Here is a 56,911-nt window from a genome sequence, read left to right as displayed (position 1 = left end):
ATAAGTGAAGAAGCCCCGCACGAGAGTGCGGGGCTTCTTCACGTCTGCAGATCGTGAAAAACACGCTGAATTTACCGGCTTCAGCACTTTCCCATCCAATCCGCAATGAAATCTGCAACGCTATTTGGGCAATTTATATCCAGAACCGGCACGTGCAGGGCCAGTTTCTGGTCGCTGGCGACAGCGATCACATGCTCATCAAGCAGTTCATCAATTCCGCCCTTGATCCCTTCGCGCCATAATATAATTTTAGGTACGGATTCCTCTTTAAAGCCCTCAACCAGCACGATCTCCAGCGCAGAGTGATCCATACGGCTGAGCAGATAAGGCAGATCAATCGACGGCTTTTCCGGTGTTTCACACATCAATGCCCATCGCTCCGAACTGGCCACCATCACCTGATGGGCACCCGCTTTTCTGAGCAGATAGCTGTCTTTACCTGGCGTATCCACATCCATCTGATGATGTGTGTGCTTAATCAGCCCGGCACGAATCCCTTTACTGCTGAGAATGGGTATCACCTGCTGTAACAGCGTCGTTTTACCGGTTCCACTCCAGCCCGCAATCGCAAGTAAGGGTAAGGACATATCAACCTCTCTCATTGAGATCATCGGGCGTATTAATATTGCGAAAGGCAGACTCATCGTCAGCCAGAAGTACTGCATGACCACCGTGATCGCGCAGGAAGTGCATAAGACGTCGTTCACCAGCCTGCAGATAGTCATAGAGCGGTGCAGCCATATCACGATGAATCAGAGCCAGTGTCGGGTGATCGCGCGACTGTGAGCGAACCCAGACGGCTGGCGCGTCTCCGCGTTGCTCAACCAGTTTTTCCACGACGTTAAGCGGCACTGCAGGTGTATCACAGGAGCAAAAAGCGGCCCATTCACCGTCAATGGCGATCAACGCACTGTAGATACCGGCCAGTGGACCCGGATAATCATCAAAAACATCCTGAACAACCCGACACCCGCTTAACTGATAGCGATCAATATTGCGATTGGCATTAATCATGACAATGTCCACTTGTGGCCTGAGCCGTTCAAGGACATGCTGATAAAGTGGCCTGCCATTCAGGTGCACTAATCCTTTGTCCTGACCACCCATGCGGCGGCCCTGACCACCGGCCAGAATGACGCCGGTTAATATTGTCATGAGAGTGTCCTCGCTAATGACGCACTGTGAATACGGGATAATCCTGAATGAAATGCCATCGTTTAAACGAGCTGATCGCGTTGCTGCAACCCGCCTGGCAAAAAGAACCTGACCTTAATCTGGTCACATTTTTGCAGAAACTGGCTCAGGAATCTGGATTCCGTGGCCCGTTAAGTGAATTAACCGACGATGTATTAATTTACCATCTTAAAATGCGTGACTCTGCCAGCGATGATGAAATTCCCGGCCTTAAAAAAGACTATGAAGTTGATTTCAAAACAGCACTGCTCCGCGCACGGGGTGTCATTAAACAGGACGAGTAGTGTTATCCTTGGCAGTTAAATGTAAGGGTGACTACAGGTAAAATGATGAGCGACGCTGCTTTTAACTTCCAGACATTGAATCCCGATGTGCTGCTTGATGCGCTTTGGGAGACAGGAATTCGCGTCGAGTCGGGTCTGACAGCCCTGAACAGCTATGAGAACCGGGTTTATCAGTTCAGCGATGATGAAAAACGACGCTATGTAGCGAAGTTTTATCGTCCACAGCGCTGGCGTGCCGAACAGATTGCTGAAGAGCATCAGTATGCACTCGATCTGCTGGCTGACGAGGTACCCATCGCAGCACCACTGCGGTTAAAGGGTGAAACACTGCACAGCCACGCTGGCTTCTTCTTTGCCGTCTTTCCCAGCCTGGGCGGACGACAATATGAGACAGACAATGAAGACCAGATGGAATGGGTAGGCCGCTTCCTGGGGCGCATTCATCAGACCGGGCGCAAAACGTTATTCAGCAATCGACCGACCATAGGCCTGGATGAATATCTGCATGAACCCCGTCAGGTTCTGGAACAATCACTCTTAGTGCCTGCATCACTTAAGGCTGCACTGCTGCAGGCGCTTGATAAGCTGGGCAACACGCTGCAGCAACAGTGGCACACTACGTGGCAGCCGCTACGATTACATGGCGACTGCCATCCGGGTAATATTCTGTGGCGTGACGGACCGCTGTTTGTCGATCTGGATGATGCCCGTAATGGCCCGGCAGTACAGGATCTGTGGATGCTGATTAGCGGCGATCGACAGGAACAGCGTATTCAGTGGGATATTCTGCTGGAGGCTTACAGTGAATTCAGTGATTTTGATATTAATGAATTGTCACTGATTGAGCCTTTACGCGCTATGCGCATGGTTTATTATCTGGCCTGGGTTGTCCGACGCTGGCAGGATCCCGCTTTTCCTCGCGCTTTCCCCTGGATGACAGATGAAGATTTCTGGCGCAGGCAAATTTCACTCTTTACCGAGCAGGAGAAGCTGTTGCAGGAACCTCCTCTGCAGCTGACACCGCAATATTAATGACGTAGTCAGGAGAATTTTTCACGATGAAAAAAATTTGGTTTGCTCTGATGGGTTTAGTGCTGGCATTCAGCGCGTCCGCTGCCCAGTTCACTGAAGGTAAACAATATGTAAGTCTGCCGAAACCCGTGGCCGGCGAACCTCAGGTGATGGAGTTCTTCTCCTTCTTCTGCCCGCACTGCTATCAGTTTGAACGTATTTATCACGTCAATGACGCGGTGAAAAAGAATCTGCCTGCTGACACCAAACTGGTGAAATACCACGTCGATTTCCTTGGTGGCGATCTGGGACCGGTTGTGACCCAGGCCTGGGCAGTGGCGATGGCGCTGGGCGTTGAAGATAAGGTGACAGTACCGATCTTTGATGGCATCCAGAAAACGCAGACAATCACCGATCCTGCCAGTCTGAAAGAGACGTTTGTCAAAGCGGCCGGTATCTCCGCTGCTGACTATGATGCTGCATGGAACAGCTTCGCCGTAAAAGCGCTGGTTGCACAACAGCAGAAAGCGGCTGCGGATGTTGATCTGCGCGGTGTGCCAGCGATGTTCGTCAATGGTAAATATATGGTGAACAACGGCGGCCTTGATACCAGCTCTATGGACAATTTCGTTGCTGACTACGCGAACGTGGTTAAATTCCTCGTAAGCCAGAAGTAACACGCTTTGTCATATCATTCAACGCCAGCTCAGCTGGCGTTTTTTTATGCTATTGAACAGAGACATAAATTTTGTCCATCTCCAGGGCATAAATTTAATATCCACACAAGGGATCGCGTAATTAAAATTGCCGATCGGGTCACGGAAATTAAATAAGTCAATGAAATATATGGTTTTTATTTGAGGTGTAATCATTTAAGATCCTGAAAAAAAGCGCGTTATAATTTTTACGCACAAAGTTATCCACAGAATGATCGTTGCGATCTTATCTCCAGAACCGTCAAAAACGCGACATATCCTACGCCTTAGTTCACCCTTTCTGCCAGGTTGTGGCATCCTTATAGACCAACCCATAGCAACGAAGACAACACAGACTTATGGCGCAAATAGCAGAAAATCCCCTCATTCTGGTTGATGGCTCATCCTATCTTTATCGCGCGTATCACGCGTTTCCGCCGCTGACCAATAGTGCAGGTGAACCCACTGGTGCCATGTACGGTGTGCTCAACATGCTGAAAAGCCTGCTGGCGCAATACAATCCGAGTCATGTTGCTGTGGTGTTTGATGCCAAAGGCAAAACTTTCCGGGACGAGCTGTTTGAACACTACAAGTCTCATCGTCCACCGATGCCTGATGACTTACGTGCGCAAATCGAGCCGCTGCATGAGATGGTACGGGCGATGGGGCTGCCGTTACTGGCGGTGAGCGGCGTTGAAGCTGATGATGTCATCGGTACGCTGGCGCTGGAAGCAGAGAAAAAAGGCCTCTCAGTGCTGATTAGCACCGGCGACAAAGATATGGCGCAACTGGTCACCCCAGCTATCACGCTGATAAATACCATGAGCAACACCATTCTGGGCCCGGAAGAGGTTGAGCAAAAATATGGTGTGCCGCCCGCCTTGATCATCGATTTTCTGGCCATGATGGGCGACAGCTCAGATAACATCCCAGGCGTGCCGGGTGTGGGTGAAAAAACCGCGCAGGCTCTGCTGCAGGGACTGGGCAGCATGCAGACGATCTATGACAATCTGGACAAGGTGGCCGATCTCGGCTTTCGGGGTGCCAAAACCATGGCGACCAAACTTGAGCAGAATCGTGATGTAGCGTTTCTTTCCTATCAGCTGGCGACCATCAAGACGGACGTTGAGCTGGCGCTGCCCTGTGAAGAGCTCAACGTTACTGAACCTGATGTCGAGGCACTGCAGACCCTGTTCAGTCGCTATGAGTTCAAACGCTGGCTGAGTGACTTGCAGGACGGTAAATGGCTGCAGGGCAAGAAGAACAATACTCAGGCGCAAAAAGCGTTGTCTGATGAGCCAGTTGTAGTCGTTGAAACCAGCAGCGTATTGCCGAGCGAGGGTTATGTCACGATCCTGGATCAGGAACACTTTGATAGCTGGCTGGAGAAGCTGAAAAACAGCGAAGTGTTTGCCTTTGATCTGGAGACCGACGCGCTGGATACCCTGAGCGCTAACATCGTGGGTATCAGCTTCGCAGTAGCGCCCGGTGAAGCCGCCTATCTGCCGGTTGCTCATGACTATCTTGATGCGCCTGATCAACTGGATCGTGCAGCCGTTCTGGCACAGCTCAAGCCTCTGCTTGAAGATGAAAACGCCTGGAAAGTGGGCCAGAACCTGAAATACGACCGTGGCGTGCTGAAGAACTACGATATTGAACTGGCCGGTATCAAATTCGACACCATGCTTGAGTCCTATATTCTCAACAGCGTGGTGGGTAAACATGACATGGATAGCCTGGCCGCTCGCTGGCTTAACCATAAAACGGTCACCTTCCAGGAGATCGCCGGTAAAGGCAAAAATCAGCTGACGTTCAATCAAATCGCGTTAGAGCAGGCTGCTCATTATGCTGCCGAAGATGCCGATGTGACTCTGCAGTTGCATCTGAAGATGTGGCCAGAGCTGGAGAAAGAAGCGGGCCCGAAAAAAGTGTTCGAACAGATTGAGATGCCGTTACTGACCGTCATCTCCCGGATAGAACGCAATGGCGTGCTAATCGATCAATCGATCCTGGCGCAACACTCCAAAGAGCTGACTGCCCGACTGGCTGAGCTTGAGTTGAAAGCGCATGAGCTGGCGGGAGAGCCTTTTAACCTCTCATCCACTAAGCAGCTTCAGGTGATCCTGTTTGAAAAACAGGGCATTAAACCTACTAAGAAAACACCAGGCGGTGCGCCGTCAACCAGCGAAGAGGTGTTAGCTGAGCTGGCACTCGACTATCCACTTCCAAAAGTGATTCTGGAGCATCGCGGTTTATCCAAACTCAAGTCGACCTATACGGATAAATTACCGCTGATGATTAATCCGATAAGCGGGCGCGTGCATACCTCTTATCATCAGGCTGTTACCGCTACCGGACGCTTATCTTCTGCCGATCCGAATCTGCAAAACATCCCGGTGCGTAATGACGAAGGACGCCGGATCCGCCAGGCATTTGTAGCGGCCAAAGGCCATCGCATTGTGGCGGCAGACTATTCACAAATTGAACTGCGTATCATGGCGCATCTCTCTCAGGACAAAGGATTGCTGGACGCGTTTGCCCAGGGCGAAGATATTCACCGTGCCACGGCATCCGAAGTGTTTGGTGTGGCGCTGGATAAGGTCAGCGGCGAACAGCGTCGCAGTGCCAAAGCGATCAACTTTGGTCTGATTTATGGTATGAGCGCCTTTGGCCTGTCGCGTCAGCTGAATATCGGTGCGGGCGAAGCGAAAAAGTATATGGATCTCTATTTTGAACGTTACCCGGGCGTACTGCGTTATATGGAGAACACCCGTCAGCTGGCGGCGAGTAACGGCTATGTTGAAACGCTGGAAGGTCGTCGGCTGTGGCTGCCAGATATTAAATCCAGCAACGCCATTCGCCGGAAAGCCGCAGAACGCGCCGCGATCAATGCGCCAATGCAGGGAACCGCAGCGGATATTATCAAGCGGGCAATGATTGCGGTGGATGAATGGCTTGAACAGCAAAACGACAATGCCGTCAGAATGATCATGCAGGTTCACGATGAACTGGTATTCGAAGTGAAAGCGGAGGCCGTTGAAGAGGCCAGCCAGAAAATCCGTGCGCTAATGGAAGGTAGCGTGCAGCTCGACGTGCCTTTACTGGTTGAAGTCGGAGTGGGTAATAACTGGGATGAAGCCCACTGATTCAGCGTCTGAGGCCGGTTCCGTAAAATGGAATTGGCCTGTCATCAGGCATAAGTAAATCGTTTAGTTAACGGGCTCAGCGCGGTCAACGCTGGTACTGAGATAATGTGTTTTTCTAACTGCTTATCGGCTAAACACTTTTTCCGTCATTTAACTACATTGCAACGTTGTTTTTGTGACGCACGTGGTAAAAAAAGCCTTGTTTGATGTAAGTAAGCAACAAAAAAGCCTTTGTCACGCACAGAAAATCAGGTAAAGTTCGTCGCGTAGGGTACAGAGGTAAGATGTTCTATCTTTCAGACCTTTTACTTCACGTAATCGGATTTGGCTGAATTTAGCCGCCCCAGTCATTCTGTGACTGGGGCGTTTTTTATTGGGCTTTTTGCACCACCGGTTTCAGCGGCACAGGGCTGCTACTCACTCTTCCGCGTCCTGATCCACCACTGCCGGTTCAAACGTTGTGAACCAGCTGTCCAGTTTCTGACGAACCTTATCTACGCCGATTTTCTTAAGCGATGAGAAGAGTTCTACCTGCACATCACCTACAAATTCGAGTGCAGCTTCACGCACAACATTAAGCTGTGCTTTACGCGCACCTGAGGCGAGCTTGTCTGCCTTAGTGAGGAGCAACAGCACCGGAATGCCGCTTTCAACGGACCAGTTAATCATCTGTCGATCGAGATCTTTCAGCGGGTGACGGATATCCATCAGGATCACCAGGCCTTTCAGCGCCTGACGTTTTTGCAGGTATTCACCTAACGCACGCTGCCACTTCAGCTTCATCTCTTCCGGGACTTCGGCATAACCGTAACCGGGCAGGTCGACCAGACGCTTACCTTCTTTCACTTCAAACAGGTTAATCAGCTGCGTACGTCCCGGCGTTTTACTGGTACGCGCCAGACCCTTCTGATTGGTTAACGTATTCAGCGCACTCGATTTTCCCGCGTTCGAGCGGCCAGCAAAAGCCACTTCAATTCCGGTATCGGCAGGCAGATGGCGGATATCCGGCGCGCTCATGACAAAGTGGGTAACGTGATAATTCAATTCAGACAAGGTGACACTCCAGAAAACGCATTAAGGCAATGCGGCCGATTATACGCGTTATGGCGCGAAAGTGCTCAACCGCGTCTGATTAGTCAGATTTGTAAGAGATTTGCCATTACCACTGCGAGTTATTTCGCTTTTTACTTTAATTACTAAAAATAAAAAATCTTATTATTTAATATCTTATCTAGAATGGTTCTTTTTTTGAACTAACTATTTGTGGCGCTGACTTGAGGCTTTTACCAGATGGTCTACATTATTGTGCAGTGCACGGCAGCACCCATCAGGATGATGCGCTCAGGGATACCAGGAGGGTAGAGAGCGATGGAATGGAAATGAGTCAGGGATACGCTCAGACAGGGATAAGGAAAAGCTCAGGAGTTGAGCAGGCGCGGGATTGACCGGGATGTTACGAGCCGAAAAGGATTTAAAACATGATTCCTTCTTATGAAGGTATGAAATAAGGCGACAGCTTGAGCTGTCGCCTTTTTTCTTTGTCTGGTTTCTGCTAGATTTCGCCGCAATTGTATACTGAATAAAAAAAGCCGGGACCGAATACTATGAAGCAACCTGCACGAGCTGTTCACGGCAAACCTGCCGCCAAAGCCAAACGCAAATCGCGTGATGATATCAACAACGAAGCACGCGATCGCAAACGTGATAAAAAGCATCGTGGACATGCTTCTGGCAGCCGTGCTAATCCAGCGGCGTCCGATAGCAATGGCGGGAGTCAGGCTAATAACGTGAAAGATCCGCGCATCGGCAGTAAAAAGCCGGTGGCCCTGATCGCTGACGGAAAAACCGCAGCCGTTAAGCCAAAGAAAAGCGTGGAAAAACCTGCAGCTGAGAAAAAAGCACGCCTGACGCCAGAAGAAGAGCTGGCGAAGCTGGAAAATGATGAGCGTCTTGATGCGCTGCTGGATCGACTGGAAAATGGCGAAACCCTGTCGGCTGAAGATCAGGGCTGGCTGGATGCCTCGCTGGACCGTATTGACGAACTGATGGAGCAGTTAGGCATTGTGATGGATGATGCTGAAGATGAGCAGGCTGAAGAAGATATGTACCGTCTGCTGAAGGGCAACTAAGCAAATTTGATCGGCATGCGGTCTCCGCATGCCGCGCTTATCAGGTAAACGACAATGTTTTGGCCTGGATCAATTTTCGCGCTGCTGGCGACATGTTATCTGCTGTGGTTATTGTTTAAACTACGACGCCTGTCGCGGCTGAAGCAACGTTTACGTCGGGTCTCAACCCGCTCACCTTTCATCTCCTCTTCTTCGCGACCTTCTCTCAGACGCCGTCACCGGAAGGAGTGAGCATGCCATCGCAGCAGATTGAGTGGGATCAGGCGTTAATTGAAAAGTACAATTACGCTGGCCCGCGTTATACCTCTTATCCCACCGCGCTGGAGTTCAGCGAGCAGTACGCGGAAACTGATTTCCAGCGTGCCGTCGCGCGTTATCCGGATCGTCCGCTGTCGCTCTATGTTCATATTCCCTTCTGCCATCGTCTCTGCTACTTCTGCGGCTGTAATAAGATCGTGACGCGTCAGCGCCACAAAGCGGACCGCTATCTGGACGTGCTTGAGCAGGAAATCATTCAGCGCGCGCCGCTGTTTCGCGAGCGTAAAGTCACGCAGCTTCACTGGGGCGGCGGCACGCCAACCTTTCTCGACAATACGCAGATTTCACGGCTGGTGGGTTTACTGAAGCAGCACTTCAGCGTGGCTGAGGACGCCGAAATGTCGATCGAGGTTGATCCGCGGGAAATTGAGCTGGATGTGATTGATCACCTGCGATCGCTGGGATTCAATCGTCTGAGCATGGGCGTACAGGATTTTAATAAATCGGTGCAGGAACGGGTTAATCGGGTGCAGGATGAAGAGGTGATTTTCGGCCTGATGGCGCGCGCCCGTGAGCAGGGCTTCAGCTCTGTCAGCATCGATCTGATCTATGGCTTACCCCTGCAAACGCCCGCCAGCTTTGCCTGGACGCTGGAGCGGGTACTGGCGCTGAGCCCGGACCGGCTTAGTGTATTTAACTATGCGCATCTGCCGTCAATGTTCGCGGCACAGCGTAAAATTAAAGAGGATGAACTGCCCTCCGCGCAGCAAAAGCTGGATATCCTGCAACAGACCATTGCGACGCTGACTCAGCAAGGCTACCAGTTTATCGGGATGGATCACTTTGCAAAGCCGCAGGATGAGCTGGCCATCGCGCAGCGTGAAGGGCAGTTGCATCGCAATTTCCAGGGATACACGACGCAGGGCGACAGTGACTTACTGGGGCTTGGCGTCTCAGCCATCAGCATGACTGGCGACAGTTATGCGCAGAATCAGAAAGACCTCAACACCTGGTATGCATGTGTGGAACAGCAGGGAAATGGCCTGTGGCGCGGCATCGCCCTAACCGACGATGATTGCCTGCGGCGTGACGTGATTAAAATGCTGATTTGTAACTTCTCGCTGGATTTTGCCGCGACTGAAGCGCGATGGGGCATCCGCTTTAGCGACTATTTTGCTGAGGACATGGCGGTGCTGAAGCCGTTAATTGCTGACGGGCTGGTGGTACAAACTGCTAAAGGGCTTGAGGTGACCGGCATTGGCCGATTACTGATCCGCAATATCTGCATGTGCTTTGATCGCTATCTGCGTCAGAAAGTGCGTCAGCAGCAATTCTCCCGCGTTATCTGACGAAACGGGCTGGCATGTCATGCCAGCCCGTACCGAACCGCTTATTCCATGCCAAGCTCTTTCAGCTTGCGCGTCAGCGTGTTTCGTCCCCAGCCCAGCAAACGAGCAGCTTCCTGTTTGTGGCCTTGCGTATGACGCAGCGCAGTGGTGAGCAGCGTTCGCTCCATCTCCGGTTGTGCTTCCGACAGCAGATTCTGATGACCGGAACGCAGTGCGCGGTCGGCCCACTGTGCCAGCAGCGTAGCCCAGCTGTCAGGCAGCGACTGCACCGGATTTTCCGGGGTGCTGGACTCAAACAGTTCGCTGGGCAGATCCTGAATCAGCACTTCCTGACCCGCAGCCATGACCGTCAGCCAGCGACAGGTGTTTTCCAGCTGACGTACGTTACCGGACCAGTGCAGCCGGGTTAAGGCTGTTTCGGTTTCCGGGTGCAGAATCTTCGCTTCCACACCCAGTTCACGAGCCGCCACCTGCAGGAAATAACGCGCCAGACGTGGGATATCCTCACGACGCTCACGCAACGGCGGCAGATGCACACGAATCACATTCAGGCGGTGGAACAGGTCCTCACGGAACTTGCCTTCCTGCACACGCAATTCCAGATTCTGGTGGGTTGCCGCAATAATACGCACATCCACTTTGACGGGTGCATAACCACCGACGCGATAGAACTGACCATCGGCCAGCACGCGCAGCAGTCGGGTCTGCACATCCAGCGGCATATCACCGATCTCATCCAGAAACAGCGTGCCGCCATCCGCCTGCTCAAAACGGCCCTGACGGATCTGGTTCGCGCCGGTAAAGGCCCCTTTCTCGTGACCAAACAGCTCTGACTCAATCAAATCTTTGGGTATTGCAGCCATGTTCAGTGCGATAAAGGGCGCTTTGGTGCGTGGGCTGTGGCGATGTAGCGCATGGGCCACCAGCTCTTTACCGGTACCGGACTCACCGTTAATCAGCACGCTTATCGAAGAGCGCGATAAGCGCCCGATGATACGAAACACATCCTGCATCGCAGGCGCTTCACCAATAATATCGGTAGTTGGTCCGCTGACCGGCTGATTACGTGGCTGCTGCTGTTCCTGGTAGTGGCTGATCGCTCGCTCTACCAGTGCAACGGCTTCGTCGATATCAAACGGCTTAGGCAGGTAATCAAATGCGCCCTGCTGATAGGCGCTGACGGCAGCATCCAGATCCGAATGCGCCGTCATTATGATGACCGGAAGCATGGGATGACGCTGTTTAATCTGCTTCAGTAGCGCCAGGCCATCCATACCGGGCATGCGAATGTCTGACAGTAAAACGTCCGGGGTCTTGGTTGAGAGGGCATCCAGCACCTCGCTTGCGCTGTCAAAAGTCGCGCAGCTCAAACCGGCTCCAGTGAGCGCGCGTTCAAGCACCCAGCGGATGGAGCTATCGTCATCGACGATCCAGACTATCCCTCGTTGCATAGAAACCTCACTGGCGAATAGGCAGGTAAACCGAAAATTCGGTGTGTCCCGGCCAACTGTTAAATTCTATTTTTCCTGAATGTTGATCAATCAGGCTACGGGCGATGGAGAGGCCTAAACCGGTTCCGCCTTCACGTCCGCTGACCATCGGATAAAACAGCGTATCCTGCAGCTGGGCCGGAATGCCGGGGCCATCATCTTCAATATCAATACGTGCTACCAGGCGATAACGCGTGCCGTGCAGCGTGAGCTGGAAAGCGGTGCGGGTGCGGATAATGATGGTGCCGCCATCGTCTCCCAGCGCCTGAAGCGCATTGCGCACCACGTTAAGCAGTACCTGTTCAATCTGATCGGGGTCGTGCGGCAGTTCCGGCAGGCTGGGGTCATAATCCCGTACCAGCGAGACATTCTCCGGCAGCTCCATCGAGACCAGATTAACTACGCGCTCAGCCACCTGATGAATGCTCTGCGTGATGTGCATACCCGGCTGCTGCGGCCCTAACAGACGATCCACCAGATTCCGTAACCGGTCGGCCTGCTCAATAATGACTTTGGTGTATTCGTTCAGCGAGGGATCGGGCAGGGCGCGGGATAAAAGCTGTGCCGCGCCGCGCAACCCTCCCAGCGGATTTTTAATCTCATGAGCCAGACCACGAACCAGATCGCGAGCGGCCACCTGCTGAGCATGCTGTAGCTGCTCCTGACTGAGCCGACGCTGATTATCCATCGGCGCCATCTCCATCAGAATTAAGCCATCGGGCAATCGCTGGGCGGTCAGCGACATAATGTGTGCGCGACCATCAACGACCAGCGTAACCTCACTGTCAGTGAATCCCTGGCCAGCCTCAAGACTCTCGCGCATCACCTCAATATTCAGCGAAAAGTAGCCGGTTAATTCCGGTAACGGCGTGCCGAACAGCTTGCGTGAGCTTTGCGCCAGTAATTGCTGCGCCGCCGGGTTGGCGTAATGGATAACCAGATCGTTATCCACCAACAAAATACTGTTGATTAAAGCATTGAGAATCTGCCCTGCATCGGGCAGAGAGCCAGTTGCCATAAAACGTACCTCTGCACCAATCAGGTGCATTTTAGTCTTAAAGCCGTAAGGAGGGCGAATGAACGGTAAATTCGCGGAGAAAAAAGCCCATCCGAAGATGGGCTAAAAGTTTCCACGGCAACAAAATCGTTTGACCAGTTAAACGCTGTAGTAAAGCTCGAACTCAACCGGGTGTGGCGTCATGCGAACACGATCCATCTCTGCTTTACGCAGTTCGATGTAAGCATCGATCGATTCGTCAGTGAATACACCGCCGCGGGTCAGGAACTCGCGATCTTCGTTCAGTGAATTCAGCGCTTCTTCCAGAGAGCCCGCAACTTTTGGAATCTCAGCTTCTTCTTCCGGTGGCAGGTCATACAGGTTCTTGTCCATCGCATCACCAGGATGGATTTTGTTGATGATGCCATCCAGGCCAGCCATCAGCAGTGCGGTGAACGCCAGGTATGGGTTAGCCGCTGGGTCCGGGAAGCGCGCTTCGATACGACGGGCTTTCGGGCTGGCAACAACCGGAATACGGATTGAAGCTGAACGGTTACGGGCAGAGTAAGCCAGCATAACCGGTGCTTCATAACCCGGAACCAGACGCTTGTAAGAGTTCGTGGTCGGGTTCGCCAGTGCGTTAATTGCTTTAGCGTGCTTGATGATGCCACCGATGTAGAACAGCGCCATTTCAGACAGGCCGCCGTACTTATCGCCGGCAAACAGGTTCTGGCCACCTTTAGAGAGTGACATATGGCAGTGCATGCCTGAACCGTTGTCGCCAAACATTGGCTTCGGCATAAAGGTCGCGGTTTTGCCGTAAGCATGAGCAACGTTGTGGACGACATATTTGTAGATCTGAATTTCGTCAGCTTTTTTGGTCATGGTATTGAAGCGGGTAGCCACTTCGTTCTGACCCGCAGTCGCCACTTCGTGGTGATGTGCTTCAACAACCAGGCCCATCTGCTCCATGGTCAGACACATGGCAGAACGGATGTCCTGTGATGAGTCGACTGGTGGAACCGGGAAGTAGCCGCCTTTCAGACCTGGACGGTGACCTTTGTTACCGCCTTCGTACTCTTTACCGGTGTTCCATGCCGCTTCGATATCGTCGATAGCCACATGTGAACCGGAAGTCGATGAACCGAAACGGATGTCATCGAACAGGAAGAATTCTGGTTCTGGTCCAAACAGCACGGTATCCGCGATGCCGGAAGAGCGCAGGTAATCTTCAGCGCGTTTTGCGATAGAACGTGGATCGCGGTCGTAGCCCTGCATAGTGCCTGGCTCAAGGATGTCACAACGGATGATGAGCGTAGAATCTTCGAAGAAAGGATCCATGACTGCCGTGGTAGCGTCAGGCATCAGCACCATGTCTGATTCGTTAATGCCTTTCCAGCCGCCAATAGACGAACCATCGAACATTTTGCCTTCTTCGAAGAAGTCAGCGTTAACCTGGTGAGCAGGGATCGTAACGTGCTGTTCTTTACCTTTGGTATCGGTAAAACGCAGGTCAACAAACTTAACTTCATGCTCGTTCATCATCGAGAGAACGTGTTCAGCGGACATACTCAACTCTCCTGGAAATGGTCTTTCATTATCTACATGGCGAGGAAACGTCGTTTCCGGAATGCGCAGCGGGAAAACAACTCCCTGACTAACCGCTTCCGGCACGCTCTTCAACCGACATCTGACTGGCGATTACGCTTGATTTAGATAAAGCGAATTCTGTGCCAACTTTTCTGATGCTGCTTAAATCGCCTTGTGATGCACCTTTTTGTCATAAAGCACCTGCACCATGATGGTCTTTATGCACTAAAGTGGTGCTTTGTGGCGATTTATTAGCACTATTTTGGTGCATGAGACCAACTTAGTGCATTTTCTGCACCGGGAACAGGGCAAATTTGCACCTATCTAATAAACTTTCAGTGAAAAGTGTGATGGTGTTCAGTCTTCCGCTTAATCAGTGTACAATAACGCGCTATTTCTAATGCCTGAGGCAAAGCTGTGATCGAAAATTTGCGTAACATCGCCATCATCGCGCACGTTGACCATGGAAAGACCACCCTGGTTGACAAACTGCTGCAACAATCCGGTACTTTTGATGCCCGTACCGAAGCAACAGAGCGCGTGATGGACTCCAATGATTTGGAGAAAGAGCGTGGGATTACCATCCTCGCAAAAAACACCGCCATTAAGTGGAATGACTACCGTATCAACATCGTTGATACCCCAGGACACGCCGACTTCGGTGGTGAAGTTGAGCGCGTCATGTCCATGGTGGACTCGGTGCTGCTGGTTGTAGATGCGATGGATGGCCCTATGCCGCAAACCCGCTTCGTGACCAAAAAAGCGTTCGCGCATGGTCTGAAGCCGATTGTGGTTATCAACAAAGTAGACCGCCCTGGTGCGCGTCCGGATTGGGTTGTGGATCAGGTATTTGACCTGTTCGTTAACCTGGATGCGACTGACGAGCAGCTCGACTTCCCTATCATTTTCGCCTCTGCGCTGAATGGTATCGCGGGTCTTGAGCACACCGACATGGCTGACGATATGACTCCGCTGTATCAGGCGATCGTTGACCACGTTGCGCCTCCGCAGGTTGAGGCTGATGCGCCACTGCAGATGCAGATCTCTCAGCTGGACTACAACAACTACCTGGGCGTGATCGGCATCGGCCGCATCAAGCGCGGTAAAGTTAAGCCGAACCAGCAAGTCACTATCGTTGATAGCGAAGGCAAAACCCGTAACGGTAAAGTCGGTAAAGTCCTGACTCACCTGGGTCTTGAGCGTATCGACAGCGATCTGGCTGAAGCGGGCGATATCATTGCCATCACCGGTCTGGGCGAGCTAAACATCTCTGACACCATCTGTGATCCGCAGAATGTGCAGGCGCTGCCAGCACTGAGCGTTGATGAGCCAACCGTAACCATGTTCTTTAACGTCAACACCTCACCGTTCTGCGGTAAAGAAGGTAAGTACGTGACTTCACGTCAGATCCTTGAGCGTCTGAACAAAGAACTGGTTCACAACGTGGCTCTGCGCGTTGAAGAAACCGAAGATTCTGATGCGTTCCGCGTGTCAGGTCGTGGTGAGCTTCACCTTTCTGTTCTGATCGAAAACATGCGTCGTGAAGGTTTCGAACTGGCGGTATCCCGTCCGAAAGTTATCTTCCGCGAGATCGATGGCCGTAAACAAGAGCCATTCGAGAACGTTACGCTGGATATCGAAGAGACGCATCAGGGTTCCGTTATGCAAGCCATGGGTGAGCGTAAAGGCGATCTGAAAAACATGGATCCGGATGGCAAAGGCCGCGTACGTCTCGACTACGTGATTCCTAGCCGTGGCCTGATTGGCTTCCGTAACGAATTCATGACGATGACTTCCGGTACCGGTCTGCTCTACTCTACCTTCAGCCACTACGACGATATCCGTCCAGGCGAAGTGGGCCAGCGTCAGAACGGCGTTCTGATCTCTAACGGTCAGGGTAAAGCTGTAGCGTTCGCTCTGTTCGGTCTGCAGGATCGCGGTAAGCTGTTCCTGGGCCATGGTGCAGAAGTCTATGAAGGCCAGATCATCGGTATTCACAGCCGTTCTAACGACCTGACCGTAAACTGTCTGACCGGTAAGAAGCTGACCAACATGCGTGCTTCAGGTACTGATGAAGCAACGACACTGGTACCACCGCAGAAAATGACGCTGGAACAGGCGATCGAGTTCATCGATGATGACGAACTGGTCGAAGTGACTCCACTGTCAGTGCGTATCCGTAAGCGTCACCTGACCGAAAACGACCGTAAACGTGCTTCACGTGGTCCTAAAGACGCATAATTGCGCCTTTAAAGAATAAAAAGCCCCGCATGCGGGGCTTTTTTTTTGCCTGAAATTCGGATTTACTCAGCCGGACCAGCGAATATTTGTGCGAATGATGTCGCGCTTTACTCACCTTCTGGCGTTTACGCTTTTCTCACAGCCCGTGCCTGTTCAGCCTGCACTTTTGCCGCTAGAGTGAATACTCCAGGGAACAGAAGGAGACACACCATGCTGTATATCTTTGATTTGGGCAATGTGATTATTGATATCGACTTCAACCGCGTGCTGGGTGTCTGGAGTGACTTTAGTCGTGTACCGCTGGCTTCGCTACAAGGCCATTTCCAGATGGATGAAGCGTTTGAGCAACACGAACGTGGCGAGATCAGTGATGAAGATTTCGCGCTGGCGCTGTGCGAAAAGCTGGAGATCGCACTGAGCTATGAGCAGTTTGCGGCTGGCTGGCAGGCGGTCTTCGTTGACGTGCGTCCGGAAACCCTGGCGCTAATGAACCGGCTGCGGCTGGAAGGTCATCGGGTGGTAATCCTCTCTAACACGAACAAGCTACATTGCGAATTCTGGCCAACGCAGTATCCGGACGTGCAGCAGGCAGCGGATAAAATCTACCTGTCACAGGAGATAGGTATGCGCAAACCGGAAGCGCGGATTTATCAGCATGTGCTGGATGCAGAAGGTGTGACTGCCGATCAGGCGGTGTTCTTTGATGATAATCCAGAGAACATTGAGGCGGCCCGTGCCCTGGGTATTGAAAGTGTACTGGTTACTGACAGTAAAACGGTACCCAACTGGTTTGCGGGTCTACAGTAACTCATGATGTCACGTAAATTTCGCCCCAGGCTGCATGCATTCTGGTTGTGGCTCAGGCTGTTATGGAAACGCATTGACGAGGATGGCATGACGACCCAGGCCGGTAATCTGGCTTATGTCTCATTGCTGGCGTTAGTGCCGCTTATTGCAGTGGTCTTCGCCCTGTTTGCGGCGTTTCCAGTTTTCTCTGACATCAGCGTGCAGTTAAAACAGTTTGTCTTCAACAATCTGATGCCTGCTGCAGGTAACACGTTGCAACGCTATCTTGAACAGTTTGTTGCTAACGTAAACCGGATGACGGCGGTCGGGGCAGTCGGTCTTATCGTGACCGCCTTACTGCTGATGCATTCGGTTGATACGGCGTTAAACACCATCTGGCGCAGCAACAAAAAGCGACCGATGGTTTACTCCTTTGCCGTCTACTGGATGATCCTGACGCTCGGTCCGCTGCTGGCCGGTGCCAGCCTGGCAATCAGCTCTTATCTGCTTTCCCTGCGCTGGATTAATGCTACTGGCGTAACCAGTCTGGTCGATCAGATGCTGCGCATTTTCCCGCTTCTGCTGTCGTGGTTCGCCTTCTGGTTACTCTACAGCATTGTTCCCACTCAACGGGTGCCACCGCGTGATGCGCTGATTGGCGCGCTGGTTGCCGGGGCGTTGTTTGAGCTGGGTAAAAAGGGCTTTGCGCTCTATGTTACTATGTTCCCTTCATATCAGTTGATCTACGGCGTACTGGCCGTGATCCCCATTCTGTTTCTCTGGGTCTACTGGACCTGGTGTATTGTATTGCTGGGCGCTGAAATAACCGTCGCGTTAGCTGACTATCGACAGTTGAAGCAGCAACACCAGGAAGAGCAACGCGAGGAAATATGATTGCATTGATTCAGCGCGTGCAGCGCGCCAGCGTCAGCGTCGATCAGGAAGTGACCGGTGAAATCGGCGCGGGTTTACTGGTTCTGCTGGGCGTAGAAAAAGGCGATGACAACGCGCGAGCGGAACGTCTCGCAGAACGTGTACTGGGCTATCGCATCTTTAGCGATGAGCAGGGCAAGATGAACCTGAGTGTCCGCCAGGCGGGCGGAAGTGTGCTGGTGGTGTCGCAGTTTACGCTGGCCGCCGATACGCAAAAAGGGATGCGCCCCTCGTTTTCGGGTGGCGCTGAACCTGCTGAAGCCGAACGTCTGTATGAATACTTCAGCGACTGCTGTCGCCAGCAGGGGATTACTACGGCGAATGGCCGTTTTGCTGCAGATATGCAGGTCTCGCTGGTGAATGATGGTCCTGTGACGTTCTGGTTGCAGGTGTGAGATCGTCAGCTGAGCGGCAGGGAACAGGCCATACATCCGAGCGGGAGAAACATTACATGTATCACCTTCGCGTGCCACAGACGGCGGAAGAGCTGGATATCTATTATCAGTTCCGCTGGGAGATGTTACGTAAACCTCTGCGTCAACCGCAGGGGTCAGAACGTGACGCCTGGGATGCCCTGGCACATCATCAGATGGTGGTTGATGAACAGGGAAATCCGGTCGCTATCGGCCGTCTCTACATTAATGCCGACAATGAGGCCGCTATCCGCTTCATGGCCGTTCATCCTTCGGTGCAGGGTAAAGGGCTGGGAACGCTAATGGCGATGACGCTGGAGTCGGTAGCGCGTCAGGAAGGAGCTAAACGGGTAACCTGTAGTGCCCGCGAAGATGCTGTCGCATTCTTCGCTAAGCTCGGCTACGTCAACCAGGGCGAGATTACCGCGCCCCAGACGACGCCGGTTCGCCACTTTCTGATGATAAAGCCTGTCGTTACGCTCGATGATATCCTGCATCGTGCCGACTGGTGCGGACAGCTGCAGCAGGCCTGGTATGATCATATTCCGCTCAGCGAGAAGATGGGTGTCCGTATTCTGCAGTTTACCGGGCAGAAATTTATCACCACCATGCCGGAAGCGGGCAATCAGAATCCACATCAGACGTTGTTTGCTGGCAGTCTGTTCTCGCTGGCCACGCTGACCGGCTGGGGATTGATCTGGTTACTGCTGCGCGAGCGCCATCTGGGCGGCACCATTATTCTGGCGGATGCGCACATTCGCTACAGCCACCCGATTAGTGGCCGGCCTGGCGCGATTGCTGACCTCGGCTCATTAAGCGGCGATCTCGACCGTCTGGCGCGCGGACGTAAAGCACGTGTGCAGCTTGAAGTTGAGCTTTTTGGCGACGATGAGTGTGGCGCTGTGTTTGAGGGGGTCTATATTGTTCTGCCTGCCGATCCTGACGGGCCGCTGGAAGAGGGCGGTTCCGGCGCACGTATCAACTAATCATAAGGGCCGCCTCCGCGGCCCTTATTGATCCTGTTAACGCACCTGACCGGCCTGCATTGTCTGCTGTAACTGTTGACTGTCCGTCGTCACCGACAGAGTGCCATTCACGGTCGGGCGCAGTGGCTGGCCTGCGGGTAATGCAGCGCTTAGTTGCAGCTGCATATTACTGTCACCGGTTAACGGCAATACGGGCCATCCCCAGTTCTGCAACACATTCACCGGCACTGCCCGACCCGTCAGTTGCAGCGTCAGAGGACGCGCTGGCTGCTGACCTACGGTGGCGGTTCCTTCGAGCAGGCCCTTGTTACTGAACGCACTCAGCTCAGTAACCTGAATCTGCTGCGGGTCAGCACTTAGCGCAATCGACGGATGACGCAGATCGGTGCGGTTAAAGGTCGATTCTGCCGCGTTCAGGCTGAGCTTACCCGACCAGATCCCCCACTGATGCTGCTGAGCCAGCAGCAGGTTTTCGCCAGCGCCATCCAGTGAAGTCAGCTGGAAGGGAAACGCCGGATTAATATCGATAATCAGGTTACGGTTAGAGGTGAAACGCGTTACCTCTACACTCTCCAGCCACGCGGGCAGTGTCGCCTGCCAGCGGTCACGCCAGTCCTGCGGCAGCGTGTATTCCAGTCCGGCAACGGCCAGATTTTTCAGCGTCAGGCGCTTATTGCTGCGCGACCAGTCACCGTCAGCCCGAATCACCCCGTTCGCCCAGCGTGAACTGAATTGTGTCAGCGCCACACCCTGCGGTGAGAAATCCAGGTTAAGGATAGGGTCATTAAGCTCGAATCCACCGTCGATAAAATTGCTGGCATTCAGCGCCAGTGAACCGTCGTTACTCTGCCAGTCATCTCCCTGCCAGTTAACGTTTCTCAGCGTCAGATCCAGATCTGTCACCGCCCAGTCAGGCCCCTGCAGACGGGCATCGGTCATGTCGAGGCGGGTAATGGCAATTGACGGAACAACCTGCAGGGTATGCAGGAAATCTTTCAGGCTGCTGGTAGTCTGCAGACGGATGTCGTTCAGTCGCAGCTGATTAATTTTCCAGTTGCCCTGGGCATCGCGTTCACCGTTACCGGTCATGGAGCCACGCGCCAGGTCGGCACCAATATTGTCAAAGCGCATCCGACCCTGGGAAACACTGCCCTGAATCAGGACGTTTTCACCCGGCACATTATTCAGCGTCATGCTGCCTGCACTCATCTGGAAGCGGGCATCGCGACCCAGCATATTCAGCCCCATGGGTTTCCACGGCAGGATGCCGCCATTAACCTGCTGAGCAAACAGCGGTAACGCGCTATTGGGACTGTCGATACGCATATTATTGAGTTGCAGGCGGTCGGCCTGAATCGGCAGCGTGCTGCCCTGCGCCAGATTGGCCAGATTCACTTCCCCATCGCGCAGCTCAAGGCTGCTGAAATGCAGTGGATCGCTGAACTGGATCAGCGCCAGGCCGAGATCAACCCGTTTCGCGACCAGCACCGCAGGCTGACCATCGTGACCAAAGCTGAAGTCATCCAGAATGATATGAGAGGGAGAAGAGAAATTGTGTTCAATTTTACTCAGGGAGAGATGCCATTCGGTTTTGTCGCTCACCCAACGGCTAAACCAGCCTGCACCCCACTGTGTCTGCAGCAGTACATAGATCACGACCAGGGTAAAAAGCAGCAGTAAAAGTAAGGTGAGGAAAAACTTTCCAATAAATTTCATAGCATCCTTCCCGAGTTAAATCCGGTGAGAGGTTGTTATGCCTGAATTACCGTTACAGCTCAACAGCCTGGATGTAAATCCGAATAATTAGCAGGCAGGCCGAAGCCTGCCTGTGGCCTTACTTCTCTGGCGGAAAAATCAGGTTGAGCAGGATTGCGGTAATACCGCCTGCGGCAATGCCGGAAGAGAGCAGGGTTTTTAGCCAGTCAGGCGCAAACTGCAGAATCAGTGGCTGCTGAGAAACGCCCAGACCCACCGCCAGCGACAGCGCGATAATCATAATGGCGCGACGATTAAGCGGCTCGCGTGACACGATGCGAACACCTGAGGCGGCAATGGTGCCGAACATCACAATGGTTGCGCCGCCGAGTACCGGCTCAGGGATCATCTGCACCAGACCGCTGACCGCCGGGAAAAGCCCCAGCACAATCAGCATCAGTGCGACTACAAAGCCCACGTAGCGGCTGGCCACGCCGGTCAACTGAATCACACCGTTGTTCTGACCGAAGCAGGAGTTAGGGAAGGTGTTGAACAGCGCGGAGACAAAGGAGTTGAGGCCATTCGCCAGCACGCCGCCTTTCAGGCGCTTCATATAGAGCGGGCCGCTAACCGGCTGTTCCGACACATCCGAGGTGGCAGTGATATCGCCGATGGTCTCCAGGGAGGTCACCATAAATACCAGCATCAGCGGGATGAGCAGATTCCAGTCGAAGCCCAGCCCGTAATAGAGCGGGGTAGGTACCACGATCAGCGGCTGATCAGCAGGGATGCCCGCTGCCGGCAACATGCCCATCGCCCAGGCCAGCAGATAGCCCACGGCCATCGCAATCACCAGGGAGGCGACGCGCAAATAGGGATTTTTCTGCCGGTTAAGCAGCACGATCACCAGCAGCACGGCACCGGCCAGCATCAGATTCTTTGGCGCGCCAAAGGTATGGTCACTCATCGCGCTGAAACCGCCGCCAATCGAGGTCAGTCCTACCTGAATCAGCGACAGCCCAATAATCATCACCACGATACCGGAAACCAGCGGCGTGATAATCCGGCGAGCCAGATGCAATACGCGTGACAGCACCATTTCGGTACAGGAGGCCACCATCAGCGTGCCAAATAGCGCCGCCATCATGGTGGGCACGTCAGCGCCGCCATTCTTCAGCGCCATCCCGCCCATTATCAAAGGCGTCACAAAGTTAAAGCTGGTGCCCTGAATCGACAGCAGACCCGAACCCACCGGTCCCCAGGTTTTGATTTGCAGCAGCGATGCCACACCTGAAGCAAACAACGACATGCTGATAACGTGCCGGGTATCTTCTGCGGGCAGGCCCAGCGCCTGACAGATCAGAATGGCGGGCGTGATGACCGCGACAAACATTGCCAGCAGATGCTGACCAGCGGCAAACAGCGTTTGCGGCAGAGGTGGACGATCTTCAAGACGATAAATCAGTTCGCTTTGCGTGGCGGAAGGCTGGTCTGGCTGAGGATTGGTGGACATCTTCTGTTCTTCCCAAAAAATAATGTGGCGATTGTAATCATCCGCAGGGCAAAAGCAATCGTTTGCCCTGCGTGGATATAAAAGCCGACTTGATGGGGTATCATTCAGACGTTGGTAAAACGGGTGTTCTCTGGCAGCCAGCGTTCAATCAGGGCGCTGGCCTGCTCGGGATAGTGCTGGTGGATGTGGCGCGCCACACGCTGAACTTCGGGCACCATCGCCGCATCGCGCAGCAGGTCGGCTACTTTAAATTCGGCGTTGCCGGTCTGACGTGTGCCCAGCAGTTCACCCGGTCCGCGAATCTCCAGATCGAACTGGGCAATAACAAAGCCGTCATTACTGTCGCGTAGTACCTGTAAACGCTTCTGCGCCGTCTTGCTCAGCGGCGCTTTGTAGAGCAGTACACAGTGTGATGCCACGGCACCACGACCCACACGGCCTCGCAACTGATGCAGCTGTGCCAGCCCTAACCGCTCAGGGTTTTCGATAATCATCAGGCTGGCATTCGGCACGTCCACGCCGACCTCAATGACGGTCGTCGCTACCAGCAGCTGGAGTTCATTCGCTTTAAACGCCTGCATGACTGCCTGTTTTTCAGCGGGTTTCATACGGCCATGCACCAGTCCGATATTTAAGTCGGGCAGCGCGGTTTTCAGAGATTCCCAGCTGGCTTCTGCCGCCTGTGCTTCCAGCAGCTCTGACTCTTCAACCAGCGTGCAGACCCAGTAGGCCTGACGTCCCTCCCGGCAGGCATGCTCAACCCGCGCCACAATCTCCTCGCGTCGCGTATCGGGGATGGCCACGGTGGTCACCGGAGTACGTCCCGGCGGCAGTTCGTCGATGGTTGAGGTATCGAGATCGGCATACGCGGTCATCGCCAGGGTGCGCGGAATCGGTGTGGCGGTCATGATCAGCTGATGCGGATGGAAACCCTGCTCCTCGCCTTTTTCCCACAAGGCCAGACGCTGGTGAACGCCGAAGCGGTGCTGCTCATCAATAATGACCAGCGCCAGACCATTGAACTGCACCTGCTCCTGAAACAGAGCGTGTGTGCCCACGACCATTGCAACCTGACCGCTGGCTATCGCCTCCTGCTGTGCCTGGCGGGCTTTGCCTTTCTGTTTTCCGGCCAGCCAGCCGACTTCAATTCCCAGCGGCGCAAACCACTGGCGGAAGTTACTGGCGTGCTGTTCAGCCAGCAGTTCGGTCGGTGCCATCAGCGCAACCTGCTTGCCATGGGCGATAACGTTCAGTGCAGAGAGCGCAGCCACCAGTGTCTTACCCGAGCCGACGTCGCCCTGCACCAGCCGCATCATCGGAAAATCATTGGCCAGATCTTTCTCTATCTCCGCCACCACGCGCTTCTGCGCATTGGTCGGCGAGAAAGGCAGCGCGGCCAGCAGCTGGTCACTGAGATTGTGTCGCGGCGGCATCGGTAACGCGTAATAGCGCTGAGCGCCGGCGCGCACTGCCAGCATGCTGAGATTATGCGCCAGCAGCTCTTCAAGAATTAATCTGCGTTGTGCCGGATGACGGCCACTTTCCAGCTCGCTGAGCCGGAGATCGGGCGGCGGACGATGCAGTGTGCGCAGCGCATCGGGCAGGCTGATTAAGCCGCCGCTTAACTCCTTCGGCAAAAGCTCGGCAATCGGGCAGCTTTCCAGCAGCGTCAGCGCCTGGTCAGTGAGATTACGCAGCGTGGCCTGTCGAATGCCTTCGGTCGTGGGATAAACCGGTGTTAAGGTCTCTTCCAGCGTCACATTGCTCTGTTCGCCCTGGATGCGGTACTCGGGATGAATAATCTCAGCGCCGCGCTGACCGCGCTTAATTTCACCATAAGCGGTAACACGCCGTCCCGGCGACAGATTGTTCTTCATCCCGGCATTGAAATTGAAGAAGCGCATTGTCAGCACGCCACTGCCATCGCTGATCTGACACACCATCATCCGGCGGCGACCAAAGGTGATATCCGTGTGCAGCACTTCGCCTTCTACTGTGGCCCAGATACCGGGAAGCAGATCATTAATAGCATAGAGTTGGGTGCGGTCTTCGTAGCGCAGCGGAAGATGAAGCAGGAGATCCTGAACGGTGCGCAGGTCAATTTTGGCCAGTTTTGCTGCCTGGCTGGCACCGACGCCGGTCAGTGTACTGAGCGGAATGGCATCCAGCAGACGGCCTTTCATCGTCTTTTACCGGTCGACTGCATGGTTGCCCACCAGCTGGGATCGGCGTCGACTTCGCCCTGCGCATTGATGCGCGGATAGGGTAGACCTTTCTGCTTTGCGACCCGCGCGAGCACCGGGAATCCGCCTTCGAACAGCAGGCGTTGCTGCTCATCCTCGTCCAGCAGGCTGTAATCGCGCAGGTAAAGACCGGCGTTCTGCCGCTGTCGCTGGGCTTCATAGAGGATAAGCGCGCAGGCGACCGAGACATTCAGCGACTGCACCATACCCACCATGGGGATCACGATCTGACGATCAGCCAGCGCCAGCGCTTCTTCGGTGATGCCGGTTTTTTCCTGCCCCATCAGAATGCAGGTGGGAAGGGTATAATCGATCTCACGAAAATCCACCGCATCGGCGGAGAGATGGGTCGCTAAAACCTGCATCTTCTGCTGTTTGAGCTGTTTTACGGCATCGCCGATGGTGGGATGGGTGACCACTTTCACCCAGCTGTTGCTGCCGGCGGACGCGGAAGCCTGCGTGCGCATCCGCTGGCTCGGCCAGACGGCATGCACTTCGTGGATGCCAACGGCGTCGGCCGTGCGGATTACCGCTGAAACATTGTGTGGTTTATGCACCTGCTCCATGCAGACCGTCAGGTCGTGCTGGCGCAGTGCCAGCATCGCCTGAATCCGGGCAAAACGTTGATCGTTCATGCCTAATTACGGTTACGGTGGACTTTGATCACATCCGGCATCACGCGAATTTTACGCATGATATTCGCCAGATGAACGCGGTCACGTGCGGTGAGGCGGATAAAGGCGCTATAGACGCGACCATCACGCTCTTCGGTATTCAGGCTCTGAATATTCGAACCCGCCGTGTTGATGGCCGCCGTCAGGTTAGCCAGCGCGCCCTGATGGTTAAACATGTCGACTTTGATTTCTGCTACGAACTCCTGCTCGGTGACTTTATCCCATTCAACCGGCATGAATTTTTCCGGCTCTTTCTGGTAGCCACGAATGTTCCGGCAGGATTCATGATGCACCACCAGCCCTTTGCCAGGACTGACATGGGCAACAATCGGGTCACCAGGAATCGGTCGGCAGCATTTGGCGAAGGTAATCAACACGCCATCTGCGCCTTTAATCGGCAGTTTACCGCGCTTGCTGGTGCTGGTGATGGCCTTGCTGTCAGCCTGCAGCAGGTTCTTCGCCACGACCACGCTCATCGCATTGCCGAGGCCAATTTCCGCCAGCAGATCATCAAGCGAAGTCAGCTTCATGCGGTCCAGTTCCTGTCTGATATTCTCAGCCGGGATTTCAGCCAGTTTACGGCTACCGCCCAGCGCATGGCTGAGCAGGCGGCGACCCAGATTAACCGAGTCTTCGCGCTTGAGGTTTTTCAGGAGCTGACGAATTTTGGCGCGGGCTTTGGAGCTGACGACAAAATTGAGCCAGGCGGCGTTTGGACGAGCGCCTGGCGCGGTGATGATCTCAATCGTCTGACCGCTGGTCAGGGTTTGCGACAGCGGATAAGGCTGGCGGTCAACGCGTGCGCCGACGCAGGCGTGGCCGATATCGGTGTGCACCGCATAGGCGAAATCTACCGGCGTTGCGCCGGTTGGCAACTCAACAATGCGGCCTTCAGGCGTAAAGACGTAGATCTCATCAGGGAAAAGATCGGACTTCACGCTTTCAATAAATTCAAATGAACTGCCCGCACTCTGCTGCAGCTCAAGCAGGCTTTGCAACCAGCGCTGCGCGCGAATCTGTGCAGTGGTGCCACTTTCGCCCGCCTGTTTATAAGCCCAGTGCGCAGCGACCCCCATTTCTGCCATCTGATCCATATCCTCGGTGCGAATCTGCACTTCAACCGGCACGCCGTGCGGGCCGATCATGGAGGTATGGAGCGACTGATAGCCGTTGGCTTTGGGGATGGCGATATAATCCTTAACGCGGCCCGGACGCGGCTTATATAAGCTGTGCATCTGGCCCAGAACGCGATAGCAGGTATCCAGATCTTTCACGATGACGCGAAAGGCATAGATGTCCATGATCGAGTGAAAACGCTGCTCTTTCAGCGTCATTTTGCGGTAAATCGAGTAAAGATGCTTTTCGCGGCCGCTGACGCGGCAGGGAATGCCCGCTTCCTGTAAACGGCCATCAATCTCAGAAAGAATCTTCTGGATCATCTCTTTACGATTACCACGCGCAGCTTTCACCACCTCTTTAATCACCCGATAACGGTTCGGGTAAAGTGCTTCAAAACCGAGCTCTTCCAGCTCTGTTTTAAGGTGATGAATACCCAGGCGGTGTGCCAGCGGACTGTAAATCTCTAACGTTTCCAGCGCGATGCGGCGACGTTTGTCCGGGCGTAAAGACCCAAGGGTGCGCATATTATGGGTGCGGTCAGCCAGCTTGATGAGAATGACGCGGATATCCTGCACCATCGCCATAATCATCTTGCGGAAGTTCTCAGCCTGCGCTTCTTTCTTATCGCGGAATTTCAGCTTATCCAGCTTTGAAACGCCTTCGACCAGCTCCGCCACGCTTTTACCGAACAGCTGTTCCATATCCTGGTAAGTCGCGGGCGTATCTTCGATCACGTCATGCAGCAGCGCGGCCATGAGAGTTTCATGGTCGAGCTTCATTTCCGCCAGAATACAGGCCACGGCAACCGGATGGGTGATATAAGGCTCACCACTGGAGCGTGTCTGTCCCTCGTGGGCATCACGTGCGACAAGGTAGGCTTGCTGGAGGCGCTTGATCTGCTCCTCTGGCAAGTATTTTTCAATCAGTTGATTGAGACTTTCAAACAGATACAAGGGCGACCTGCAGGTGGCTGTTAACGACGACCTTCAGCGATAGCGGTAACGGCCTGTAACTCAGCGGCTTCCTGCTCTTGCTGTTCCTGACGATCACGCACATCTAAAATCTGATTGGTGACCAAACCTTCTTCGATTTCGCGCAGGGCGATAACGGTAGGTTTATCGTTCTCTTCCGGAACCAGCGGATCTTTGCCGCCAACCTGCATCTGACGTGCACGACGTGCAGCGACCAACACCAGGTCAAAACGATTACCAACTTTTTCTACTGCGTCCTGAACGGTTACGCGTGCCATAGGTGTGCTACTCCACAGATGAAGAAATGACTGCGCATCATACTGAAACTGTATTCAGACTGCCAACAGTTTGCTGATTAAAGCATCGTGACGCGCCTTCTGACGCGCCATGCGCAGACGTTCTGCGCGAATAATGGTTTTCAGATCGGACAGCGCCAGATCAAAATCATCATTCACAATTAAATAGTCATACTCGGCGTAGTGGCTCATTTCCGCTACTGCCTGAGCCATGCGACGTGTGATCACCTCTTCGCTGTCCTGACCACGACCGCGCAGACGGCGATCGAGCTCTTCTTTCGAAGGCGGCAAAACAAAGATGCTGCGTGCGCCAGGCATTTTAGCGCGGATTTGCTGCGCGCCCTGCCAGTCGATGTCGAGGAACACGTCAACGCCGGTTGCCAGCACCTGCTCAATCGCATGGCGTGACGTACCGTAGTAGTTATCAAAAACCCGGGCATGTTCGAGGAAAGCATCTTCCGCGATCATCTGCTCAAATTCATGTTTCTCAACAAAAAAGTAATGTTCGCCATGGGTTTCACCCGGGCGCATACCGCGCGTCGTGTGCGAAACAGAGACCTGCGTGTCATACAACGGCTGGGTCTTTAACAGTGCCTGAATCAGGCTGGATTTCCCTGCACCGCTGGGAGCAGAAACAATATAGAGCGTGCCTTGAGCCATGGTTTTCTTGAATTGATTAAAAGCGGAGTCGATTTCCTGCACAGTATACACAGCTTCCCGTTGCCACGCAGCGTTTGCGCAGCGACAACACTCAATCTTTTGCGCCTCTGCGCGCAAATCTCTGTCGGGCAGCTGTAATGGTTCACGGATTACCCTGGCATCTCTTCCGGAACGAAACTTCGCCTCTGGCTGACGCTAATGCATTGCTGTTGAATGCCACAAAACGTCAGAGGAAAGAGTATGAAAGGATTCGGCTGGCCGCTGTTTGCGGCTGTTCTGTGGTTCGCCCTATGGCCTGCGCACAGTGCCGTTTGTCCGGTCTGGACACCCGTACGGGCGACTGAAGAGATCGCCCGTTTGCAACAGCAACTGCAACACTGGGATGACGCTTATTATCGCCAGGGGCAGAGTCCGGTAGCTGACACGGATTACGATGCGCTGCAGCAGCGGCTTGTTACCTGGCAACACTGCTTTAGCGCTTCTCAGCCCACTTATTCCCCGCAACTGCCGGGCAAGGGTGAGCACCTGCATCCGGTCGCCCATACTGGCGTAAAAAAGATGCGCGACAAGCTGGCACTGGCTTACTGGATGCAGGGGCGGCGCGATCTCTGGGTGCAGCCAAAAGTTGATGGTATCGCCGTTTCACTGGTGTATCGCCATGGCAGGCTGGTCTCGTTGTTAAGTCGTGGCGATGGATTGCGCGGTGAAGAGTGGCTGGCTAAAGCCGCCTGGATCCCGGCAATTCCGCTGCATATCGAGACACCTCTCGACGAGGTTGTGCTGCAGGGCGAGCTGTTTTTGTTGATGAACGGTCATCAGCAGGCGATTGATGGCGGCAAAAATGCGCGCTCACTGGTGGCCGGCGCGATGATGAGCAGTCAGCGGACTCCGCTGCTGGATTCGCTCGGTGTTTTCATCTGGGCATGGCCAGATGGTCCCGCCACAATGACGGAGCGCCATGAGCAACTCAGCCGCTGGGGGCTGGGGATTGCAGCAAAATGGAGCCACAACGTTAAAGATGAAGAGGACGTAGCCATCTGGCGTGAGCGCTGGTTTCATGCTGCGCTGCCTTTTGTCACAGACGGCGTGGTGGTTCATCAGAGTCTGCGGCCTGCAGGCAAAAACTGGCTGCCAGGCAAGGGTATATGGGCGGCTGCCTGGAAATATCAGCCTCCTGAAGTCAGCGCTGAAGTGCTCTCCGTCGATTTCCCCATTGGCCGAACCGGAAAAATAGCGGCGGTACTTAATCTTCAGCCAGTGCAACTGGATGATAAAACGGTCAGACGGGTTAATGTCGGCTCGCTACGTCGCTGGCAGGAGAGCGATATCGTAGCGGGCGATGTGGTCACGCTGAGTCTGGCGGGTCAGGGAATTCCCCGGCTGGAGCGGGTAATCTGGCGCGTGGCAGAGCGGCATTATCCTCAGCCTCCCGAGGCGTCGCGTTATACGCCGTTGAGTTGTTATACCTTCAGCGCTGAGTGCCAGAAGCAGTTACTGGCGAAATTACGCTGGCTCAGCCAGAAAACGGTGCTGAATATTCCTGGGGTTGAGCGCAGCACCTGGCTGCGCTTACTGGAAAGCGGCAGTATGACGCATCTGTTCGGCTGGCTGACGTTAACACCGGAACAGATTGCCGCCGCGACGGGTCTCTCTCCGGAACGTGCGGAGCAGCTCTGGCACCGTTTTAATCTCACTCGTCAGCAACCGTTTCGTCGATGGGTGAAGGCCCTTGGCGTTTCATTACCGCAGAAGGCCCTGAATGCGCTGCCCGATCAGCAGTGGGAGAGCATAATGCGGCGGGATGTTATGGCCTGGCAAACTCTGCCGGGCGTTGGGGCGGGGTTGGCAACGCGCCTGGCTGAGCAGTTTCAGGATGCCCGTCTGCAGGCCCTCATCGCGTTCCTGCAACAGCAGGGTATTCCTGCGTCCTCAATGCTCGGGGTGGGGATAGTTGAAAATCGGCAAACCGAGACGGAAGCGCAGCGCCAGTAAACGGGCAAAAAAGCCGAACAGCAGGGTAATGATAATCACCGCTTCATGCGCCAGCGTGGTTTTCAGCAGCAGGATATACATCCAGCCCGAGGCGAAAGCGATACCGGCGTACAGCTCTTTCTGAAACACCAGCGGAATGCGATTACAGAACATGTCACGCAGTACGCCGCCAAAGACACCTGTAATCACTGCGCTTATCGCGGCAATAATCATGGCGTGTCCGGAATCAAGTGCAACCTGCGCGCCGATAATCGAAAAGACCACCAGACCTAATGCATCCAGCACCAGAAAAACTTTGCGCAGGTGGGTCATCAGGGGCGCCAGGAATGTGGTGACGACCGCCGCTGCCGCCACAATCATGATGTATTCGGGATTTTTCACCCAACCCAGCGGATAGTGGCCCAACAGGATATCGCGCACCGAGCCACCACCAATTGCGGTCACTGACGCGATAATAATGACCCCGAACAGATCCATTTTGCGGCGACCCGCCGCCAGCGCACCTGTCATGGCTTCAGCAGTAATACCAATAATGTAGAGAACGGTCAGTAACATAGCAGACTCCAGTAAGACGGCGGCAAGGCTACAGCATTGCTTAACAGGCGGCGACAGAGATTTCGGGTGGTCGGCGTCCGGGATTTGCGCAGTGTATACCAGTCCGGCCCGGCATCAGCATAGAAAGACTTTTCAGTGCAAAACCGGTGATGAATGCTGGTGAAGGTTAAGATGAGACAATGTGCAGAAGATTAGCGCGGGCCTGGCTGGTGTTAACTGACTCAGAACCAGTAGGAGATTTACAGCCCATGACGGCCAGAAATTTGCAGGTCCAGCATTGATCTGAAAAGGAGATAGAAAGGACGGGATGCTGCAGCTAAAGAAAGGAGTAAAAATACATCGGCAGGATTAATAAAAAGAAAGGCGTGCTGGTTAACAGCACGCCAACGCATCGTTTCGGATGCTCAGAGCCCACCATACAGACTTATTTTATTATTTGTTTCTTGCACGAATTTTAGCAAAAGCATTCAGGCTAAAATGATATTCCGGCTGGAACCATGAACGACCATAGTAGCAGTAAATCAGCATGCGAATGGAAGCCATCGCAAGGTAACCCCAGATCGCACATAATACAGAAGGTGTCAGCCAGACGGTAAATAAGGTGACTGCAAGTCCGGCTAATACTGAGGACGTTTCAGCAAAAGCAATGCGTGTATATTGCTTTTCACGCTGTAATACCGCACGGTAATGCTGACCCTGAGGGATGATAATAAACACCACTGAGACCATCTGCAGCATGAGAGCCAGTTCAGGCTGATTAAACAGGCTGTTCAGCAGGTGACTGCCCGTAAATAACAGACCAAACACCGCGACACCCATCAACATATTACCCCAGTAAATTGTTGAGAGGTCATTAATTGAGAGCATACAGCGACGGATCAGTGTATTTGAGAAGCCGCGATCGGCCAGAGTATCAATAAACAGTAAGGCAATTATGGCAATCGCCAGCAGGTTTAGCTCATTCGCCTGCAGAATCTGTGCCAGCAACGAGAGTTGCAACACGCCAATGCCAATAATTTTGATTGAAGAGAGCAGAGACCATTTTGCGCTATTAAGACTGCTTTCACGTATTGCCATAATATACTCGTTAGAGTCCATCGACTCTGTGAGAATTAAATAATTGTGTAACGGCAAGAAGAGGTTGCTGTGACACCGTTAGTTAGTGCAATTTTTCCGGCCGAAGTCCTGAAATACCTCTCCAGGCTTGCCATGTTATTATTGATTCAATCAAATGATGCTCAGATAAAAAATAGATATCCCTGGTAAATTCCCTGTTTCGTGTCATGGCGGAATCCCCTGCAGCTAACAGAAATTCCGCCAGATCACGAATAAATCCTTTTGTATTTTTATATTCTCCTGCCAGTATCCTTGCGGCAATCTCAACGAATTCTTTTTCTGATAACAAAGGATAGGTTGAGCGGTCCATGACTTTTCCTGCTTTATCATTATGGGTATTGCTGTGTGTGGAATGATTTATACATTGTTTTATTTAATTTAACACCATAAGAAAAGTCTGATTACACGACCGCAGAAATAAATGGTTTCACTTTATGCATGATAAATATTAAATCTTCAGGAGAGCAGTGATAAACAATTGTTGATGATTAATGTATGTCGCTAAGGCAAAAGGGCATCAGGGGAGACAGAGAAGCCTTAAATCCGGGAAGATCAGCTATGTGAAAGCGGGTTAAGCCAGGAATTTTCCTGGCGGAAATACTTAAGCAGGGTTGGTGGTAAATGTGTATCTGGGATGAGTAATCAGATAAGCGCTTTATGCTTTAATGTCAGAAGTTTTTCTATTTTTTTTCGTTAGCGACCAGCGATAAGTACAGAGAAAAACGCACGCTAAGTCCTTGATTTACTGTGTCAGAAGCTGATTGAGCTTCTCCAGATCATTGCTAACCCATTCAATATCCTGCTTAAATCTCTCATCTGAAGTAAATGGCTGGCGATAAACCGTAACCATTACCTCGGCACCCTGTTCATTAGCGATCACGCGCATCGGCACATAGATCTCCTTTCCTGAGCCGTTATCAATCCAGTGATCCATTACGCCAAACGGATTGTGTGGTGAGAACCTGAGCTTCACATTGCCCAGCGGGCCTTTAGCACGCCAGCGATGTCCATCGGGTTCTAATGCACTGTGCGTTAACCCGGATGCCCATTTTGCGAAAAATTCCGGCTTCCAGATGGTTTCATAAAGATCTAACCAGTGACGTGGGATCGTCAGGCTCAGCGTGCGAGAGGAGAGCATGTAACCTCCGATGGATAAGCTAAAAAGGCATTAAAGCATAGGGCCAGACTTGTTAAAACGGTGTAACAGTAGAAGTGTGGTGTTGACAGGGTTTCGTACAAAAGGCAGACAACGGATGAGGCTGTCTGCCGCAGAATCAGATGAAGTTGCCACGTGCAGAAACGGCATGATCTTCGCTATGGCCACTGGCGTGACGCAGAACAAAGCCATCCGACTGTGCCATCACTGCGCAACTGTGATTCGGGAAGATACGCAGCAGCGTGCCGACTTCAGGGCGGCGATCCTGAAACAGCAGAAAACCGTGCTCCTCGGATAACTTCGTCACTTCATAGGTATTGCCCGCTTCGTCTGCTGCAACACCAAAGCCGCTGGCATTGGTGCCGTGCGGCCCTTTATCCGAACTCAGCATTTTTGATCCGGCGTCAACAATGGCGAAATGATCGTTTACCGCCACAACGCGGGTAATGACGCTCATTGCCAGTTGATCGACGTGGCTTAACCCAAGGCGGCAGGCAGTAAGATCCAACAGTGCATAGTTACCGGGCCGGATTTCATTAATGCAGGGCGCAATCTCTGCTGCCAGCGCAGTTGGGGTTGACCCCACTGAGAGAGGGCAGTCGGTAAAGCCCGCAGCCTGCAGTTTTGCCTGAACGCGCTGCATCAATGCCGCTTCCTGGCGGGCGACCTCCGCAATGGCTGCGGCGTGACCCGCACCATAAGCGTGACCGGCATGTGAAACTAATCCGGCAAAGCGTAATCCCTTGTCCTGTAATGCCTGGGCAATCAGCACGGCGTCATCTGTATCGGGATTGACGCCAATGCGATGTAACCCAACATCCACCTTAATCGCCACCGCCAGCTCGCACCCTGGCTGATGCTGGCAGGCCTCAGCGATCGCCGCCACGCCCTGCAGCCTGTCCGCAATCAGGGTGAGCCTGACCTGATGAAGCACGGCGAGGCGCAGTAATTCAGCCACGCTTCGCGGATGTACAACCGGATAGGCTAACAACAGATCGCGTATACCACCCTGAATAAAGCTGATGCCTTCGCTGGGTTTTGAGACGGTGATCCCCTGTGCGCCAGACTCAATCTGTCGCCGGGCAATCCAGACGCTTTTATGCGTTTTGATATGCGGACGCAACGCGACGCCAGCCGCACGGGCTTTGCGCTGCATATGCTGCAGGTTGCATTCCAGGCGTGCTGCATCCACTTCAATGTAAGGTGTGAGGCGATCGTCTATCAGCGGACGCTGCCACTGCTGTGTGTCATTGATATCCATAAGGTGTCCGTTAATAACGAGATAAGAAGATTCATCATTCCCTAATAATCTCTCTGATACCAGCCTGCTTACCGCAGAACAGGCATGTTGAGCAGCAGAAACAAGAGCCATTGTCATAACGCGAGAGGCATGATGAGGAGAGGGGGATCGGGAAAGAGGAAAGGGAGGAACAAAAGGAGTTAACCCGGAGATTAAAACAAAAAAGCAGGCACGCGGCCTGCTTTATCAGTTTACTCAGATATAGAGTGACTGTTCACCCGGCGGACGGGTTTTGAATCGGCGATGTAGCCAGAGATACTGTTCGGGTGCACGCAGGATCTGATTTTCGATCACTTTATTCATGTAAGCAGCAGCAGCAGCCTCATCGGTATGAGGATAATTTTCCAGCATCGGTTCGATGATTAAATGGTAGCCATCATTTCCTGGATTACGAATCAGCATAATCGGTACCATCGCTGGCTTCGCCAGACGCGACAGAACAAAAGTCCCGTTGGTAGTGGCAGCTTTTTCCACCGCAAACAGTGGCGCAAAGGTGCTGCCTTTAGGGCCGTAATCCTGGTCTGGTGCAAACCAGACCGATTCACCCTGTTTCAGAGCATGAACCATACCGCGCAGATCACGACGGTCGATCATCGCTTTATTAGAACGCATGCGGCCTTTGGTCTGCACATACTCCATCGCCTGATTATTGTGCGGGCGATACATCGCCATCATCGGCTGACAGAGTCCACTGATGCGTCCGCCCAGCTCCAGCGACATGAAATGTACGCCAATCAGCATCACACCGCGCTTTTCGTTCTGCGCAGCGTGAAGATTATCCATGCCTGAAACGTTAAACAGGCGTTTTACTGCCCGGTCAGACCAGAACCAGGCAATACCGGTTTCAGCCAGGGCCATGCCTAGCGATGCGAAGTTACCAGCGATCATGTGTTCGATTTTTTCTTCGCTGATACCCGGGAAGCAGAGTTCGATGTTACGACGGGTAATACGCTCGCGGCGCTGCAGGAAATGGCGAGAGATTTTGCCGGCACCGGCACCGAGACGCATGAGAACAGGATAGGGAAGCTGTACCAGCAGCCAGAGTACGCCAAGACCAAACCAGGTAAACCAATAACGCGGATGCAGCAGCGAACTGCTAAATTTTCCGGTGTTTTTCATTAACAACCTTCATGGAAGTTGAGGGGGGTATCGCATAAAGAGCACTTCCATGAGTCTTAAAGCGGTACGGCTGTATTCAATTCGACCGATACTTTATCAAAAAGTGCCTTCAAAAAAAGGGAAACTCCGTGATTCACAGGATTGATCTGTTTCATGGAGACAGTGCGTCGGGAACGTAAAAGAGTTAAATCCAGAAAAATTATTTTAAAATCAATCTCTTGAAGAGCAGGCATCCTAAATGCAAACCATGACTAAAGTGTGTTCCGGAAGTGTCTGGAAATGAACGTTTATCAATCTTTACGTGATAATGAAGCCGCCGGCGGGAGTCAAAAGCCACACAGGGAGGTGAAACCCGAAAGATAATGCCTGAAAAATGAACAAAGCGCCATCGCTGACGCTTTATAACTGACCTGCCGGGCGGGAAATTACTCGATGTTCTGAATCTGCTCGCGCATCTGTTCAATCAGCACTTTCAGTTCGATCGCGGAAGTGGTGATCTCGGCGTTGATCGATTTTGATGCCAGCGTATTCGATTCCCGATTGAACTCCTGCATCATGAAATCGAGACGGCGGCCTACAGCCTCTTTCTTTTTCAGGATGTTGTAGGTCTCTTTAACGTGTGCATCCAGACGATCCAGCTCTTCGGATACGTCAACACGCTGCGCCATCATCACCAGCTCCTGCTCAAGGCGATTGTTTTCCAGCTGGACTTCAGCATCTTCCAGTTTGGCGACCAGGCGTTCACGCTGCCATTTGATGACGTCAGGCATCTGCGCGCGCACTTTGCTGACTTCCTGAGAAACGCCTTTCAGACGCTGTTCAATCATCGCTTTCAGCGCAGTGCCTTCGCTTTCGCGCGCCGCAATGAAATCGTCCAGCGCACCATCCAGTGCCTGTAACAATTGTGTGTTGATGGCATCCAGATCCTGCTCCTGCGCAGACATCACGCCCGGCCAGCGAAGAATATCCAGCGGATTAATCGCGCCTTCGTCGCTCTGCATTTTTACCCAGTTAGCAGCCTGCACCAGCTGTTTCGCCAGCGTTTCGTTCAGCATCAGTTCGCCCTGAGCGCTGGGATCGGCATCATAACGCAGGTTGCACTCAATTTTACCGCGCGTCAGACGCTGGCGAATGCGCTCGCGGATAACCGGCTCCAGCCCACGAAACTGTTCAGGCAAACGGATGTAAGTTTCCAGATAACGCTGGTTAACAGAACGCAGCTCCCAGGCTGCGCTGCCCCATTCGCCTTTGGCTTCGCTGCGGGCATAAGCGGTCATACTGCGGATCATAAGCGGTACTCAATTTACGGAAAGATGGGTGAAGTATAGCGAGGCGAGCCACGCCATAACAGGCATAAGCGTCTTACAGGAAAATAACGAACTATTTCCGCTTTCAGCGGCAGCCACATATGATGACCACTGGTCACCTATGAGGATAACTGATTTATGTCCCGCGTTATTGCATTCCCTGTTGTAATGGCTCTGCTGCTGGTGGGTTGCCAGACGCGCCACGCGCCGCCGACTAAACCGCACCCCATCTGTGCGGGTGGCGACATGATGATGCAGACCACGTTGTGGTTCGGACTCAGCAAGCCAGATGGCGGCAGTGTGAGTTCACTCGACTGGATGAACTTCGTGGATAATGAAGTCACGCCACGTTTCAAAGCGGGACTGTCGGTCTATGACGCCAAAGGTCAATGGCTAGGCGAGAACGGTCAACTGGCAAGAGAGAACAGTAAAGCGTTGATGCTGATCCACGGTATCGATCCCGCGACCAATCATGATATTGAGGCGTTACGTACCCTCTATAAAAAACGGTTTGGTCAGGAGTCGGTTATGCGGGTAGATGCACCCGTCTGTGTCGGGTTCTAGGGCGAAAGCGGGCGGCGAAGCTGCCGCCCGCTAAATAGTCAGATAAACAGACCGGCAAAGGCCGCAGAGAGCAGGCTGACCAGTGTGGAGCCATAGACCAGCTTCCAGCCAAAGCGGGAAACCACATTTCCCTGTTTCTCGTTCAGGCCTTTTATTGCGCCCGCCACAATGCCGATCGAGGCAAAGTTAGCAAAAGAGACCAGGAACACCGACAGAATACCCAGCCCGCGCGCACTCATGCCCGCCGCGACTTTCTGCAGTTCAATCATCGCCACAAACTCATTCGCGACAAGCTTAGTCGCCATGATGCCTGCCGCCTGCAGGGCATCGGCTTTCGGAATCCCAATCAGCCAGGCCAGAGGATAGAACAGATAGCCGAGCAGCTGCTGGAAGCTGTAGCCAAACACCGCCGCAAACAGCGCGTTAACGGCAGCAATCAGAGCAATAAAGCCAATCAGCATCGCCAGAATAATCATCGCCACTTTGAAGCCTGCCAGGATGTACTCACCCAGCATCTCGAAGAAGCTCTGCTCTTCATGCAGCTTTTCCAGCGCGATAGGCTGCTCATCCCGGCTTTCCATCGGGTTGATGATCGACAGGATAATAAAGGTGCTGAACATGTTAAGCAGCAGTGCAGCAACCACATATTTCGGTTCAATCATCGACATATAAGCACCGACAATCGACAGCGAAACGGTGGACATCGCGGTCGCTGCCATGGTGTAGAGCCGGCGCGGTGGGATATCACCCAGAATCCCTTTATAGGCGATAAAGTTTTCTGACTGACCGAGGATCAGTGTGCTGACGGCGTTGAATGACTCCAGCTTGCCCATGCCGTTAATCTTCGACAGCAGCGTTCCGAAAACACGAATCAGCAGCGGCAGGATGCGCCAGTGCTGCAATATGCCGATGAGTGCCGAAATAAAGACAATCGGACAGAGCACACCAAGGAAGATAAACGCCAGCCCCTGTTTGCTCATTCCGCCAAAAACGAACTCCGTGCCCTGCGCCGCAAACCCCAGCAACGTCTCAAAGAAACCGGCAAACGATCCGACCAGTGCCAGCCCTCCGGCGGAGTGAAGGAAGAACCAACCCAGCGCGGCTTCCACCACAATCAGTTGAATAATAAAGCGCAGACGAATCTGTTTACGGTCATGACTGACCAGCAGCGCAAGGGCGAAAATCACCACCAGCGCCAGCAGGAAATGAAGAATGGCGGCCATATGTCTTTTTTATCAGAGAGAAAGGAAAGCGCATTTAGCCACAGCTGGCCGGGAATTTCATCTGATGCCTGCTACAGGCCGGCGCAAGAGACAGCAGGCAAGGAAGTCCGTATAATGCGCAGCCAATCATTAGCAAGCCGGAGAATACCCATGCGTCCAGCAGGCCGTAGCGCACAACAGGTGCGTCCAGTCACATTGACCCGCAATTACACCAAACACGCAGAGGGTTCCGTTCTGGTGGAATTCGGCGAAACGAAAGTGCTATGCACTGCCTCCGTAGACGAAGGGGTTCCGCGTTTCCTTAAAGGCCAGGGCCAGGGCTGGGTCACAGCCGAATATGGCATGCTGCCGCGTTCGACCCACAGCCGTATGGCGCGTGAAGCCGCAAAAGGTAAACAGGGTGGCCGTACGCTGGAGATTCAGCGTCTGATTGCCCGTTCACTGCGCGCCGCGGTTGATCTTAAAGCGCTGGGTGAATTTACCATTACGCTCGACTGTGACGTAATCCAGGCCGATGGCGGCACCCGCACCGCATCAATCACTGGCGCCTGTGTGGCTCTGGCTGATGCGCTGAACAAGTTGGTAGCCAGCGGAAAGCTGAAAGCTAACCCGATGAAGGGCATGGTCGCCGCGATTTCAGTGGGCATCGTCAAAGGCGAAGCCCTGTGTGACCTGGAGTATGTTGAAGACTCAGCCGCAGAAACTGACATGAATGTCGTGATGATGGAAGATGGCCGCATGATCGAGGTGCAGGGCACCGCCGAGGGCGAACCCTTCAGCCATGAAGAGCTGCTGACGCTACTGGCGCTGGCGCGCGGCGGAATTGAGGAACTGATTCAGGCGCAGAAAGCAGCGCTGGAAAATTGATGTAACAGGCGACCTCAGAGTCGCCTTTTCTTTATTTGAGGAGTGAGAGATGAAAGCCTGGCAGCGTCAGTTTATTGAATTCGCCCTGAACAAGCAGGTGCTGAAGTTCGGTGAGTTCACTTTGAAGTCCGGGCGTAAAAGCCCCTATTTCTTTAATGCCGGTCTGTTTAACAGCGGACGGGATTTAGCGCTGCTGGGACGCTTCTACGCGCAGGCGCTGGTGGATGGCGCTGTTGATTTCGATCTGCTGTTCGGTCCGGCCTATAAAGGCATTCCGATTGCCACCACCACGGCAGTGGCGCTGGCTGATCATCATGACCGCGATGTGCCTTACTGCTTCAACCGTAAAGAAGCCAAAGATCACGGTGAAGGTGGCCTGCTGGTGGGCAGTCCGCTGCAGGGCAAAGTGATGCTGGTGGATGATGTGATCACCGCGGGCACGGCGATTCGTGAGTCGATGGATATTATCGGCGCGCACAACGCTACCCTGGCAGGTGTGCTGGTTTCGCTTGATCGTCAGGAGCGTGGACGCGGAGAGATGTCGGCAATCCAGGAAGTGGAACGTGATTACGGCTGTAAAGTGACCGCGATTATTACCCTGGCAGACCTGATTACCTGGCTGGAGGAGAAGCCTGAGATGGCCGATCACCTGGCGCAGGTCCGTGCTTATCAGAAAGCGTACGGGATTTAACAGAGGCGGGCGCAATGCCCGCCTTCTTTGACGCTTTACGTTAGCTGAGCAGCCATGAGTGGCCAGCGGGCCTCAAAGTCTGCAGTAGGACTGAAACGAAACTCAGAACGGACATACCGCGACAGCAAACCTTCACAGAAAGCCAGCAACTGACTTGCCAGCAGTGCTTCATCAGCCTGAAAAGCCTCGCCCTCACGCATTTTCCGTTCACGCATAACCTGTCGCAGTTGCACTTCAATCCGCTCAAACAACTGGTTAATACGTCCCTGCAGTCGGTCCTGCTCAAACATCAGAGCATGGCCGGTCAGTATGCGCGTCAGTCCCGGATTACGCTCACCAAATCCCAGAATCAATTGCACGATCAGACGCAGACGCGTCATGGTCTCTTTTTCATCCTTGAGGATCAGATTGATGCGGGTAATCAGACTGTCTTCGATAAACTCAATCAGACTATCGAACATGCGAGTCTTGCTGGGGAAGTGACGATACAGCGCCGCTTCGGAAACACCCACCGTGGCTGCCAGTTTGGCTGTGGTGATACGCTGACTGCCATCGCCCGACTCCAGCATCTGCGCCAGCGCCTGCAAAATCTCTTCGCGACGATTCCGCTTCGCGACTTTTTTTTCTGCCATGACCTTAAAGACCCCTGAAATTCACCTAAAAACAGGCAACACCTACGCATCTGCCACAGGAACGCGTCCTGCAGCGATGAGGAAAAATAACGGGCGTAAGTGAAAGTCGGTAATGCGGGTTACTGGCGACCGGAGTGGCCGAAGCCGCCTTCGCCGCGCTGGCTGGCGTCGAAATCTTCAACCAGGTTAAATTCCGCCTGGACTACCGGTACAAACACCAGTTGTGCCATGCGATCGCCGGGCTGCAGCGAGAAGCTTTCCTGACCACGATTCCACACCGATACCATCAGCTGTCCCTGATAGTCCGAATCAATCAGACCCACCAGGTTGCCCAGCACGATGCCATGCTTATGGCCAAGGCCCGAGCGCGGCAGGATTACAGCGGCCAGATCGGGGTCAGCGATATGAATCGCCAGGCCGGTCGGAACCAGCGTCGTGGTGCCTGGTGCGATGTCGAGAACATCATCAATGCAGGCGCGTAAATCTAACCCAGCGGAACCTGAAGTAGCATAGGTCGGCAGTGGAAACGCTTTGCCGACGCGCGCATCCAGAATTTTAACGTCTATTTTTTTCATCATAACGGCTGACAATCTCGTCTATTAATTGTTGGCCAAGGAGAGACTTATCGCTGAGCGGTAAGCGTTTTTCTCCATCCTGCCAAAAAAGGTGAAGAGCATTGGTGTCGCTATTAAACCCCTGTCCGGCTTTAGCGACATCGTTAGCGCAGATCAGATCCAGATTCTTGCGCACCCGTTTTTGCCGGGCGTATTCTTCCACATTCTGTGTTTCAGCAGCAAATCCAACGACGAATGGCCGGTTTTCCTGAAGTGCAGCGACGCCGGCAACAATATCGGGATTCTTTACCAGGTTCAGCGTGACGTTATCATCGCCGCCCTGTTTCTTGATTTTATCGGCCGCAATATCGGCTGCCCGGTAGTCTGCCACGGCTGCGCTTGCAATGAAAATATGTTGTTTATCTATCTCACTCATCACAGCGGCCTGCATCTCAAGCGCGCTGGTAACATCAACGCGTCGCACACCCGCAGGTGCAGGCAGGCTGACCGGGCCGCTGACCAGCGTGACCTGAGCACCACGTCGGACAGCCGCAGCGGCAATCGCAAAGCCCATTTTACCGGAGCTGTGATTCGTGATGTAGCGCACCGGATCCAGCGCCTCTCGGGTCGGGCCGGCGGTAATCATAATGTTGAGATGTTGCAGATCGTTGACGGGCGTGGCCCACTGAAGCGCAAGGTCAACAATCGCCAGCGGGTCCAGCATCCGGCCCGGCCCGACGTCGCCACAGGCCTGGCTGCCGCTGTCCGGCCCCCAAATCAGCACGCTCCGCGCGTGGAGCGTCTGAAGGTTTTGCTGGGTCACTGCTGCGCGATACATCTGCTGATTCATGGCTGGCACGACCGCCACGGGTGAGGCCGTGGCCAACACGGCAGTGGTCACCAGATCGTTTGCCATGCCAGCAGTCACACGGGCAATCAGATCGGCAGTGGCCGGAGCCAGCACAATCAGGTCAGCCCATTTTGCCAGTTCAATATGACCCATCGCCGCTTCTGCTGCGGGATCAAGCAGATCGTCAAACACCGGATAGCCGGAGACGGCCTGCAGGCTGAGCGGAGTGATAAACGCTTTGGCACCTTCCGTCATCATCACGCGCACATCAGCGCCGCGATCGCGCAGGCGACGCACCAGCTCAGGTGCTTTATACGCTGCGATACCGCCGCTCACGCCAAGAAGAATTTTTTTACCGGCTAATCCCATCATGATGTTGGCCTCACTAAGCTCTCTGCCGCTCGCGGCGGCGAATGCACGGACTTTATCACAAAAGCGTGGATGCGCCTTTTCACCGACTGCGTTTGCGAGCCGTCTCGTAGATTGCCGTTCCATTGATAGCCGCACTCTGCAGGATGAGCCATTCTGAGGCGCATCTCAGGGAGAGCGTAAATGAAAATCAAGGGACCACGGGAAAAACTCCAGAAACTGGGCGCAAACTCGCTCACCGATACCGAATTGCTGGCCATTTTTCTCCGCACCGGATCGCCAGGGCAGAACGTCCTTGAACTGGCCGGAGAGATGCTGGAGGGGTTTGGCTCGCTTTATCTGCTCATGACATCAGACAAAGCGGCATTCGGTGAAATCAAAGGTATCGGCGATGCCAAGCTGGCGCAACTTCACGCGGTTGCCGAACTGGCGAAGCGATTTTTCGCCAGCAAACTGGCTCGCGAAAGCGCCATGGAGAACCCACAAATCACGCGGCAGTATCTGCAAAGTTTGCTGGCTCATCAGGAGCGTGAGATCTTTATGGCCCTGTTTCTGGATAACCAGCATCGGGTGCTACGGGCACAAAATATGTTCTCGGGTTCTATTAACAGTGTGGAAGTTCATCCTCGTGAGATCGTTCGGGAGGCGCTGAAACTCAACGCAGCCGCTCTGATACTGGCGCATAATCACCCGTCGGGGATGGCCGAACCGAGTCGCGCAGACCGCGAAGTGACCCACAAAGTCAGTGAGGCCTGCCAGCTATTCGATATACGCTTGCTCGATCATCTGGTGATTGGGCATGGCGAATATGTCTCCTTTGCGGAGCGGGGATGGCTCTGATAGCGGGAAATTTCGCGCCAGGTGACGGCTTTTTGCCCGATCATTCGGGATCTTTATCTGTTCGGGACTTGAGCACTTGGGCTGAGCGGCGTATACTACGCCACCTTTGAGAATCTCGGGTTTGGCGGTTAGGCCAGCTTAGCGGGTTCCATGGAATTCGCCTGGCGGGCTGCAAGCCTGACGAGGCGGCCCAAACCTAATTTTTAAAGCTCGAGCTGATTTGATTTTTGGAGATATTGACATGTCACGAGTCTGCCAGGTAACTGGAAAGCGTCCGGTGACGGGTAACAACCGTTCCCACGCAATGAACGCGACGAAACGCCGTTTCCTTCCGAACCTGCACTCACACCGTTTTTGGGTTGAGAGCGAGAAGCGCTTCGTTACTCTGCGTGTATCTGTTAAAGGTATGCGTATTATTGATAAAAAGGGCATTGATACGGTGTTAGCCGATATGCGTGCCCGTGGTGAGAAGTACTAAGGAACTGAATCATGGCTAAAGGTATTCGTGAGAAGATCAAGCTGGTTTCCTCTGCTGGTACAGGTCACTTCTATACCACCACGAAGAACAAACGTACTAAACCAGAGAAGCTGGAACTGAAAAAGTTCGATCCGGTTGTACGTCAGCATGTGCTCTACAAAGAAGCTAAAATTAAGTAATTTTAGTGTTCTGCTAAAAACCCGGCTCCGGCCGGGTTTTTTGTTTGTGTAAAACGCTGAGGAGAGGCTATGCCAGAGTTGCCAGAGGTTGAAACCAGCCGCCGCGGTATCGAACCGCATTTGGTCGGTGAAACCATCCTTCACGCCGTGGTGCGTAATTCACGTTTGCGCTGGCCCGTTTCGCAGGAGATCCTGGCGCTGAGCGATCAGCCGGTTCTCAGCGTGCAGCGCCGGGCGAAATATCTGCTGCTGGAGCTGCCGCATGGCTGGATTATTATCCACCTTGGCATGTCCGGCAGTCTGCGCGTGCTGTCAGAAGAGTTGCCAGCAGCGAAGCATGATCATGTTGATTTAGTGATGAGCAACGGCAAAGTGCTGCGCTACACCGACCCGCGCCGCTTTGGTGCCTGGCTCTGGAGCAGCGATCTGGCGGGCAGTAGTGTGCTGGCCCATCTCGGGCCGGAGCCACTCAGCGAGCAGTTTGATGGGGCTTACCTGTTTGATAAGTCACGCGGCAAGCGGACGCTCATTAAGCAGTGGCTGATGGATAATAAAGTGGTCGTGGGCGTAGGCAACATTTATGCCAGTGAGTCACTGTTTACCGCCGGGATCGTTCCCGATCGTGCTGCCGGAAGCCTGTCGCAGGCTGAAGCGGAACTGCTGGTGAATACCATCAAAGCGGTGCTGCTTCGTTCGATTGAGCAGGGCGGAACCACGCTGCGTGACTTCTTACAGACAGACGGTAAGCCGGGCTACTTTGCACAGCAGTTGCAGGTCTATGGCCGGGCGGGTGAACCCTGTCGGGCATGCGGTACGCCGATTGTCAGCGGCAGGCATGGGCAACGCAGCACTTACTGGTGCCCGAACTGTCAGCATTAAGCCAGTTTAGCCAGCAATGCCTGATGCACTGGCGCGGGCAGGAAGGCGCTAACATCGCCGTCGTGACGCGCCACCTCTTTGACCAGTGAAGACGAGATAAACGAGAAACCTTCAGACGGCATCAGGAAAACGCTCTCCAGTGTTGGCAGCAGGTGACGATTCATCTGCGCCAGCTGCATTTCATATTCAAAATCTGACACCGCTCGCAATCCACGAACCAGCACGTTCGCCTGCTGGTCACGGGCGAAATTCGCCATCAGGTCGCTGAACCCGACCACCTCAACGTTAGGCAGATGGGCCACCACTTCACCGGCCAGCGCCACGCGTTCATCCAGACTAAACATCGGTTTTTTGCTGGGGCTGGCGGCAACAGCCAGAATAACCTCGTCAAACATCTGTGCTGCCCGCGTCACGATGTCGACATGGCCAAGCGTCACAGGATCAAATGTACCGGGATAGATGGCTTTCGTGGTCATACTCGCCCTTTTGCCGAAGCGTGATTCAGCGCCCAGAGGGCTGAATATTTATTGAAGGTATATTGCGCGTTGACCACCGCCAGAATCCAGCCCTGCTTGCCGTCGAGAAAACCAGCACGCAGCAGCAGGGTTTTCACAAATGCGCCCAGCGTGTGGCTGAATACAGAAAAGAGGCCGCAACGCTTACCGCGTTGATGGCGTTCTGTGGCCCAGGCTTCAGCATAGGCCAGTTGCTTGCGCTGAAAGGCGATTAAATCGCGGCAGGTCAGATGTTCCAGATCCCCAGACAGCGCCACTATCGGCGCGCCGTCACTCTGCAGGGATTCATGCACCAGATTGTCATTGTAGCGGAATGTGCGGGGATAGAGGCGCATCACGCGATCGGGATACCAGCCACTGTGGCGCATAAAGCGGCCGAGAAACAGATTACTGCGGCCCAGGCTATAAACCGTACGGCTGGGTAGGGCAACCAGCACCTGCTCAATTGCAGCACGCAGTTCGGGTGAAACGCGCTCATCCGCATCGATCATCAAAATCATGTCGCCAGTGGCATAGTCCTGCGCGCGCTGGCGCTGGATACCATAACCCTGCCAGTCATCATTTTGGTAGACCTGCGCACCGGCCTGGGTGGCGATGTTGATGCTGTCGTCACTGCTGCCAGAGTCCAGCACGATAATTTCATCGGCCCAGCTGACTGAGGCCAGGCAATCAGGCAGCAGTTCCGCTTCATTTTTGGCGATCATCACTACGGAAAGACGTTGGCGTACTGACATTAATGAGTCCGGGGTGGCAGATGCGGTTCGAGTAACTGCAGCAAACGCTGGAGCGCACCCTGATTCTGGTGCAGCACGTCTACCGCATGGCGTCCGTAATAACGGCGGTAATCATCATCCTGCAAAAGATTAGTAACCTCTTTTTCCAGCGAAATCGCGTCGGTGACCGTAATCAATCCCTGGCCTTCCTGCAGCTTGCTGCAGATATCTTTGAAGTTCCAGATATGGGGCCCCATCAGAACCGGAAGTGCATGGGCAGCAGGTTCGAGCGGGTTGTGTCCGCCCCGTTCAACCAGGCTGCCCCCGACCAGAGCCAGATCGGCAATGCCGTAGAGCAGCATCAGTTCGCCCATGGAGTCGCCGATGACAACCTGCGTTGAGCCGGAAGGGATCTCGCCGCTGCTGCGCAGGATAAAACTAAAGCCGCGTTCCTGCGTCAGTTCGCGGGCATCGTTGAAGCGCTCGGGATGGCGGGGAACCAGAATCAGCAGCAGATCCGGAAAGGTCTGCAGCAGGCGGCGATGAGCATCCAGCACAATGGCCTCTTCGCCTTCGTGTGTGCTGGTAGCTATCCACACCGGTCTGCGCGGCGCCCACTGACGACGCAGCGTCACCGCTCTGGCGGCCAGTTCTGGCGTGACGGAAATATCAAACTTCAGGCTGCCGGTAATGGCCAGTTGTGAACGTTTCAGGCCCAGGCTCAGGAAGCGGTCGCCATCTTCAGTGTTCTGCGCGGCGATTAGCGTAATGCTCTGCAACAGGCGTCGCATAAACTTACCCAGCTTGCGGTAGCCTTTGGCGGATCGGGCCGAGAGGCGGGCATTGGCAATCACCAGCGGAATATTACGCTGATGCAGAATGCGGATAATGTTCGGCCATAGCTCGGTTTCCATGATGATCACCAGCCGTGGATTCACCGTATCAAGAAAACGATTAATTGACCCCGGTAGATCATAAGGCAGATAGACGTGATGTACATCGTTACCGAAAGCAGATTGCGCACGTTCAGAGCCGGTCGGCGTCATCGTTGTAACGGTAATCGGCAGAGTCGGGTAACGATGACGAAGTGCGCGCACCAGCGGGATCGCGGCAAGGGTTTCCCCCACAGAGACCGAGTGCAGCACAATGCCGTCAGGCTTCACTTTGCCGACACAATAGCCATAGCGTTCTGCCCAACGTTTGCGATAGGCAGGCGCTTTACGACCGCGCAGCCACAGGCGCAGCCAAATGAGTGGCTGAATTAAGTAGAGCAAGGCGGTGTAAATGGTCGTCATAGTTACCGTTACAGCAGGTTCGCGTCTAAAAACAGATTAAAATCAGATGACGGCATGTTATCAGAAACCCCGCATGCACTCATCCCACATTGTCAGTTGCTACCCAGTACCTGCTGATAAAGCGAAGTCAGTGACTGCGCCAGTCGTTGTGGGCCATAAGGTTCAATTTTACGCCGTGCTGCCTCACCCATTCGTGAATCCAGGGAAAGTGGCGGTATTGTGTTAACAGCCTGATTTAACCCCTTGATATCCAATGCATCGCAGACGAAGCCTTCCTGACCAGCGGTAATAAATTCTGCGCCACCGCAGCCGGTGCTGGTAATCACCGGTAAACCACAGGCCATCGCCTCGAGCACTACATTCGGGAACGGGTCGTAGAGCGTAGGCAGAAGCAGGCCATCCGCCGCGTGATAATAGGGTTGTACATCCTGCTGTACGCCGACAAAGCGCAGTCGGTCCAGGCAGTTAAGCTGATTTGCCAGCTGCTGATAACGTTGCAGCTGCTTATCCTGACCTACCACAATCAGGTAGCGATCGCTGGCGGCCAGCGCCTGTATGGCCGCTTTCAGCCCTTTACGTTCAAAGCCGGAGCCGACATAAATCAGTACGGTAGCGGCATCGGGCAGCCCCAGTTGCTGACGGGTCGCGCGACGAGCTGTTTCCGTGGCGGGCTGGAAACGGCTGGCATCGATAGCGTTATGAATAACGTGGATTTTTCCGGCGTCGAGCGGGAAACAGCGCAGGATATCGCGCTTTACCATCTCTGAATTACAGATCACCGCTTTTAGTGTCGGAGAGGTAAACATTTCGGCTTCCGCCTGCAACACATAGCGATGATAGGGACTAAGCGTTGCGCTCAGCCGTTGCCATGGTGAGACGATGCGGGCGCGCTGTTCCAGCCAGACGCGATGCACACCATCACCCGCGCGGAAAATGTCACAGCCTGCGATACGCTCATGGCTTTGCACAATATCGAACTTTTCCCGCTCCCAGCAGGCGCGGGCAGCACGGGCAAAACCGCGCTCACGGGATACCCGTCCCAGCTTTGCAGGATTACAGATATGCAGATGCCAGTCAGGATTGGGCGTGCCTTGCCAGCTGCGGGTAATGATATTGAGATCGAGCTGTTCGCTGCCCAGCGCTTCCAGCGCGCGTGAGATAAAGCGCTCAGCACCGCCATCCGGGCGATATTTCTGCCGGACAATCGCCAGCCGTAACTTACTCATTCAGGAAGCTCCTCGCTGCCGCGACCACATCCTTTACCGGAATGGCCGAGAGATAACGCTGGTCAGTTTTGGTGTCGATAGAATCGGGCGAGGGCAGCGGGCCATAATCGCCCGCCCAGATGACATGATTGTTGTCGCCCCAGGGCCGCCAGTGCTGCAGCTTGGTCGGACCAAACAGCGCAATACAGGGGGTTTCAAGTGCGGCAGCCATGTGCATCGGTGCGGAGTCGACACCAATAAACAGCCGGGCGTGATCGATTAGCGCCGCCAGTTGCGGCAGCGTGAACTGACCCGCCAGCGAAACCACATCCTGCGATACACAGAGCGCCCTGATACGGTTAATCATCGCCAGCTCCTGCTTATCCGGCCCGGCGGTAAGCACCACTTTGCGGCCCGGCTGCGCCAGTTGATCAAGCGTGGCGGCAACGCTCTCCTCTTCCCAGCATTTAAAGCCCCAGCGTGAGGTCGGCTGCACCACAATATAGGGTGCGGTGACATGATGTTCCGCCAGTCTGGCCTGCACAATTTGCTGGTCAGCGTCGCTGTAGTGCATTGAGACGCGTGCGTTATCACTGCTAATGCCGAGAGGTGCCAGTGCAGACATATTCTGCTCAACGGTATGCAGTTTGCTGTGATTATGTGTCGGGACCAGCCGGTTATGACACCATCGCCACAGCACGTTATCACGTTTTTTATAGGCAAAACCGATGCGAACGGGTGCCGCAGAGAGCCGCGTCATCTGAGCAGCGCGCCACTGATCGGCCAGATTTATCACCAGATCATAATGAGCGGCACGCACGGCGCGAATTAATGCACGCTCATGGCCCAGCTTACGCCAGGTGCCCTCCTGCTTCCATTTGCGATCGATGACGTGCAAATGGCGGATAGCCGGATGCGCTTCCAGCATCGGACGCGTCTCTTTATAGAGCAACACGTCAATGCTGGCCTGCGGATAACGCTCATGAAGCGCATTGATGGCGGGCGTTGTGAGCAGCATGTCACCATGATGGCGCAGCTTAATCAGTAATATATTTTTTGGAGAGAAGTTTGCTGGAATCAGGCTGGCCATAAACAAGAGTTCTCAGAATTCAGTGAGCCGATTGTAGGGCAAACCCTTTTTAGGATAAAGCCAGCCTCAAAGGTTATTTATTACGCCAGCGATAGAGTCGTGCCAGCCATAACAGCAACTGATACCACTGCTTAATGCCTCTGGCATTACGTAACATGCGCAGGTGTGTCCGGGTTGTGAACAGGTCGGCAATGATCGCCTGGCGTGCGCGGGGGTCAGGCTCGCGTCTCACACTGTGACAAACGCTGAGCGCTTCATGGGTCACCTGATAGTGAAATGACGGGTAGATCTTCACGCGGTCACGATAACGATGGTTAAGCTCTTCCAGCAGTCGCGCAATCTTCAGGTAGTGACGCTGATATTCAACGTTGCGCTCGCCAGTGCGTTTGCGATTGCTGATGGAGGCGTCATGCATATAGTAGCGATAGAGTACGGCTTCGGTATACCGCACGCGTTTTGCCAGCAACATAAACTCGGTGGTCCAGGGAATATCCTGATGGTGCAAACCCGGTTCGAACTGCAACTGATGCTGCTCAATCAGTTCCCGGCGATAGATTCCCAGCCAGACCACATGCATATACCGATGGGTTTTCAGCGCGGTATTGAGCCAGTCGGCCCCACTCAGCACCGGTGTGCTGCGCAAACGATCCAGCGGAATCAGCGGTTTTACTCGCTGGCTATGTTTGAAAAACCACTCGGCGTTGCACTGTGCCGCATCCAGATTGTCCGCTTCCGCCAGCGTCACCAGCGTCTGATACATATCGGGCTGCATGGTGTCATCCGCATCAGGAAAGGTGACATATTTCCCGCGGGCTATCGCCAGCCCGGCGTTGCGGGCACGCGATACACCGCCATTTTCCTGATGAATCACACGAATATGAGCATGCTGCTGTGCATACTGGTCGGCACGCTCGCCAGAGCCATCGGTGGAACCGTCATCGACAATTATGATTTCCAGCGCAGTCAGCGTCTGCGCCAGTAGCGCCTGCATGAACTCATCAAACATGCTGCCCGCGTTATACATCGGGGTAATGATACTCAGCAGAGGAGACGTACTCATGACAATATCTGCACCGGCGTTGTATTCACTGCGAAAGGGCGTTGCCTCGTCATAAATCATTTCCAAATCAGCAGAATGAAATCAGGGAATGCATGATTATAAAACGGTGTGGCTTCCCTGCTTTACTAAAAACCACGCCCGACAACAATAATGCGCTATATGCGCTTTTTTTACGCAATGAGGCCTTAAAGGTAAACAGATTATTATGCCGGTGTTCATTTGGCTTTTTATAAATGGTCGTGGCAAACAGCAGGTGGGATAAATGACGGGAAAGTCAGGCGCTGCAATAACAGCGCCCGAATCAATCTGATAAACCTGAGTGCGCTACTGTTCGCTCTGCTTAAAGAACTTGAGACTGACATACTTCATCATCCAGCCCATGCTTTCGGCATACTGCTTCTGATGCCACTTAATGCGGGCAAATCGCTTTATCTGTTTATAGTTGTCAGGCAAATCAAGCGGTTGTTCAGACCAGGGTGAGCGCTGGTAATAGCCGTAGTAGCGCCGGGCAAGGTCGCTGCCGGCCCACGCATGCCAGGGTTTGCATTTCCCGGTGTAGTGAATCATCACCGTGTCAGTGGGCACAGTAGAGTGGTCCCAGACTTTATTGGCGATGATGTCGTAAATCTGGTTATAACGGTCCGGCAGGATCAGAATCTCATCCTGAAGCACGATATTCAGCGCATCCTGATCGGGAAAGCCAAATTCAGCGCCCCGCGACACCAGCACGTCGGTAATACGCGCAGAGGTCTGCCTTTCGAGCCAGCGCGGAATATTGATCAGCATAAAGCCGGAGTTGAAATAGTGATGATGCTTCAGCCCGAGCTTCGCGCACTGATTCTGCCGCGCTCGCGGCGTGTCATTACAGGCCGCCAGCGTGTAATCCGTGAGATCCAGGGTAAACAGGGGAGAGTAATCGCCCACCACCAGGGTATCCGCATCAATATAGATCACCCGATCGCTGTAGCTCGCCACGGTTTCAGGGATCAGGAAGCGGTAGTGAATACTTTTGGGATAACGTCCGACGGAAGGCAGCTGCTCAACCCAGGCACTGCTAAAAATATGCAGTGTGATCGCCAGACGGTGGCCCGCGGCCAGCGAGCGCAGTTTTTCCACATCCTCATCGCGAAGCGAGTCTGAGAAAACATGGGCATGGAAAGCCGTATCGGGATGATGGCTGAGAAGTGAAAACAACGTAATGCCCAGGCCGCGCGCGTAGGCATGGTTAATGCCAAACGCAACGTGAACCGGATTATCATCCGTGTCAGCAAGCGTGTTAACCAGCAGCTGACTTTGCTGAACGGCCTCAGTAAGAGGGGTAATTGCCATTACGCTTCACTATTCCAGATTATGAGTAATAAACGTTTGTATTCTAGTCAGTTTATCATGATCCAGCTCGAATAATTTTTCAGCGGGTTGCTCAAACCTATAAGGAGCGGAAAAAATGAACGACGATGCAGCAATATTTTCCGGTCCTATAAACAGTGCATTATGGACCGGACGCTGTTCTCTGATATCACATGGCCCATAAAGCACGATCACCGGGATCTGCTGCGCATCCGCAATATAGGCATTGCCAGAGTCAGAGCAGATGTAGAAATCCATTTGAGAAATGGCCCAGGGAACCTCTTCCAGCTTTAGCTCACCAATCAGACTGACAATATTCTCTTTTGGGCCGGTCAGGCTCAGTAACTCATCCAGCCATGGCTGCTCGGCTGGCGGGCCAAACACATAAAAGGTGCAGGGCAGGTCAGACAGCGACGTCATCAGCTGCTGCCAGATGCTGGCAGGAATCGTCTTGGCCCTGTTACCGGCAGAAATACTGATGCCTATTTTAATGCCGCTGCGCGGACTCAGCAGCGCAGCGGGCGGCGCAGGCGGCTGCCAGAGTGGCGAGGTCGCATGTTTGGGAAAATCGGTATAGCGATAGTCGCGGTTAATCAGCTTCAGGTAACTGTCGAGCGTCAGATCCGTTTTAGTGTGGTCGACAATGCCGCTGGCGCTGCGATAGAAGGTTTTATGGTAGGACTTACGCACATAGGTGCGCAGAAACTGCTTGTTCGGTGCATTGCATAACGCGGCAAAGAACAGGTTTACGCTATTTGGCTGCACCAGATAAACGTTGTCATAGCGGTTCATCAGGGTGAACGCGAGCTTCAGTTTGGCAAAAAAGCTGCGCTTTGCGTCTTCAATCAGAAAATAGCGGCTGACTGTGTCATCGTGACGCGCCAGCGGCTCCACCGCTTTGCTGATCAACAGCTCAGACTGACCCAGCGCGCGCAGCATCGGGGTGATATTGATAAAATCACCGATCTTCGCCGTCTGGATGATTAAGCTGCGACCCGTTGGCCGGTAGAACAGCCGCATAATCGCCCGGAAAGGCAGCAGCAGCAGGTAGATCAACACATAGTTCATGGCGTGTTTTCCGTAATAACGGCCTGCAGTTTTTCTGCCACCGAGTCAGCAGTCAGCTCCGCCAGACGATGATTCGGGGCGCTCAGAGCCTGTTGGTTCTGCCCGTAACCGCCAATCAGGCCGGGATCGGTCGGGCCATACAGCGTCAGATTGGGACGATCCAGTGCCGCCGTCAGATGGCTCAATCCGGTATCAACCGAGACCACCGCCCGCGCGCCTGCCAGCTGCTGGGCTATCGCGTCCAGCGTCAGCTTAGGCAGGACATCGACATGTCCAAATCCTTCTGCAAGCCGCAGTGCACGTTGATGCTCATGCTCAGCACCCCAGGGCAGTTTCACCCGCAGACCGCTCGGCTGCATCAGTTCAATCAGCTGTCGCCAGTGTGATTCCGGCCAGTGCTTGTTGTCACGGGTTGTAGCATGCAGAAAGACCAGGTAATGCTGTGCGTCAGCGGGCAGATGATGCAGGAAGTGCCCGGCAATCGCGTAGTCACCCTGGTGTTGCGGCTTTTCATAGCCCAGGCTTTTGGCGAAGAGTTCGCGCGTTCGCTCAACCGCGTGCTGCCGTTTACTCACCTCATGGCGGACGTCATACCACCAGCTGGCAAACGGCTCACGCGCGCTGCGGCTGTCCTGTCCATGCTTCACCCCTTTCGATAAACGGGTGACCAGTGCGGCACTCTTGATCAGCCCCTGCGCATCAATCACGACATCATACTCACGTGACTGTAACTCGCGCTTAAACTGCACGCGCTCTTCACGCTGCTGACTGCCAAACCAGTGTTTGCGCCAGCGGCGAATCGCGACCGGTAACACCTTGTCGACGGCGGGATGCCAGCCAGGGATCTGCGCAAAATTCTCTTCCACCACCCAGTCGAAACGGATGCCGGGAATAGCATGCATTGCATCGGTCAGAGCAGGGAGCGAATGCAGAACATCGCCCATGGAAGAGGTTTTAACAATCAGGACGTGCATGGCACCCCCTGTGGCACGAGCAGTTCGCTCAGCGTCTGATGTACGCGCTCAGGCTGGATATCAATCAGGCTCTGGTGATAACCCTGTTCGGCATCGCCTTTGCGCACTTTGTGATAGCCAGTAATCAGGCGAATAATGCGCGCCTGACGTGCCAGCGGCGGCGTGAAGTCAGGGCTGCTGGGGCCATAGAGCGCGACCAGTGGACGATCCAGCGCCGCGGCAATATGCATCAGGCCGGAGTCGTTGCTGACCACAGCACGGCATTGCGCCAGCAGAATGACCGCCTGTTCCAGCTGGGTTTCGCCCGCCAGATTACGGCAATGGCCACGCGCCGCTTCAGGCAGCGCAGCGATAATATCTTCACCTGTCGGACGATCTTTAGCAGAGCCGAACAGCACGATCTGGAAGCCGTCAGCAATCAACTGGCTCGCCAGCGTGGCGTAATGATAGTGCGGCCAGCGTTTGGCCGGACCAAATTCAGCGCCCGGACAAAAACCGATAATCGGACGGGTCGCCGCAAGCTGAAACTGTGCAGCCGTTTCAATCTTTTCCTGCTCTTCAACCTGCAATTTCGGCCATAACAGCGGCTGTGGCAGTTGCGCCGCCGAGGCAACAGGCGTGTCGTAGCCTAGTGCAACGTAGCGTTCAACCATCAGCGGAAAGGCGGCTTTATCCAGCACCCGCAAATCGTTCAGCAGGCCATAACGCATTTCACCGCGCCAGCCGACGCGGCGTTTTATTCCGGCGAAGAAGGGGACCAGCGCCGACTTAAAGGAGTTAGGCAGCACATAAGCACGGTCGTAGTGACTGGCGCGCAGCACTTTTCCCAGACGGCGACGCTCACCAATTTCCAGTGCGCCATGCCCTAGCGGCATCGCCAGCGCCTGATTCACCTCCGGCATGCGTGACAGCAACGGACGGCACCACGCAGGCGCCATCACGTCAATCACTGCATCCGGATGTTCGGCCTTGAGTGTGCGATAGAGACTTTGCGACATCATCATATCGCCGACCCATGACGGGCCGATTACCAGAATTTTCATCGCCGGAGCAGCTTCCTTTATGCGTTGCGGTTCAGCCAGACCATATAGTCAGCAACGCCCTGGGCCACTGTTTTAAATGGCTTGTCGTAACCCGCGGCGCGTAGCTTAGTGAGATCGGCCTGGGTATAAGCCTGATAACGTCCTTTGAGTTTTTCCGGGAACGGGATGTACTCGATCTGGCCTTTCTGATGGAATTTCAGGACCGCATCAGCCACTTCCTGGAAGGATTCGGCGCGGCCTGTGCCACAGTTGTAAATTCCGGAGACGCCATTTTCCCAGCACCACAGGTTCACTTCCGCCACATCATCAACGTGGATGAAGTCACGTTTAAAGCCGTCACTGCCTTCAAACAGTTTTGGATTTTCATCGTTGCTGATCTGCGTGTTCAGATGGAAAGCCACACTTGCCATGCTGCCTTTATGGCCTTCACGCGGTCCGTAGACGTTGAAATAGCGGAAGCCGCAAACCGGCGAATTCGCTTCCGGCAGCATCTGGCGGACATAGTGGTCGAACAGCATTTTGGAGTAGCCATAGACATTCAGTGGCTGCTCATACTGGCGCTCTTCAATGAAATTCTCGTTGCGTCCGCCGTAGGTCGCTGCAGAAGAGGCGTAGAGGAACGGGATCTCGCGCTCAAGACAGAAGTGAAGCAACTCTTTGGAGTACTGATAGTTGTTTTCCATCATGTACTTGCCATCCCACTCAGTGGTGGAGGAGCAGGCACCCTGATGGAATACCGCTTCGATCGGGCCTAAATCATCGCCCGCCATTACGCTCATCAGGAACTCTTCTTTGTCCATGTAATCGACGATATCCAGGTCGACTAAATTGGCAAACTTGGTGCCATCCTTCAGATTATCCACCACCAGAATGTCGGTGTGACCGCGATCGTTCAGCGCTTTGACGATGTTGCTGCCAATCATTCCTGCGCCGCCAGTTACGATAATCATGTTGTTACCTTCAACGTTGTGGGGTGAAACAGGAGGTTTCACACACGAATACCTCACATCATAACATTTCATCAGGGTGCAGACAGCCAGATGACTCTGTAACGCTTTGTGTGTACATCCTCGCGGCGTGAACTATGCTGCAAAAATGACATTCTGTTGGGCGATTTATCGTGAAGAAGCGGCCTGTTCAGTAAGATATGCCAGATTTTTGCCATCTGAGGAGAGCAATGATGCCTGCGCAATTTTATCAACAACTTCGTCAGCAACTTGATGATGCACGTCAGGAAGGACTGTTTAAACAAGAGCG

General features: G+C 53.8%; 55 protein-coding genes (1 of these 55 only partly in view). 20 read left to right on the top strand and 35 right to left on the bottom strand.

Going from position 1 to position 56,911, the window contains the following annotated elements; genetic code table 11:
- Positions 1-80: 80 nt before the first annotated feature.
- The gene (gene mobB / locus P2R09_RS14775) at positions 81-587 is read right to left on the bottom strand and encodes a molybdopterin-guanine dinucleotide biosynthesis protein MobB (protein ID WP_275770859.1); all 507 of its coding nucleotides are present in this window, start codon (positions 585-587) and stop codon (positions 81-83) included.
- 1 nt (position 588) lies between these two features.
- Positions 589-1,155 (bottom strand): molybdenum cofactor guanylyltransferase MobA, encoded by a 567-nt coding sequence (mobA, locus tag P2R09_RS14770; RefSeq protein WP_275770857.1) that lies wholly within the window; start codon positions 1,153-1,155, stop codon positions 589-591.
- A gap of 47 nt (positions 1,156-1,202) precedes the next feature.
- On the opposite strand from mobA, the gene P2R09_RS14765 reads away from it, so the two are divergent.
- The 4 genes from P2R09_RS14765 (at position 1,203) to polA (ending at position 6,330) form a co-directional block, all read left to right on the top strand.
- Positions 1,203-1,478 carry a YihD family protein gene (locus P2R09_RS14765; protein ID WP_003850728.1) on the top strand — a complete coding sequence of 92 codons (276 nt, stop codon included), beginning with the start codon at positions 1,203-1,205 and terminating at the stop codon, positions 1,476-1,478.
- A 45-nt stretch (positions 1,479-1,523) separates the two neighbouring features.
- Positions 1,524-2,510 (top strand): serine/threonine protein kinase, encoded by a 987-nt coding sequence (locus P2R09_RS14760; protein WP_275770864.1) that lies wholly within the window; start codon positions 1,524-1,526, stop codon positions 2,508-2,510.
- Positions 2,511-2,536: 26 nt separating this feature from the next.
- The gene (gene dsbA, locus P2R09_RS14755; RefSeq protein WP_003850731.1) at positions 2,537-3,166 is read left to right on the top strand and encodes a thiol:disulfide interchange protein DsbA; all 630 of its coding nucleotides are present in this window, start codon (positions 2,537-2,539) and stop codon (positions 3,164-3,166) included.
- 377 nt (positions 3,167-3,543) lie between these two features.
- Positions 3,544-6,330 carry a DNA polymerase I gene (polA, locus tag P2R09_RS14750; protein ID WP_275770854.1) on the top strand — a complete coding sequence of 929 codons (2,787 nt, stop codon included), beginning with the start codon at positions 3,544-3,546 and terminating at the stop codon, positions 6,328-6,330.
- A 417-nt stretch (positions 6,331-6,747) separates the two neighbouring features.
- Here the strand turns inward: polA and yihA are convergent, their stop codons facing one another.
- Complete coding sequence (gene yihA / locus P2R09_RS14745; protein ID WP_275770862.1) at positions 6,748-7,347, bottom strand: ribosome biogenesis GTP-binding protein YihA/YsxC; 600 nt, start codon at positions 7,345-7,347, stop codon at positions 6,748-6,750.
- A gap of 587 nt (positions 7,348-7,934) precedes the next feature.
- Between yihA and yihI the strand changes: the two genes are divergently transcribed.
- Positions 7,935-8,459, top strand: a complete 525-nt coding sequence (yihI, locus tag P2R09_RS14740) for a Der GTPase-activating protein YihI (protein ID WP_003850736.1) — start codon at positions 7,935-7,937, stop codon at positions 8,457-8,459.
- A 233-nt stretch (positions 8,460-8,692) separates the two neighbouring features.
- On the top strand, positions 8,693-10,066 hold the full coding sequence (hemN, locus tag P2R09_RS14735; protein ID WP_275770852.1) for an oxygen-independent coproporphyrinogen III oxidase: 1,374 nt from the start codon (positions 8,693-8,695) through the stop codon (positions 10,064-10,066).
- A 41-nt stretch (positions 10,067-10,107) separates the two neighbouring features.
- On the opposite strand, the gene glnG is transcribed toward hemN, so the two are convergent.
- From glnG to glnA, 3 genes are all read right to left on the bottom strand, one after another.
- The gene (glnG, locus tag P2R09_RS14730; RefSeq protein WP_008926972.1) at positions 10,108-11,517 is read right to left on the bottom strand and encodes a nitrogen regulation protein NR(I); all 1,410 of its coding nucleotides are present in this window, start codon (positions 11,515-11,517) and stop codon (positions 10,108-10,110) included.
- Between the two features lie 7 nt (positions 11,518-11,524).
- Entirely contained in the window at positions 11,525-12,574 is a 1,050-nt protein-coding gene (glnL, locus tag P2R09_RS14725) for a nitrogen regulation protein NR(II) (protein ID WP_008926971.1), read from the bottom strand.
- A 138-nt stretch (positions 12,575-12,712) separates the two neighbouring features.
- On the bottom strand, positions 12,713-14,122 hold the full coding sequence (gene glnA / locus P2R09_RS14720; RefSeq protein ID WP_003850740.1) for a glutamate--ammonia ligase: 1,410 nt from the start codon (positions 14,120-14,122) through the stop codon (positions 12,713-12,715).
- A gap of 438 nt (positions 14,123-14,560) precedes the next feature.
- On the opposite strand from glnA, the gene typA reads away from it, so the two are divergent.
- From typA to fabY, 5 genes are all read left to right on the top strand, one after another.
- Entirely contained in the window at positions 14,561-16,384 is a 1,824-nt protein-coding gene (gene typA, locus P2R09_RS14715; protein ID WP_003850742.1) for a ribosome-dependent GTPase TypA, read from the top strand.
- Positions 16,385-16,594: 210 nt separating this feature from the next.
- Complete coding sequence (yihX, locus tag P2R09_RS14710; RefSeq protein ID WP_003851357.1) at positions 16,595-17,191, top strand: glucose-1-phosphatase; 597 nt, start codon at positions 16,595-16,597, stop codon at positions 17,189-17,191.
- 3 nt (positions 17,192-17,194) lie between these two features.
- A complete protein-coding gene (locus P2R09_RS14705; RefSeq protein ID WP_275770845.1) occupies positions 17,195-18,064 on the top strand; it encodes a virulence factor BrkB family protein in 870 nt (289 codons plus the stop codon).
- The gene (gene dtd, locus P2R09_RS14700) at positions 18,061-18,498 is read left to right on the top strand and encodes a D-aminoacyl-tRNA deacylase (protein WP_003851353.1); all 438 of its coding nucleotides are present in this window, start codon (positions 18,061-18,063) and stop codon (positions 18,496-18,498) included. The genes P2R09_RS14705 and dtd overlap by 4 nt, the downstream gene beginning before the upstream one ends.
- Before the next feature lie 56 nt (positions 18,499-18,554).
- Positions 18,555-19,502, top strand: coding sequence for a fatty acid biosynthesis protein FabY (fabY, locus tag P2R09_RS14695; RefSeq protein ID WP_003851352.1), 948 nt, complete (start codon positions 18,555-18,557; stop codon positions 19,500-19,502).
- A 36-nt stretch (positions 19,503-19,538) separates the two neighbouring features.
- Here the strand turns inward: fabY and P2R09_RS14690 are convergent, their stop codons facing one another.
- The 7 genes from P2R09_RS14690 to gmk all read right to left on the bottom strand — a co-directional run bounded on the left by P2R09_RS14690 (position 19,539) and on the right by gmk (position 28,673).
- Complete coding sequence (locus P2R09_RS14690; RefSeq protein ID WP_275770842.1) at positions 19,539-21,218, bottom strand: AsmA family protein; 1,680 nt, start codon at positions 21,216-21,218, stop codon at positions 19,539-19,541.
- 118 nt (positions 21,219-21,336) lie between these two features.
- On the bottom strand, positions 21,337-22,710 hold the full coding sequence (locus tag P2R09_RS14685) for a uracil-xanthine permease family protein (RefSeq protein ID WP_275770840.1): 1,374 nt from the start codon (positions 22,708-22,710) through the stop codon (positions 21,337-21,339).
- Positions 22,711-22,814: 104 nt separating this feature from the next.
- Positions 22,815-24,893, bottom strand: coding sequence for an ATP-dependent DNA helicase RecG (gene recG, locus P2R09_RS14680; RefSeq protein WP_275770838.1), 2,079 nt, complete (start codon positions 24,891-24,893; stop codon positions 22,815-22,817).
- Positions 24,890-25,588 (bottom strand): tRNA (guanosine(18)-2'-O)-methyltransferase TrmH, encoded by a 699-nt coding sequence (trmH, locus tag P2R09_RS14675; protein WP_003851348.1) that lies wholly within the window; start codon positions 25,586-25,588, stop codon positions 24,890-24,892. Before trmH ends, recG begins: the two co-directional genes overlap by 4 nt.
- Positions 25,589-25,590: 2 nt before the next feature.
- Positions 25,591-27,699, bottom strand: coding sequence for a bifunctional GTP diphosphokinase/guanosine-3',5'-bis pyrophosphate 3'-pyrophosphohydrolase (gene spoT / locus P2R09_RS14670; RefSeq protein WP_003851347.1), 2,109 nt, complete (start codon positions 27,697-27,699; stop codon positions 25,591-25,593).
- 20 nt (positions 27,700-27,719) lie between these two features.
- Positions 27,720-27,995 carry a DNA-directed RNA polymerase subunit omega gene (rpoZ, locus tag P2R09_RS14665; protein ID WP_003851346.1) on the bottom strand — a complete coding sequence of 92 codons (276 nt, stop codon included), beginning with the start codon at positions 27,993-27,995 and terminating at the stop codon, positions 27,720-27,722.
- A gap of 54 nt (positions 27,996-28,049) precedes the next feature.
- Positions 28,050-28,673, bottom strand: a complete 624-nt coding sequence (gene gmk, locus P2R09_RS14660; RefSeq protein WP_033743562.1) for a guanylate kinase — start codon at positions 28,671-28,673, stop codon at positions 28,050-28,052.
- Positions 28,674-28,913: 240 nt separating this feature from the next.
- Between gmk and ligB the strand changes: the two genes are divergently transcribed.
- Positions 28,914-30,665, top strand: coding sequence for an NAD-dependent DNA ligase LigB (ligB, locus tag P2R09_RS14655; RefSeq protein WP_275770835.1), 1,752 nt, complete (start codon positions 28,914-28,916; stop codon positions 30,663-30,665).
- Here ligB and P2R09_RS14650 read toward each other — a convergent pair.
- The 7 genes from P2R09_RS14650 to P2R09_RS14620 form a co-directional block, all read right to left on the bottom strand.
- Complete coding sequence (locus tag P2R09_RS14650; RefSeq protein WP_008926964.1) at positions 30,603-31,220, bottom strand: trimeric intracellular cation channel family protein; 618 nt, start codon at positions 31,218-31,220, stop codon at positions 30,603-30,605. The two genes, ligB and P2R09_RS14650, sit on opposite strands and share 63 nt — an antisense overlap.
- Before the next feature lie 432 nt (positions 31,221-31,652).
- A complete protein-coding gene (locus tag P2R09_RS14645; protein WP_003851343.1) occupies positions 31,653-32,297 on the bottom strand; it encodes an oligosaccharide flippase family protein in 645 nt (214 codons plus the stop codon).
- Between the two features lie 82 nt (positions 32,298-32,379).
- The gene (locus tag P2R09_RS14640; protein ID WP_275770833.1) at positions 32,380-32,646 is read right to left on the bottom strand and encodes a hypothetical protein; all 267 of its coding nucleotides are present in this window, start codon (positions 32,644-32,646) and stop codon (positions 32,380-32,382) included.
- A gap of 432 nt (positions 32,647-33,078) precedes the next feature.
- Positions 33,079-33,474: a hypothetical protein gene (locus tag P2R09_RS14635; RefSeq protein ID WP_039660561.1), complete on the bottom strand. Its 396-nt coding sequence runs from the start codon at positions 33,472-33,474 to the stop codon at positions 33,079-33,081.
- Between the two features lie 136 nt (positions 33,475-33,610).
- Positions 33,611-34,753, bottom strand: a complete 1,143-nt coding sequence (locus P2R09_RS14630; RefSeq protein WP_275770830.1) for an alanine racemase — start codon at positions 34,751-34,753, stop codon at positions 33,611-33,613.
- 234 nt (positions 34,754-34,987) lie between these two features.
- Positions 34,988-35,911 (bottom strand): kdo(2)-lipid IV(A) palmitoleoyltransferase, encoded by a 924-nt coding sequence (gene lpxP / locus P2R09_RS14625; RefSeq protein ID WP_003851339.1) that lies wholly within the window; start codon positions 35,909-35,911, stop codon positions 34,988-34,990.
- A gap of 425 nt (positions 35,912-36,336) precedes the next feature.
- Positions 36,337-37,200, bottom strand: coding sequence for a YicC/YloC family endoribonuclease (locus P2R09_RS14620; protein WP_275770827.1), 864 nt, complete (start codon positions 37,198-37,200; stop codon positions 36,337-36,339).
- A gap of 156 nt (positions 37,201-37,356) precedes the next feature.
- Between P2R09_RS14620 and P2R09_RS14615 the strand changes: the two genes are divergently transcribed.
- Positions 37,357-37,782 (top strand): DUF3574 domain-containing protein, encoded by a 426-nt coding sequence (locus P2R09_RS14615; protein WP_003851336.1) that lies wholly within the window; start codon positions 37,357-37,359, stop codon positions 37,780-37,782.
- 38 nt (positions 37,783-37,820) lie between these two features.
- Here P2R09_RS14615 and P2R09_RS14610 read toward each other — a convergent pair whose 3' ends face one another.
- Complete coding sequence (locus P2R09_RS14610) at positions 37,821-39,005, bottom strand: nucleoside transporter C-terminal domain-containing protein (RefSeq protein ID WP_003851335.1); 1,185 nt, start codon at positions 39,003-39,005, stop codon at positions 37,821-37,823.
- Positions 39,006-39,155: 150 nt separating this feature from the next.
- Between P2R09_RS14610 and rph the strand changes: the two genes are divergently transcribed.
- Together rph and pyrE are read left to right on the top strand one after the other, a co-directional pair.
- Positions 39,156-39,872, top strand: a complete 717-nt coding sequence (gene rph / locus P2R09_RS14605) for a ribonuclease PH (protein ID WP_003851334.1) — start codon at positions 39,156-39,158, stop codon at positions 39,870-39,872.
- Between the two features lie 49 nt (positions 39,873-39,921).
- Positions 39,922-40,563, top strand: coding sequence for an orotate phosphoribosyltransferase (pyrE, locus tag P2R09_RS14600; RefSeq protein ID WP_111141473.1), 642 nt, complete (start codon positions 39,922-39,924; stop codon positions 40,561-40,563).
- A gap of 35 nt (positions 40,564-40,598) precedes the next feature.
- On the opposite strand, the gene slmA is transcribed toward pyrE, so the two are convergent.
- The 3 genes from slmA to coaBC all read right to left on the bottom strand — a co-directional run bounded on the left by slmA (position 40,599) and on the right by coaBC (position 42,971).
- Entirely contained in the window at positions 40,599-41,195 is a 597-nt protein-coding gene (gene slmA, locus P2R09_RS14595; protein WP_039660564.1) for a nucleoid occlusion factor SlmA, read from the bottom strand.
- 119 nt (positions 41,196-41,314) lie between these two features.
- Positions 41,315-41,773, bottom strand: a complete 459-nt coding sequence (gene dut / locus P2R09_RS14590; protein ID WP_003851329.1) for a dUTP diphosphatase — start codon at positions 41,771-41,773, stop codon at positions 41,315-41,317.
- Positions 41,751-42,971, bottom strand: a complete 1,221-nt coding sequence (coaBC, locus tag P2R09_RS14585) for a bifunctional phosphopantothenoylcysteine decarboxylase/phosphopantothenate--cysteine ligase CoaBC (RefSeq protein ID WP_275770820.1) — start codon at positions 42,969-42,971, stop codon at positions 41,751-41,753. The genes dut and coaBC overlap by 23 nt, the downstream gene beginning before the upstream one ends.
- Before the next feature lie 180 nt (positions 42,972-43,151).
- Between coaBC and radC the strand changes: the two genes are divergently transcribed.
- From radC to mutM, 4 genes are all read left to right on the top strand, one after another.
- Positions 43,152-43,808 carry a DNA repair protein RadC gene (gene radC / locus P2R09_RS14580; RefSeq protein ID WP_275770818.1) on the top strand — a complete coding sequence of 219 codons (657 nt, stop codon included), beginning with the start codon at positions 43,152-43,154 and terminating at the stop codon, positions 43,806-43,808.
- Positions 43,809-44,049: 241 nt separating this feature from the next.
- Positions 44,050-44,286 (top strand): 50S ribosomal protein L28, encoded by a 237-nt coding sequence (gene rpmB, locus P2R09_RS14575; RefSeq protein ID WP_006121249.1) that lies wholly within the window; start codon positions 44,050-44,052, stop codon positions 44,284-44,286.
- An 11-nt stretch (positions 44,287-44,297) separates the two neighbouring features.
- Positions 44,298-44,465, top strand: a complete 168-nt coding sequence (gene rpmG, locus P2R09_RS14570; protein ID WP_003024094.1) for a 50S ribosomal protein L33 — start codon at positions 44,298-44,300, stop codon at positions 44,463-44,465.
- A gap of 69 nt (positions 44,466-44,534) precedes the next feature.
- A complete protein-coding gene (gene mutM / locus P2R09_RS14565; RefSeq protein WP_275770814.1) occupies positions 44,535-45,344 on the top strand; it encodes a bifunctional DNA-formamidopyrimidine glycosylase/DNA-(apurinic or apyrimidinic site) lyase in 810 nt (269 codons plus the stop codon).
- On the opposite strand, the gene coaD is transcribed toward mutM, so the two are convergent.
- From coaD to rfaD, 11 genes are all read right to left on the bottom strand, one after another.
- Positions 45,341-45,820, bottom strand: coding sequence for a pantetheine-phosphate adenylyltransferase (coaD, locus tag P2R09_RS14560; protein WP_275770813.1), 480 nt, complete (start codon positions 45,818-45,820; stop codon positions 45,341-45,343). The genes mutM and coaD overlap by 4 nt on opposite strands.
- Positions 45,817-46,593, bottom strand: coding sequence for a glycosyltransferase family 2 protein (locus P2R09_RS14555; protein ID WP_275770812.1), 777 nt, complete (start codon positions 46,591-46,593; stop codon positions 45,817-45,819). The genes coaD and P2R09_RS14555 overlap by 4 nt, the downstream gene beginning before the upstream one ends.
- Complete coding sequence (gene waaA / locus P2R09_RS14550) at positions 46,593-47,867, bottom strand: lipid IV(A) 3-deoxy-D-manno-octulosonic acid transferase (RefSeq protein WP_275770810.1); 1,275 nt, start codon at positions 47,865-47,867, stop codon at positions 46,593-46,595. The genes P2R09_RS14555 and waaA overlap by 1 nt, the downstream gene beginning before the upstream one ends.
- Positions 47,868-47,959: 92 nt before the next feature.
- Positions 47,960-49,093 (bottom strand): glycosyltransferase family 4 protein, encoded by a 1,134-nt coding sequence (locus tag P2R09_RS14545; protein ID WP_275770809.1) that lies wholly within the window; start codon positions 49,091-49,093, stop codon positions 47,960-47,962.
- Positions 49,086-50,162: a putative lipopolysaccharide heptosyltransferase III gene (rfaQ, locus tag P2R09_RS14540; protein WP_275770806.1), complete on the bottom strand. Its 1,077-nt coding sequence runs from the start codon at positions 50,160-50,162 to the stop codon at positions 49,086-49,088. The genes P2R09_RS14545 and rfaQ overlap by 8 nt, the downstream gene beginning before the upstream one ends.
- Positions 50,163-50,235: 73 nt before the next feature.
- Complete coding sequence (locus P2R09_RS14535; protein WP_003851308.1) at positions 50,236-51,282, bottom strand: glycosyltransferase; 1,047 nt, start codon at positions 51,280-51,282, stop codon at positions 50,236-50,238.
- 264 nt (positions 51,283-51,546) lie between these two features.
- Positions 51,547-52,551, bottom strand: coding sequence for a glycosyltransferase (locus P2R09_RS14530; RefSeq protein ID WP_105100102.1), 1,005 nt, complete (start codon positions 52,549-52,551; stop codon positions 51,547-51,549).
- A gap of 9 nt (positions 52,552-52,560) precedes the next feature.
- Positions 52,561-53,637: a glycosyltransferase family 9 protein gene (locus tag P2R09_RS14525; RefSeq protein WP_275770804.1), complete on the bottom strand. Its 1,077-nt coding sequence runs from the start codon at positions 53,635-53,637 to the stop codon at positions 52,561-52,563.
- Positions 53,634-54,611: a lipopolysaccharide heptosyltransferase RfaC gene (gene rfaC / locus P2R09_RS14520; RefSeq protein ID WP_003851302.1), complete on the bottom strand. Its 978-nt coding sequence runs from the start codon at positions 54,609-54,611 to the stop codon at positions 53,634-53,636. Before rfaC ends, P2R09_RS14525 begins: the two co-directional genes overlap by 4 nt.
- Positions 54,599-55,654 carry an ADP-heptose--LPS heptosyltransferase RfaF gene (gene rfaF / locus P2R09_RS14515; protein WP_275770803.1) on the bottom strand — a complete coding sequence of 352 codons (1,056 nt, stop codon included), beginning with the start codon at positions 55,652-55,654 and terminating at the stop codon, positions 54,599-54,601. The genes rfaC and rfaF overlap by 13 nt, the downstream gene beginning before the upstream one ends.
- A 17-nt stretch (positions 55,655-55,671) precedes the next feature.
- Positions 55,672-56,604 (bottom strand): ADP-glyceromanno-heptose 6-epimerase, encoded by a 933-nt coding sequence (gene rfaD / locus P2R09_RS14510; protein ID WP_010258257.1) that lies wholly within the window; start codon positions 56,602-56,604, stop codon positions 55,672-55,674.
- Positions 56,605-56,834: 230 nt separating this feature from the next.
- On the opposite strand from rfaD, the gene P2R09_RS14505 reads away from it, so the two are divergent.
- Positions 56,835-56,911, top strand: the beginning of a protein-coding gene (locus tag P2R09_RS14505) for a glycine C-acetyltransferase (RefSeq protein WP_008926948.1). It continues 1,120 nt past the right edge of the window; the window shows 77 of its 1,197 coding nt (coding positions 1-77); its start codon is at positions 56,835-56,837; its stop codon lies beyond the right edge, outside the window.

The sequence above is a fragment of the Pantoea sp. Cr_R13 genome, assembly GCF_029222565.1.
Taxonomy (GTDB): Bacteria; Pseudomonadota; Gammaproteobacteria; order Enterobacterales; family Enterobacteriaceae; genus Pantoea; species Pantoea eucalypti.
This window is presented reverse-complemented; position numbering and strand designations above follow the sequence as displayed.

Coding starts and splice junctions, on each gene's coding strand:
- mobB (WP_275770859.1), bottom strand. CDS start 587: ATGTCCTTACCCTTACTTGCGATTGCGGGCTGGAGTGGAACCGGTAAA.
- mobA (WP_275770857.1), bottom strand. CDS start 1,155: ATGACAATATTAACCGGCGTCATTCTGGCCGGTGGTCAGGGCCGCCGC.
- P2R09_RS14765 (WP_003850728.1), top strand. CDS start 1,203: ATGAAATGCCATCGTTTAAACGAGCTGATCGCGTTGCTGCAACCCGCC.
- P2R09_RS14760 (WP_275770864.1), top strand. CDS start 1,524: ATGAGCGACGCTGCTTTTAACTTCCAGACATTGAATCCCGATGTGCTG.
- dsbA (WP_003850731.1), top strand. CDS start 2,537: ATGAAAAAAATTTGGTTTGCTCTGATGGGTTTAGTGCTGGCATTCAGC.
- polA (WP_275770854.1), top strand. CDS start 3,544: ATGGCGCAAATAGCAGAAAATCCCCTCATTCTGGTTGATGGCTCATCC.
- yihA (WP_275770862.1), bottom strand. CDS start 7,347: ATGAGCGCGCCGGATATCCGCCATCTGCCTGCCGATACCGGAATTGAA.
- yihI (WP_003850736.1), top strand. CDS start 7,935: ATGAAGCAACCTGCACGAGCTGTTCACGGCAAACCTGCCGCCAAAGCC.
- hemN (WP_275770852.1), top strand. CDS start 8,693: ATGCCATCGCAGCAGATTGAGTGGGATCAGGCGTTAATTGAAAAGTAC.
- glnG (WP_008926972.1), bottom strand. CDS start 11,517: ATGCAACGAGGGATAGTCTGGATCGTCGATGACGATAGCTCCATCCGC.
- glnL (WP_008926971.1), bottom strand. CDS start 12,574: ATGGCAACTGGCTCTCTGCCCGATGCAGGGCAGATTCTCAATGCTTTA.
- glnA (WP_003850740.1), bottom strand. CDS start 14,122: ATGTCCGCTGAACACGTTCTCTCGATGATGAACGAGCATGAAGTTAAG.
- yihX (WP_003851357.1), top strand. CDS start 16,595: ATGCTGTATATCTTTGATTTGGGCAATGTGATTATTGATATCGACTTC.
- P2R09_RS14705 (WP_275770845.1), top strand. CDS start 17,195: ATGATGTCACGTAAATTTCGCCCCAGGCTGCATGCATTCTGGTTGTGG.
- dtd (WP_003851353.1), top strand. CDS start 18,061: ATGATTGCATTGATTCAGCGCGTGCAGCGCGCCAGCGTCAGCGTCGAT.
- fabY (WP_003851352.1), top strand. CDS start 18,555: ATGTATCACCTTCGCGTGCCACAGACGGCGGAAGAGCTGGATATCTAT.
- P2R09_RS14690 (WP_275770842.1), bottom strand. CDS start 21,218: ATGAAATTTATTGGAAAGTTTTTCCTCACCTTACTTTTACTGCTGCTT.
- P2R09_RS14685 (WP_275770840.1), bottom strand. CDS start 22,710: ATGTCCACCAATCCTCAGCCAGACCAGCCTTCCGCCACGCAAAGCGAA.
- recG (WP_275770838.1), bottom strand. CDS start 24,893: ATGAAAGGCCGTCTGCTGGATGCCATTCCGCTCAGTACACTGACCGGC.
- trmH (WP_003851348.1), bottom strand. CDS start 25,588: ATGAACGATCAACGTTTTGCCCGGATTCAGGCGATGCTGGCACTGCGC.
- rpoZ (WP_003851346.1), bottom strand. CDS start 27,995: ATGGCACGCGTAACCGTTCAGGACGCAGTAGAAAAAGTTGGTAATCGT.
- gmk (WP_033743562.1), bottom strand. CDS start 28,673: ATGGCTCAAGGCACGCTCTATATTGTTTCTGCTCCCAGCGGTGCAGGG.
- ligB (WP_275770835.1), top strand. CDS start 28,914: ATGAAAGGATTCGGCTGGCCGCTGTTTGCGGCTGTTCTGTGGTTCGCC.
- P2R09_RS14650 (WP_008926964.1), bottom strand. CDS start 31,220: ATGTTACTGACCGTTCTCTACATTATTGGTATTACTGCTGAAGCCATG.
- P2R09_RS14645 (WP_003851343.1), bottom strand. CDS start 32,297: ATGGCAATACGTGAAAGCAGTCTTAATAGCGCAAAATGGTCTCTGCTC.
- P2R09_RS14640 (WP_275770833.1), bottom strand. CDS start 32,646: ATGGACCGCTCAACCTATCCTTTGTTATCAGAAAAAGAATTCGTTGAG.
- P2R09_RS14635 (WP_039660561.1), bottom strand. CDS start 33,474: ATGCTCTCCTCTCGCACGCTGAGCCTGACGATCCCACGTCACTGGTTA.
- P2R09_RS14630 (WP_275770830.1), bottom strand. CDS start 34,753: ATGGATATCAATGACACACAGCAGTGGCAGCGTCCGCTGATAGACGAT.
- lpxP (WP_003851339.1), bottom strand. CDS start 35,911: ATGAAAAACACCGGAAAATTTAGCAGTTCGCTGCTGCATCCGCGTTAT.
- P2R09_RS14620 (WP_275770827.1), bottom strand. CDS start 37,200: ATGATCCGCAGTATGACCGCTTATGCCCGCAGCGAAGCCAAAGGCGAA.
- P2R09_RS14615 (WP_003851336.1), top strand. CDS start 37,357: ATGTCCCGCGTTATTGCATTCCCTGTTGTAATGGCTCTGCTGCTGGTG.
- P2R09_RS14610 (WP_003851335.1), bottom strand. CDS start 39,005: ATGGCCGCCATTCTTCATTTCCTGCTGGCGCTGGTGGTGATTTTCGCC.
- rph (WP_003851334.1), top strand. CDS start 39,156: ATGCGTCCAGCAGGCCGTAGCGCACAACAGGTGCGTCCAGTCACATTG.
- pyrE (WP_111141473.1), top strand. CDS start 39,922: ATGAAAGCCTGGCAGCGTCAGTTTATTGAATTCGCCCTGAACAAGCAG.
- slmA (WP_039660564.1), bottom strand. CDS start 41,195: ATGGCAGAAAAAAAAGTCGCGAAGCGGAATCGTCGCGAAGAGATTTTG.
- dut (WP_003851329.1), bottom strand. CDS start 41,773: ATGATGAAAAAAATAGACGTTAAAATTCTGGATGCGCGCGTCGGCAAA.
- coaBC (WP_275770820.1), bottom strand. CDS start 42,971: ATGATGGGATTAGCCGGTAAAAAAATTCTTCTTGGCGTGAGCGGCGGT.
- radC (WP_275770818.1), top strand. CDS start 43,152: ATGAAAATCAAGGGACCACGGGAAAAACTCCAGAAACTGGGCGCAAAC.
- rpmB (WP_006121249.1), top strand. CDS start 44,050: ATGTCACGAGTCTGCCAGGTAACTGGAAAGCGTCCGGTGACGGGTAAC.
- rpmG (WP_003024094.1), top strand. CDS start 44,298: ATGGCTAAAGGTATTCGTGAGAAGATCAAGCTGGTTTCCTCTGCTGGT.
- mutM (WP_275770814.1), top strand. CDS start 44,535: ATGCCAGAGTTGCCAGAGGTTGAAACCAGCCGCCGCGGTATCGAACCG.
- coaD (WP_275770813.1), bottom strand. CDS start 45,820: ATGACCACGAAAGCCATCTATCCCGGTACATTTGATCCTGTGACGCTT.
- P2R09_RS14555 (WP_275770812.1), bottom strand. CDS start 46,593: ATGTCAGTACGCCAACGTCTTTCCGTAGTGATGATCGCCAAAAATGAA.
- waaA (WP_275770810.1), bottom strand. CDS start 47,867: ATGACGACCATTTACACCGCCTTGCTCTACTTAATTCAGCCACTCATT.
- P2R09_RS14545 (WP_275770809.1), bottom strand. CDS start 49,093: ATGAGTAAGTTACGGCTGGCGATTGTCCGGCAGAAATATCGCCCGGAT.
- rfaQ (WP_275770806.1), bottom strand. CDS start 50,162: ATGGCCAGCCTGATTCCAGCAAACTTCTCTCCAAAAAATATATTACTG.
- P2R09_RS14535 (WP_003851308.1), bottom strand. CDS start 51,282: ATGATTTATGACGAGGCAACGCCCTTTCGCAGTGAATACAACGCCGGT.
- P2R09_RS14530 (WP_105100102.1), bottom strand. CDS start 52,551: ATGGCAATTACCCCTCTTACTGAGGCCGTTCAGCAAAGTCAGCTGCTG.
- P2R09_RS14525 (WP_275770804.1), bottom strand. CDS start 53,637: ATGAACTATGTGTTGATCTACCTGCTGCTGCTGCCTTTCCGGGCGATT.
- rfaC (WP_003851302.1), bottom strand. CDS start 54,611: ATGCACGTCCTGATTGTTAAAACCTCTTCCATGGGCGATGTTCTGCAT.
- rfaF (WP_275770803.1), bottom strand. CDS start 55,654: ATGAAAATTCTGGTAATCGGCCCGTCATGGGTCGGCGATATGATGATG.
- rfaD (WP_010258257.1), bottom strand. CDS start 56,604: ATGATTATCGTAACTGGCGGCGCAGGAATGATTGGCAGCAACATCGTC.